This window comes from Clostridia bacterium (genome assembly GCA_026414765.1).
Lineage (GTDB): Bacteria > Bacillota > Clostridia > Acetivibrionales > DSM-27016 > SKW86.
Genome location: JAOAIJ010000024.1, coordinates 1 through 57,671, shown reverse-complemented (window position 1 = coordinate 57,671; position 57,671 = coordinate 1). Strand labels below are relative to the sequence as shown.

Genomic DNA, 57,671 nt, shown 5'->3' with positions numbered 1-57,671 from the left:
ATGTGAGCCCCTTTTGCCGCTTCTATAAAGGAAGTTTCGATTTCAATACTATATTCATACTCTAGTTTTTCTCCTATAGCAAAGCCCCAACATGAGTAATAGTCAATATACGTAGGCTTTTCGGAAAAGTTCTTGTTATAATTTCTCAGAAACTCATTGTCTCTGCCAGAAAATTTCATTACATTACAGTAGAATTTGTCGCCAAGCTTATTATCCTTAAGTACATGTTCACATAATCTTGAGATAGTTTTATATCCGTAAATATCAGCGGTAGATATGTTTATATGCAATGAATTTGTCCTTTCAAGGACTTTTATAGCCTTTATAGAGTCCCCACCAAGATCAAAAAAACTATCATTTATGCCTATGTCTTTCGTTCCAAGGACATCGCACCATATCGAATGTATTTTCTCTTCAAGGATATTCCTCGGATAAGTAAAAATCTTGTCTTTACTCATGGTTTGCAGTATTTTGTGAATTTCATTTATCAATTCGTCACATTTATGTTCATTCAAGTCCTGTATCAATCTAAACCTTTGGAGCTTACCATTTCCGGTCGTAGGCATTGCTTCAACCGGTATAATTTCTCTAGTTTCAACACCCACCCTGCTTCCGACATGGTTCTTCACTCTTTGAGCAATATCAACAAATTCTTCAATACCTTTCCTGTACTCTATAAAAATAACCAACTCTTCTTGTTGTGTTGCTTTATTGAATACACCACATGCAGCAACTTTAACACTTTCTAATCCCTCAATCCCCTGTATAACCCTTTCTATATCATGGCTATAGTAATTTTGTCCGTTAATTATTATTACATCCTTACTCCTTCCAGCAATTACCACACTTCCCCCGTTCCTAAATCCTATATCTCCTGTTATAAGCCATCCATCATTAGTAAATGCCATGCCGGAATCGGTCTTTTTCCCATAATACCCTGGAGTAACTCCCGGACCTTTTACCTGTATATGTCCGACTACATTTTCTTCTAAAATACTACCTGCATCATCACATATTCTTACATTATGATGTTTCATGGGTTGGCCTACACTCACCAATTCCAAATACTCATTTTCAGAATCACCTACAATTATCTTGAGTCCCGGAGCAAGTGAGTCACGTCTTATCCTAAATATCTTTATTTCCTCATCCGGCTCTGAACAACATATGGAACAGGTCTCCGTCATACCGTATGAAGTTGTCATTGCAGTTTTTTTCAGGTAACAACAGGACAACTTATCCATAAACAAAAGAGCAGTTTTGGCAGAGATAGTTTCTGCCGAATTAATTATTCCCCTGATAGAAGACAAGTCAAGACCTAATATTTCTTCATCCTTAACGTTATCAAGAAAATGTTTTAGTGCAAAATTGGATCCAAACAGAAATGTTACTTTATACTCATGTGCCTTTTGAAGCCAGAGCAGCGGCATTATAACAAACTGATTCTTTGACATGATATACTGATCCATCTCTGCTTGTATAGACGGAAAATGAAAGAGAGTAAGTCCTGCTGAATGAGTAAGGGGCATCCAGTTTAGGAACGAATCATTTGAAGTCAGTTTAAGCCTGTCAATTGTTGAGTTGATATTTTCAATGATATTCTTATGGCTCAATATTATACCTTTCGGTTCCCCTGTAGACCCGGAAGTAAACAGAATAATTGCAGTATCGTTTATGTCGGGATAATAAATGCTTCCCATTTTATTTCCCTTTACCAAGTCTTCTGATATAATAACTTTCCCCATTAACCGGCTTTTAAAATTATATGCTGATTCCCCTGATAGGCTTATCAAATTGTTATATGAATTATTATCCGTAATGAAATATCCATCATCCAAAGCATCCCATACTTTACTTATCCTCAGTATATGCTCATGAGTATTTCCTACTGTAAAAGGTACAGAAACTATTCCTCCCAGGATGCAAGCCCATAACGTGCAAATATATCTTTCCTCGTCTTCAATGTGGAGAACAGCCTTGGAGCCTGGTTTCAACCCGGCTGATTGCAGATAATGCAGGCAGTTAACAGCCCTATTGTACATCAAGCTGTATGATATACGATTTTCACTTCTGTCATTTTTTATAAAAGTTATAGATTTTTCTGCAAGCTTTTTACTTATTATCAAGCTCGTTAAACTAGTTTGCATATTCATACCATGTTTTCTCCTTACACACCTGTGCTCTCACATAAGTACAAATTAATATAGTGTTAACTCAGTCACTTTATTGACAATTCGAGTCCATTTGAATCAAACTCAAAGCATATGCTTTCACTAAAATTCTTCTTATCCCTGACAAATGACAGATAATCATCTATATTTGCACGGTATTTAGGATAGATTGCATCATGCGCCAACAACCAACCACCTTTTTTTAATTTAGGATAAAGGTCTTTTACTATATCTATATAACTGCTTTTCAGATATGCATCTATTAATACATAGTCATAGCTGTCATCCTCAAGGTGTTGTAGAGCACTATCATCTAAAAGCTCAACTTTATTAGTCATAAAAACCTTCTTGAGGTTCGCTTTAGCTTTTTCGATATTAAGTGAAGTGTTTTCAATTCCCAAGATTCTATCAACACTTTCATTCCGACTATTTCTATCCAAGAAGCCAAGATTCCAAAAAAGTACTATACCCCCATCGCCTATTCCAATACATAGCATTTTTTTAGGCCTCTTAATATACGAAAGCATATAAACAAATCTTTGAGCAGATGCACTAAAAGGACTCCATGGTACATTGTTTACCTTTTCTTTCATTTCATCTCTAAATTTATCTGCATTGTGGTTAAGCAGCTCGATTTCAGGTATTTCTATCCCTGTGTCCGCAAGTAGTCGAACCGCTTCGGTTACAACTTCCTTCTCTGCAGTCATTGCCATATGTCCTAACAGGTCATGGTAGTATATATACTTTTTGGGTTGTTCATTCGAATCAGGTATTATATATACATCTCCAGAAATATATCTATTCTTTTTTAGTAGTTCGATAGTTTTGTCTAACAACACCTGAGAAGGTTTATAAATAATAGCCATAATCTTCCCCTTTCGTAATTGTTAATAACCAGTAATATATCTTAATTAATTGATTAGCCAATTTTCTATGTCTCCCTAGATTACACATCCCTATCTCGCTTAAGATCCACAACCACCTTGCAGTTTTCTTTCATTATCGTTTCATTGCTTTCCAGCATATTTTTCAAATTCTCCAGCCCGTCTACAACACAGGTAACAACACCGCCCAGATTAATCCGTCCCGACCTGTGGAGGTTCAATATGCTGCTAAAAGCGCCGCAAAGATGCCCACGGGAGCCCTTTATATTTATTTCATTGGTAATCATATAGTCAATATTGATTATTTCGAGTGGTACACCGCTCCTTGCAAGAAGTACCACATGACCGTTAGCATTTATGTGCCCGAAGGACTTTCTAATGTTGTCCAGATTTCCCGAGCATTCAATAACTGCATCAATTTTTTCCGGACAATTGCTGAAAAACTCCTCGCTGCTGTAAACTCTGTCAGCCCATCTGGCAGCAAAATCCCTTCTATACTTGACGGTCTCAACCACATGTACCTCTGAAGCACCAAACACTGCTTTGCTCAACATAGCAGCGAACACTCCTATAGGTCCTGCTCCGAAAACAACGACAATATCCCCCCCGGTTATTCCGGCATTTTCACATGCAACATAAGCAACTCCGGCCGGCTCTATACATGTTGCGGCAATAAGGTCATCTTCAGTTTTTATATATTCCGATACATTATGTGCAAGCTTTGCAGGCACATCCACAACAGTTCCGAGCAGCCCGTCCTTCTCAAGTCCGAGAAGCTTTGCGTTCCTGCACTGGTTGAATTTGCCCTTTCTGCATACATCACAGACATTACATACAATTATTGATTCAAATGTTACATACATTCCCTTTTGCAGAAATTTTATATTTGAACCTACATCAATAACTCTTCCCACACCCTCATGTCCTATGTTCCTTCCTTCCTCCGGTATGGATAAGGGAGCAGAGCAGCATATATACCCTGTCTCAGGATCATTTGTTGTCAGGTGCACATCAGTTCCGCAAATGCCTATATAAAGCATCTCTACTCTGATTTCGTCCGGGTCCAGTTCCTGTAATCTCCTGTGTTCTATTGAAATCCTGGTGTTTTTATATATCTGGTTCGGATTTGGGCTTACTACCCCTTTTACAGGCTCTCTGTCTGCCTTTACCAGAAGAACTTTTGATTCCATAAAGCATTCGCACCCCCAAAGTATTTCATCAACGTACAAAAGAACCCTAAAAACATTTTTCTACTCTGAAACACATTATTTCATCAAATTCTTCCTTAATCAACCATTTTATTCCATAAATGGATTTTGATTTATTGAAAATTCCATCTGGATTATTGAAAATATTCTTGGTATAATTTATTGTAAATTACATATTATCTAGAATCTTACATTATTCCGCAACATCACTGGGGTGGTAACTTGAATAAAAAGAAATATGCTTTAATCATGTATCTGGAGCTGATACAGGCAATAATTATATTAACAGCAGTATTGTACAAGTTTTTTGCCAACTCTTTGAATAATGAAATCTTATTCTGGGGAATAGAGTCACAGGTTTTACACAACTGTATATTTTTCACTTTAATCCTCTCCCTTTTTATACCGATATGCATGTCGATTTTTATTACATATACGCTGTATACCGATAATTACGAACAGCAGATGAAAAAAACATATGATGATTCCATAATTGAACTTGTAAATACGATCAAAGCTCAGAGGCATGATCACATGAACCACCTGCATACTATTTACTCACTCAGTAAAATGGGTGAATTCAACAGCATTCACGAATATATATCCGGTATAGTAGAGGAAGTAAACGAGTTGTACGAACTGGCTACCATAAAGCCTCATGCTGTTGGCGCACTAATAAAAGCAAAGTATTCTGTTTGTGAAAACAAGGGAATAAAAATGCAAATAGATATAAAATCCAGAACATCTGAAATATCTAACATAAAACCCTGGGATTTGTGCAAGATAGTGGGCAACTTAATTGATAACGCCATAGATGCTGTAGATACCCTTCCAGAAAAAGAAATCTCCATTGTTATTGATCAGTCGTATGGAGTTTTTTATATGGAGATCAAAAACAAAGGTATCCTGCCAAACGGCATTGATCTGTTTGCACCTGGAAGCTCAACAAAAAATAATAGAAAACGGGGGTTCGGCCTTTATATCACTAAAAGCCTTGTTAAGAAATACAAAGGAACCATAGATATGAATACAAATGAAGAATCCTTTGTCAAAACAGTTGTAACCTTGCCAATAACCACTATAGAAGAAAGTAATGAAAGAGTACTATCCTGAGAGGAAGAAGATGTTGAAAAAAGATTTTGTAGTAATCAACCTGGTGATTTTAGTAACAATTGCAGTAAGTCTTATAGGTTCCATAAGTTTGATTTCGTTTACTGCAAAGAGAATAACCGTTATCACCCCCCCAAAGATTTCGGAAATCAAAGCCAACTCTGCAACCATTGTATGGTCAACTGATGTAAAAAGCATCGGTCATGTTTACTATACTCCCGTTACTGATTATTCTCTCAACTATAAAAAGGCCAGTGAAATTCGGCCTGAGACAGACCATGAAGTTACAATTACAGGTCTGGACGGAGGTGCAACCTATGTATTCTATGTCGAAAGCATCAACGAATCCGGACAGACGCGATGCAGCAGAATGCGGTTTGTTACACCGGATAAATTCAGCATCACCAGAAATCCTGTAATATATCATAGCTCTCCCACAGAAGTTGATATCTACTGGGGAACCGATCTCGAAAGCCAATCCCGCTTTAAGTATTGGACCGAAGACATGCTGAATCACCAGATAATTACTACCTCAATTCCTAAAAATCATCATAAAGTCACTCTAAAGGATTTGATGCCCGGTACATCATACAGCTTTGATATCTCTTGCGAGTTGCTGGGAAGCAGTGCCAAAACAGGCGTATACACCTTTAAAACCATGAATAAGGCTTCAGAATCATCTGATAAAAAAATTGAGTATGCAAGGGAGGCGGTTACTTCTCCCTATAAGATAATAAAAAAAATACCCGGACAGGATATCTCCTACTACTACAAGATAAAAAAGGAAAAAAATCTCCCTGATATAAATATAAGCGATATAAAAACAAAACTCATCTCATCAACCAAGGTAAAAATAGAATTTAGTACTGATATTGAATGCTCTGCCTCTTTACTCTATAAAAACAAGTATGATATTGAAAAACATATTCAAGGCAGCACAAAGACCCGCTGCCACTCGTTTATATTAACCGGTTTAACCCCTGATATGAAGTACACTTATAAAATACTGTGCAGTGAAAAGGATTTTAGCGGATATGTAAAAGGGAATTCCTTTAATACACCAAAATCAGAATATAGAATACTTGACGAACCTGTTGTAGTAAACGACCCTTCAGGTAAACTAAAAATCCAATGGTCTACCAATATAAAAACCAAATCATATATCGTATTCAGAAAAGCCGGAGGAGGATATACCGGCATATGGAATAAAAATTTTGAAAAACATCATTCTTTTACGCTCGATAATCTGGAAAAGGGTGTTAAATATGAATTCTATGTCGGAAATCTGACCAAAGAGTCGTACCATCTAAAATCAAGTATAAAAACCTTTGTTTCTTAAGCAACTGGAAACCAGTAAGATTATACAGCATTAAAGGTAGGATTGATATGAAACCGGTATTGATTAAAGTATGCTTGTTTCTCTTTTGTATAATAGTTATTTGTATGACATTATCACTAAATATTATTAACTACTCCAACAGAAAAATAGTAATTTCCTCTATACCTGAAGTATCTGCCATTACATCAGGCAGTGCGACAATTACCTGGACAACCAATATTCCGGGTGACAGCCAGGTTTTTTTCAGGCTTGCGGGTGATAAAAATACCGGAAATACCACAATGACTGACAAAAGTTATTCTACATCACATTCTATAATTTTAGATGGGCTTTTACCTGATAAAACATATATCGTAAGAGTAAAAAGCAGCAATGAATTTGGTAGTTCAGAAAAAGGAGAATTTTCGTTTAGTACAAAGAAAGCCTTGACAATTGTTACAGGGCCAAATGTAAGGAATATCTCATCAAGCGACATAGAGCTCTCATGGGAAACCAACTTCGAGTGCAGCTATAAAATCTGGTACAGAACTGAAACATCAAATGTTGAAGTATATCAGGGTCTGTTGCCTCAAAAGTCATTTAGTGTAAGGTTAAGTAATTTACTGCCTGACACAAAATATATATATTCAATAAGCTGCTATTCTAATTATTCAACCTATAGAACCAAAGCCAAAAGCAACTTTTTTACAACAGCAACACCAACCAACAGTATGATTAGTAAGGTTTATGCCGTATCACTGCTTGGAAACAGAGCAATTATATATTATGAAACCGGGACGGATTGCGTAACGGATATGGAAGTAAAATCAGGTAGTAGTATTGTAGCCCTGAAAAAAGACAAAGAGCCGGTGAAGAAGCATTCATTCTGCATAAATGGTCTGACAGCTGGCAAGGAGTACAACTACACTATCCTATGTAATCAAATCAACTACAGAAGTGATTATTACTCCTTTATTTACAAAGCCGGCAGCGGAAAAGCAAGCTTGCCTGCAGTTAAGAACATATCACCTACTGAAGTGCTGCTGGAATGGGAAACCGATGTTGATACATCTTCCAAAGTATTTTTCAGCTACCCTGGCCAGGCGCTTCAGGTATTGTCATGTCAGGATTTCTATAAAAAGCATAGGTATCTGCTTACTGATCTTTTACCAGGAACTGTTTATAATTACAACATTAAGATGGCAACCAAGGATTCATATCACATGGCAATCGATGATTTATGCTTCACAACTGACACGGGTAATTTAAAAATTGTAAATGGGCCGAAATTAACAGTATTAAGTCCGTCAGAGCTGAAAATCATGTGGCTCACAGATAACAAATGCAGCAGTGAATTATATTATTGGACAAATGATACCGATATGAAAAAAGTGGGCAGCAGCCAAAGCAAGAGAGAGCATTCTTTTATTCTGACCGATATTATTCCAGGGCTTGATTACTCCTATAAAATAGAAAACAAAAGAAACGATGCTGTTTCAAATACAGGCATATTGAGCTTTAATACCATGCCTGATATGAAAGTAATAAATGGGGGCAAAAAAAATGAGGACTAAACTAATAATATGTGATGATGATGTATATACAATAAAAATGCTGAAATCCATTCTGGCAAATTTCAATTCCATTGAAGTTGTCGGCGAAGCTTGCAATGGAGAAGAATGTATCGCTCTAATACATGAGAAAAAACCATCAATATTATTCTGCGATATCAATTTACCTACAATAAATGGTATTGATGCTGCAAAAATAATAAAGGATTCCTTTCCCGATTTGTATGTAGTATTTATTTCAGGATACAGTGAATATGCAATCGAATCCTTTGCCGCACAACCGTTTGACTTTATAGTCAAGCCCTTTGATACAAAAAAGGTATATTCAACTATCAACAATCTGCTAAAAAGTATTCAGGAGAGAAGTTTAAAAGACAAAAACAAGCTGGAAAGCCTTATCTTGCCTTATGCTGACGAGATTAATATAGTCACTCAAAGCGACATAATATTTGTTACCAGGGAAAAATCTATTACTGTAGTATACACACAAAAAAACAAATATTTTACGTATGAAAGCCTTGAAACAATAGAATCAAGGCTGAACAAGCAATTATTCCTGAGAAGCCACAAATCATATATCATAAATAAGAGTAAGGTTGAAAAGATAGTAATCAACAATAAAACTTCTTATAAGGTTTTGTTTACCGGCTATAAAGATTTTGCCTACATAACCTCCGGAAATGTACAGGAAATCAGATCCAATCTGGCTTTTTAGCCAATTATCCGGAAATCTGGCAGATCATTTTTCCGTTTTTCCCCACTTTGCCAGCGCCTCTGCCAACGCAGAATTAATCTGGGTATCTTCCTCCTGCTGCTTTAAAAACTTAGATACTTCCTTCTTATTTACCTGCTCACCTTTCCTTTTAGTAAAGGCAGATAACTTTTCCCTATACCCGCAAGCACAATAAAAGGTCTTGTTTTCTCCTTCACCTCTGATTTCCATCTTTTTGTGGCATTCAGGACATCTTGCATTGGACACTTGTGAAATACCTTTCCTATATCCACACTCACGGTCAGGACAAACAAGCATTTTGCCTTTTTTCCCATTTACGTCCAGAAGATATTTGCCACACTCCGGGCATTTCTCCCTTGTCATATTGTCATGCTTATAAGTTGCTGTAGCAGCAATGACATTGGAAACAAGCTTTGCTGCATACTTCTTCATTTCATCTATAAAAGCCTTTGAGTTTGCTTTGCCTCTACTGATCATTTGCAGCTGCTGTTCCCACTTGGCTGTCAGTTCAGGTGATTTTAGTTCATCTGGTACCAGACCTACTAGCTGTATACCTTTTGAAGTTGGATGGATCTCTTTACCCTTTCTTTCTACATAGAAGGTATCAAATAGCTTTTCTATAATATCCGCCCTAGTAGCCGGTGTACCAAGTCCACTGGTATTTTCAAGCGCTTCCCTTAAAGCCTTGTCATCTACGAATTTACCCGGATGCTCCATAGCGGATAGCAAAGTAGCTTCCGTATAGCGTGCTGGTGGTTTGGTTTTACCATTATAGGACTTTACAGAAAGAATTTTGATAGACTGCCCCTTTTTTACTTCGGGTAAAGACTGATCTTTTTCATCGTCCTCCTCATCCTCATCTATCTGTCCCACTCCACCATAAACAGCTTTCCATCCCAGGGATTTAACTATCTTACCCTTTGCATAGAAAAGTTCGTCTTTAATATCTGCTTTAACTGTTGTCTGTTCATATTCATAAGGCAAGCTCAATACAGCAATAAACCTCTTTACAACAAGATCATAAATATTTCTTTCCTCAGCATTTAATGAAGAAAGGTTTACAAACTGCTCGGTAGGAATAATTGCATGGTGATCTGTAACCTTGCTGTTATCTACAAACCTTTTGGTAACACTGATTTTGTTTCTGTTCAGGTTACGGACCAATTCAGCATATGGGCCTACTGCTATGCTTTTCAGACGTTCAGGGAGCGTAGGCACTATATCGTCTGTAATGTACCTTGAGTCGGTTCTGGGATACGTCAACACCTTATGTGCTTCATATAGCTTCTGCATGATAGACAAAGTCTTCTTTGCAGAATATCCAAACCTTTTGTTTGCATCCCTCTGCAGTTCTGTCAGATCATATGCGAGAGGCGGTAATTCTTTTTTTGCATCTTTGCTTACTTCTACTATCTCTCCGGATTGGTTTGCTGTCTTAGCTAATATTCCATCGGCTTTTGCCTTGTCAAATATCCTGGTCTGCCCTGAAACCTTATCCTGCCATTGAACATTAAATCCATTTACTGCTGCACCTATCGTCCAGTAATCCCTCGGAACAAACCTTCTTATTTCGTTTTCTCTGTCCACAATCATTGCAAGGGTTGGTGTCTGTACTCTGCCCGCTGAAAGCTGCGCATTATATTTGCATGTTAAGGCTCTTGTTATATTCAGCCCTACAAGCCAATCTGCTTCAGCCCTGCTTTGAGCAGACATATATAGGTTATCATACTCTCTACTTGGCTTAAGGTTGCTAAATCCATCTTTAATAGCCTTATCCGTCTGTGAAGAAATCCATAAACGCTTAATCGGCTTCCTGAAGCCTACTTTTTCAATTATCCACCTGGCAACTAATTCTCCCTCTCTCCCGGAATCAGTTGCTATTACAAGTTCATCTATGTCATCCCGTTTCATAAGCCCCTGTACTACATGAAACTGTTTGCCTGTTTCCTTTATAACTACCAATTTCATCTTATCAGGCACCATGGGTAAACTTTCTAAATTCCACGACTTGTACTTATCACTGTAAACTTCAGGGTCAGCAAGTGTGACTAAGTGTCCCAAAGCCCATGTAACTATATATTTTGCTCCTCCAATGTACCCGTTGCCACTTTGATTACAATTCAATACTTTTGCTATATCACGCCCCACTGAGGGTTTTTCCGTCAGTACTAATGTCTTGCCCATTTTTCAGCCAATCTCCTTTATGTCTGATTTATCAGTAGTATGACTCTCCCGGCCTTTTTCCACAGACGAGAGATTCATTCCATATTTATCAAAGCAATAATCCTATTATATTATAAAATAGTATTGTTTGAAAGCTTACATAATACAACTCTGAAAAATAAAGCCATATATTTTTTAGAATATAAGGTAGATTTAGTAAGTATATTTGTATATAATTATATATTATTGTAAAATTATATCTAATTTTGTCTAAAGGAGGAAACCCGGATGGAATTTAACAATTCAGGTATCACTTTTAAAACTACCGGACATCTGCTAAATGATGCCTTCAATATGCCCGCACCTGTACCTGATAAAATCGAAAATCTAGTGTTTTCAGGCGGAGGAACTAAAGGTGTTGCCTATGTAGGTGTTCTCCGAATTCTGGATCAAATGGGTGTCAGCCAAAAAATCAAGAGATACGCTGGAGCGAGTGCAGGAGCAATAACGGCAGCTTTGCTGGCAATAGGAATGTCTACGGATGATATTGAGAAAAACCTGCCTACCTCATTCATGAAATTCCTTGATCCGGAAAAAGGCAATACAGATGATATTATCAAAGAATTGGAAAGGATAGGTAAAATAATCGGCGGGAGTATAGATATATGGGATATTTTTAAAGTAATATGGAGCAAAGGCTTGATACTTGACCCCGAAAAGGCACATATGGGGCTTTTCCAAGGTATAGCCTTTCTTAACTGGCTTAAGGGATGTTTTGAAAGTAAAAAACTGCCAGGAGACATTACATTTAAGCAGCTCTATGACAAGACAGGCAAGGAACTACACCTGATGCTATGTAATTCTAACTATGGAAAAACCCTTGTCGCAAACCATATCAACACTCCTGACATGCCTGTAACCCTTGCTGTAAGATGTTCAATGGCAATTCCCTTCTTTTTCTATCCTATGACCTATAACGGAGACCTCTTTGTCGATGGAGGAACAATGTACAATTACCCTATAGAAATATTTGACTCAATAACCAATCCCGAATGTACTCTTGGCTTTATACTTTCTACAGCATCCTCCGTACTATGGCCTGAGAGAAGCGCAGATAACAATCTTGCTCAACATATAGGGCGTGTTCTGGGAGCGTTCATGAATGTCTCATATGAATACTGCTTCAGAGAAGGCAATGCTTCAAGAACGGTATTTATTGATCCTGCGGATGTCAGTGCTATTAACTTCAATCTTACACCGGAGCAAATAAAAGCTCTAAAAGAAAACGGCAGAAAGGCGGCCATTACTTTTTTCCAGAGCAAATACGGACCTGACGGCAATCTACCCATACAGAGAAAAGATACTTTCCCTGTCGTTGTTCCACCCGGAAAAACCCTTTCGGTAAAATTCAACTTTGACGTGCCCAGCTCTACTGAAACAAAAGCCGTAGTTTTAACAGGAGATTTATTCGACGGCAATTCGGACATATTGAAAAAAGCTTCAGATACTTCTTCTTCATCTTCCTGGCAGTGGACAAACACGGGTAAAACCAACAAAATCCTGTTTGCTTCAGGTTGGGCAAAAGCCAATGGATGGGTACAGGCAGAAGGCAGTGTGATTACACATAACTCTATCAGCTTCGATGCCGGCTTCAGTGCTAGCTATAATATAAGCTGATTCAAAACAAATAAAAAGCACAGCCTAATATACAAACTAAAACAATAGGTAAAAGCTTGTCTTCAAATTTGCTTTTTAGCTAAGAAAATGCATTGAAGATTAAGCTTTTTTCTTTCTATTCTTCCATAATATCAAAACAAACAACTTACCTGCAGTTTATATCGTACTATATATTCCTCTTGTCATTTTAACACTTTATTAATTACATTTTCTACCTGGACTTTGATATAATGTAAGAAAGTGTGTAACAGCAATTAAAGAAGGGAAGTCAAAGATATGAAGGTCAAAGATATATATAAAAATAAACCTCTTTTCATAACACTGATAGTATCTTTTGTAATTTTACTTGGAGCCGTAATCACTGCGGGATTTTTACTTACAGGACATACAACTCAGGTATCAGCGGGAAAAAACATTGAAACACTGAACCTTAAAAACATAAACATAGTGCCCCTGGTCTCCGATAGTGCAGGAGTGGACTTGAAATCGGGCTTTAAGGTCCTGTGTAAGGAAAACTATTCCGAATCGACCATAAGGTCCGCCCTCAATATCACCCCAAAGCAGAATTATAAACTCGAAAGAAAATCAGAAAAAGAATTTTTAGTAGATTTTAATACCAGTATGGAACCAAATAAAATATACAGATTCGAAGTATCCGGCTCTGATTCTTTGAAAAAACGTTCGTGGGCGTTTCAAACCAAAAAGACTTTTAAAGTAATGAGGACGCTTCCCAGAGATAAGGGCACCTCTGTTCCTGCAAACACCGGTATCGAGATTTCTTTCAATTATGAAAATGTAGAGAGTCTGGACAAATTCTTTAAAATCTCACCTGATACAAAGGGAAAATTTGAATATCATAAAAAAACAGCAGTATTTGTTCCTGAGAGGCTAGAACAAAATACTGTTTATACTGTAACAATTAAAAAGGGGTTGGGACTGAAAAACAGTGACGAAACCATACAGGAAGACTACGTATTTCAGTTTCAGACAGAAAGCCCGCAAAAACCACCTAGTGAAGACTTCTTCTCTTTTTCCGACACTCTATACAATATTACCTCCAGTGTGACACCTACTTTCGAAATATACGCAAGTGAAAACTTAAAGAATAGTGAAGCAAGTATAGAAATCTTTAAATACCCGGATGAAAATAGCTTCGTAGAAAATCTTCAAAAATATGATTCACTTCCAACCTGGGCATATATGGATAATGATAAGATTAAGTTCGACACATCAAAACTGGAAAAAGTCATTTCCTTTAGTACGAAAATATTAACAGGCGGTAACGGTGTTGATTGGAATTATCCACATTACCTAGCACTCCCTTCTACTCTTCAAGAGGGATATTACCTTATAAGCTCAACACTGAACAATATAAGACAGCAGACTCACCTGCAGGTAAATAATGCTTCAGTATACGTTTCTGTATTGAAGGACAAAACCCTTGCATGGGTAAACAATTCAGCAACAGGTAGCCCTATAGAAGGAGCTACTGTACAAGTCGCAGGAGTACAGCAGGTAAAGACCGGCAATGACGGAATAGCCATAATTCCCGGCCAGTTACCCCTTCCCGTGACCGGCAGCCATTTCTTTATGAAAATTGTGAGTGGTAAAAGTCCTGCTTTCATAGCACGCATAAATTCATATTACGACTATGACTACAGATATTATAACAGTGACGGCTATATCGAAAATTACAACGACAGTCCGAATAATTCCTATTGGACATATTTATATACCGATAGAGGCTTGTATCTTCCGACAGATTCAGTAAACATATGGGGAATTGTAAAACCACGTGACAGGAAAAATCCGGTAACAGAAGCTAAATTGCAGCTTATACCGCAAAATTACTACTATGCAAACAGTGATGAGACCAGTGTAATACAGTCACAAGATGTAGCACTGAATGAATTCGGTACTTTTGAAGGAAAACTGGATTTTTCCAATCTAAGTACAGGATATTATGACGTAAACCTGGTCTATAACAATACTGTCTTATCTTCTGCTCAATTTGAAATCAGGCAATATACAAAGCCTGCCTACCGAATAGAATTGCAGGCATCCAGGAAAGTTGTTTTTGCAGGGGAAAATCTGAATTTTGATATTCAGGCAAGCTTTTTTGAGGGTACTCCCGTATCGGGTCTGAACCTTGAATATAGCAGTAATACCACCTCTACAGCTGAAGGAAAGCTGAGATGTGACAAAAATGGAAAGGCTGTATTTACTGCAACCCCCAGCCTGGGCACTACCTCCTGGAGACCGGAAAGCCTCTATATGCGTGTAAACAATGCAGATTCAGAAGAGCAGGAGGTAGCAGCATCAAGCAATATATGGTTTTTCCCGAAAGATACTATGATTCAAATAGATGCAAAAAAGAAAGAAGGTTTGGCCTCGGTAGATGTTAAATCCAGTCTTATAGATTTGGCTGGAATTTATGAGGATTTTGACTGCTACAATCCTGATAAATTCCGTGGTGCTCCTGTAAATGCAGCTTTAAAGGCCGCCATAACCGAAGAACACTGGGAGAAAACCGAGACTGGAACCTACTATGACTTCATAAACAAAAAAACAGGCAAGACGTATGATTATTACAAAGTGTCCACCCTTGTAAAATCTATTGATTTCACTACATCCTCCGGAAAATATACTTTCGATTTCCCAATTGAAAAGGGCAGAAGCTACAAGATAACAGTTACTGGCTTTGACTCAAAAAAAAGGGAAATACTTGAGGAACAGACCTATTATTTCGATAACGAATATAATCTCTACTCCCTCCAGAGAGAGTATCAACTTGAGAATGCTGAACAAAAAGAATTCTATAAAAAAGGAGACAAAGTATCTCTCAACGTAAAAAGAAATACTGAAAACCCTCCCGGCCCAAAATCAAGATGCTTGTATCTGACTCTGCAAAACGGCCTGTTAGATTATGAAATACTGGAAGGAAACAGTTATTCCTTTGACTTCAATGAAAGCATGATACCAAATGTTTATGTCCAGGCAGTATATTTCGACGGAACCAATATCTTTAATGCAGGAGTCAAGAGATTTAAGTATGACTATAAGCAGGAAACTCTGAAAATCACTATCAAACACGACAAGCAAAGTTATAGGCCCGGCGATACTGTACAGCTTGAGGTTAACGTAAAAGATAACAGTGATAAGCCCTGTATCTCTGTTGTAAACTTAAGTCTGGTAGATGAAGCATTTTTTGCGCTTCAGGACCAATATGTAGATACTCTGGGTGATCTTTACAGCTATAACCTTCCTGTAGGACTTATTTCCGACTATGTGTCCTATACACCGCTATACCCGAACCTCAGGAATAATACTGCCGAGGAAGGCGGTGAAGGCGGAGATCAACCTGTGATAAGGTCCAAATTCAAGGATACTGCATTTTTCAGCTCCGTTAAAACTGATAGAAACGGTAAAGCGAGAGTAAGCTTTAAGCTTCCTGACAATCTTACTTCCTGGAGAATCACATATCAGGGTATTACCGATGACATAAAGGCCGGAAGCGGAAAAATCAATATATCTGCCAGCCTGCCATTCTTTACGGACATCATATTCAACAATATATTCTTAACCGGAGATAATCCGTACATTACCGCCAGATCCTTCGGTACAGAGCTGAAAACCGGAAGTAATATAGATTACAAATTGATACTTGAAGATGAAAAAGGAAACAAGAAAGACTTTACCCTGAAAGCACCCTCAGGCGAATTTGCCGGGATTTCCCTCGGTAAATTGGATACAGGAAATTATTCTGTTACCGTAACTGCAACATATGGCAGCTATAAAGACGGGATACAGAAAACCTTCAGTGTGGTTGATAATATACTTGAGGCATCCAGGAGCAAAAGCTATAAGCTCAAAGACGACACGAAAATTGAAGGGGGAAAATCCCTTACAAGACTGACTTTCTATAATAACAAAGCCTCATTCCTTTATGATACCCTCAATTCATTGATTTACGCCTGGGGTGAGCGGGTAGATCAGAAACTCTCCAGAAAAATTTCTCAAGCGTTCATAAAGAAATTCTATGGAGAAGAGAATCCTTGGCTTGTGAATGAGGATGAAGACTTAGATTTTGGAAAACACCAGACTGCTGACGGCGGTATAGCTCTGCTCAGCTATGACAGCAGCAATCCTGAGCTTTCAGCAAAAGTGTGCTCTGTGGCAAAAGACTGCTTTGACACCAATGCCTTAAAATATTATTTCTATAATATACTGGATAATAAAGATTCAACACCTGAAGATGTAGCTGCATCCTACTGGGGTTTGGCCTCCTTGGGTGAGCCGGTATTACTCGATATTCAAAGCCTCCTTGAATCTACCGGTATAGGCATTAAAGAAAAACTCTATCTGGGAATAGCCTTGAGCGAAATCGGGGACTATTCGGCAGCAGAAATGATTTATACCAAGGTAATCAATGAAAACGGTAAGAGCGCTGAACCCTATACATTTATCGATAGCGGAAGCACAAGGGATAGCAGCACTGAACTTACAGCACTATGCTCTGTGATAGCAATGAAAATAAATGCTCCTGAAAAATTCAGTTTATACAAGTATGTAAAGGATAATTCCACTGGGGATATATTAACAAATCTAGAAGGACTGATGCTGGTATCGAATTTTGTACCTGATCCTCTCCCAACATGTAAGTTCAGTTATGTAATTGACGGTACTGCAAAAGAGGTAATCCTTGAAAAACAACAGACATATCAACTCACTTTAACAAAGGATAAACTTGAAGAAATAAAGTTCTCCAACATATCAGGCGATATTGCTGTAACTTCAAGCTACACAGGACCTGTGAAAGACCTGATGGCAGCCCCCGGCAACATGATTGAACTGAAGAGAAGCTATAGTGCAGACACTTCAGACAAAACAGAATTTAGCCGGTCGGATTTAGTAAAAATAACAATTCACCCTGAATTTACTGAAAATGCTCCTGACGGGTTTTATGAAATAACTGATGTTCTCCCTGCCGGATTCAGATTCGTAGAAGGAGACCCCTTTGATGATAAAAAGTGGTATCCAAGCGGGGTAACCGGTCAAAAGGTAGTGTTCAGCTACTACTACGGTAAAAACAACACAAACTTTTCAGCCAAAGAAAAATACATCACATACTACGCCAGAGCAGTCTGTCCGGGTACATTCACAGCAGATAATGCATTAATAAAACATTATGACAGCGACACTACAGGTTTCACAGACAAGCAGCAGATAAAAATCATCAATTGAATTTAACTTGAGTGTTGGTTGATTTTAATTGCAGGCTTCCTTCGAACCAGTGCATCACTTAAAACTAATAGTACTTTGTTATTTTGTTTTTCCTTTTTAGTATAGTACTACTAAAATAATACCGGATGGGGTAACATGAGAAAAATATTATTGATTATAATTACATTTATAGCATTCCTGTCTTCATGCAGTCATCAAACAGTTCAGAAAACTCATAATAGGGAGCTAGGATATGATGAAAATATCAAATGCAGATACTATATTGAAAAAAGTTTCAAGAGATCAATAAGCCTTGCAGACAAAAGGAAGTTTGAAGATTTTGATATAAAAGGAGGTATAGTACCTCATCACCTCTTGGCAGATGACCTGATAGCCTCCTTCTTCAAGACTGTATCCCGGGAAACCCCTGAGCTTTTAATAATCCTTGCACCTAACCATAAGAATGTCGGTGATTATAAAGTAAGTACCTGTTATAGCAGTTGGGAAACTCCCTACGGTTTGCTGACCGCCGACATTACTATGGCTAAAAGCCTTGTTTCTGAAAAAGGGGCAGGATTGAACAGGAAAATATTAGAGGAGGAACATTCCATTTCCTCTCTCATCCCTTATATAAAGTACTATATGCCTGACTGCAAGGTAATCCCCATACTGTTACATGGTGATTACAGCCTGGAAAACTCTATAGAACTCGGAGGCTATATTTCACATCTTGTTACCGGGAAGAGATACTTGATTTTGGCATCAGTGGATTTCTCCCATTATCTGACCGGTGAAGCTGCTGATAAAATGGACGATATTTCACTGGAGGCAATAAAGAAAAGGGATTTGAAGCAGATCCGGCAAATGAACAATGATAATATGGACTCCCCTCCTTCAATAATAACTTTATTATCAGCAATGAATACCCTAAATGCAGACAGGTTTTCACTGCTGGAACACAGCAATTCAGACAGAATTTCCGGTACAAAGGCCAAAGAAACGACGAGTTATTTCACAATGGTTTTTTATTAGTGGAATTAAGTATTATAGAAAAACACTTGCATAATTTACTTTTATTTTATATAATCATTTCGATACTTATCGAAGTATAGTGTTGCAAAATCATTTATTGAGTATGTTATGGTATAAGGCTCTAATTATTAGAGCTTTGTATACTCAGAACATACTATATAATTACAAATAACTATAAGAAAGTTGTGTTTAACAGTTATGGATACAAAGAAATACTCAAAAATATTTAAAGCACTTTCCAACTCCAACAGATTGGAACTTTACATGAACATAGTAAAAAAACATGAAGCCAGTTTTGATACCGGTTGTGAGTGTTTCATTTCTGATATTATGGACTGTTTTAAGATTGGAGCACCTACGATATCCCATCATCTCAAAGAGTTGGAAAACGCCGGATTAATTTTTACGGAAAAAAGAGGAAAATATGTTGTATGCAGAGTTAATGAAGAAGTTGTTGAAGAAGTAAAAAAACTGATGACGCTGCGAAATAAATAATTTTTTAAGCTATATTTCGATACTTATCGAATTAACAAACAAAACACTAATATAAGGGAGACATTTTAATGAAAATAAAAGGGATTAAGCTTTTAGGTGTTTTTATGCTGCTAACTGATATAAGTTTCATATTCTACTGGTCTGCCACACTATTTCATCTGATACCGGAATCACTTTTATTCAACGATTACAGCAACCCCAACTTAATAGCATGGAACTGGTCTTTTCTTCCACTGGATCTGTTGATATCTGCAACAGGTATTACAAGCATAATGCTATATAAAAGGGAATGTTCCAAGTGGAAGACAATTGCCCTTTGTTCATTGGTTCTGACCTTCTGCTCGGGGCTTCAGGCTATTGCATTCTGGGCAATAAAGCAAGAATTTGACCCTGCCTGGTGGATACCGAATCTGTTTTTGATGGTTTATCCTTTATTTTTTATTAAAAAGCTGATCCGGTAAGGCATATTTATTTTTGTTAATAACCAATAAAAGTTATGGAAAGGTAAGTGATTTTTATGAGAACCACAATTTACTATTTTACTGGCACAGGAAACTGCCTTATGGTCTCTCGCGATATAGCATCCAAAATGAAGGATGCGGCCATAGTTTCTATTGCTAAGGCGGTAAAGGAGGAGGATTATCAAGTAAACAGCGAATGCATAGGCTTTGTGCTACCTGTGTATTATTGGGGCATACCCCTGATAGCAGCCAAATTTATAGAAAAGCTCGACCTGACTAATGTAAGGTACATATTCGCAGTAGCTACCTTCGGAGGCTCCGCCGGAGATGCTCTCGGCCAGGTATCACGTCTGTTGAAAAAAAAGGGGGCCTCTCTGGCATCAGGCTTCAAGATTTTATTACCGGAAAACTATATACCGGTATACAACCCAACTGAGCCAAAAGAGCAAGAACGTCAATTCAAAGAAGAAAAACGTAAAATAGACAAAATAGTAAGAATAGTAAACGAACAAAAGGATACAGGGATTGAGAAGGGACCTAAGGAATACTTAAAATTCCTTTCTCCTGTAGTCTACAAACGCTCAAATAAATTTTACAAGGATGGCAAAAAGTTTTGGACAAAAGATAACTGCAACAGCTGTGGTTCTTGTGAGTTAGTATGTCCTGTAGACAATATAGAAATGCAGCATGGCAGACCCAAATGGAAAGATTCCTGCGAGCAGTGTCTTGCATGTATCCAGTGGTGTCCAAAGCAGGCTATAGAATTCGGCAGAAGTACTTCTAAAAGAAAAAGATACAGAAATCCGGAGGTCACTATAAAGGATATAATTGATTCCTCAAAGACTTCCGGCACCCAAAAATAACAAACAAGGCTCCTGAATTTCAGGAGCCTTGTTCTATACTATCTTTGTCGTCCAGTCTTCCACATTCCACACATCTGTGACCCAATCTTCATAGAATTCAGGTTCATGGCTTACAAGAACAACTGTACCCTTGAATTCCTTCAGAGCCTTTTTCAACTCTTCCTTCGCATCTACATCAAGATGGTTAGTAGGCTCGTCAAGCACCAGCCAATTAACATCCTTCAGCATTAGTTTGCACAATCTGACCTTTGCATTCTCTCCACCGCTCAGAACCACCATCTGACTTGTAATATGCTCATTGGTCAGCCCACACTTAGCAAGAGCGGCACGCACTTCTGCATTACCCATCCCTGGATATTCGTTCCATACTTCCTCCATTGCAGTATTGCTGTTGTATCTGCCGGATTCCTGCTCAAAATATCCGGGATACAGGTATTCATCAAGCTTCACTTCCCCAGATACAGGTTTTTGTATCCCCAGCAGCGTTTTCAGCAATGTAGACTTGCCCAAACCATTGACACCTTTTATTGCCACCTTCTTTCCTCTCTCAAGGATCAGATTTAAAGGACTTGTGAGCGGTTCATCATAACCGATGACCAGATTGCTTGCCTGAAATATAAACCTTCCCGGAGTTCTCGCTTCTCTAAATTTGAAGACAGGTTTGACCTTTTCCCTGGTCTTTTCTATCAAATCCATTTTATCAAGCTTTTTCTGTCTGCTTTTTGCCATATTTGTTGTTGCAACCCTTGCCTTATTTCTTGCTATGAAATCTTCCAAGCGCTCGATTTCCTTCTGCTGTTTTTCATATGCCTGCTGATTCTGAAGTTTTTTAAGCTGATACATCAGCTGGAACTGATCATAGTTTCCCGAATACCTTGTAAGAATGGCATTCTCTACATGGTATACCACATTCACTACCTCATTTAAGAACGGAATATCATGCGACACCAGTATGAAGCTGTTTTCGTAATTTTTCAGGTAGTTTTTCAGCCAGTATATGTGATTTTCATCAAGGAAGTTTGTAGGCTCGTCCAGGATCAGAATCATAGGACTCTGCAGTAGCAGTTTTGTCAGCAAGACCTTTGCTCTCTGACCTCCGCTCAAATCCGCCACATCCCTGTCCAGTCCGATATCACCCAACCCCAGTCCGTTTGCCACTTCTTCTATTTTGGAATCAATAATATAAAAGCCGTTATGCTCCAGTGTACTCTGTATTTCACCTACATCCTCCATCATAACCGCAAGTTCACTCTCTGATGCCTCAGCCATCTTTTCATACAAATCCAGCATCTCTTTTTCCAGATCAAACATGTACTGAAACGCTTCTCTCAGAACTTCTCTTATGGTTTTCCCTTTTGTAAGAAGTGTATGCTGATCCAGATAACCTGTTGTGATTCTGCTGCACCACTCTACTTTTCCCTCATCAGGCATCAGCTTTCCGGTTATTATATTTAAAAAGGTGGATTTTCCTTCACCATTAGCCCCTACCAGTCCTACATGCTCTCCTTTCAGAAGGCGGAATGATGCATTTTCAAGTATTTTTCTGGCTCCAAAGCCATGGCTTACATTTTCTACATTCAGAATACTCATCTTGACCTCACTTATTCTTTCTATCTGATATTTATTTATAATAACTCATCTCAAAGATAAAATAAAGAGCATATAACTTGCAGTAAAACCTTGTTTAAGTGCAAACCGATTTATAAAACATATTATAACATATGTTGAATTTTGTAAGTTTTACACTTATAATAAAACCTGGAATCCACATACCTGGGAGGAATATAGTCAACTTATGCCTAAGATATTTGAAACAAACTATAAAAGCCATTTTAACTATAAACCTGTGATAGTAAAAACAACATCTTTAGTACTTATAGCTATTACTTTAATTTTCAGCAATATACTCCCCTTAAACTCGGATACGGAAAAAAAAGTAATTATTAATCAGCTCCAATTTGATGTGGTTGTGTACGGCGGGACTGCCTCAGGAGTCATAGCCGCCGTTTCTGCAGCCAGAGAAGGATTGTCCGTGGCACTTTTAGAGCCTGAAAGTCATCTGGGGGGAATGGTATCCGGGGGTCTTGGTGCAACTGACAAAGGTAAAGATTACTTAATCGGGGGTCTTTCCAGAGAATTTTTCACCAGAGTCGGCAAATACTATCAGAAGGATATAAGCTGGTATTTTGAACCCCATATAGCAGAAAAAGTATTCAATGATATGGTAAAAGAAGCAGGCGTCCAGGTTTATCTGCATCACAGACTCAAGGAAAAGGACGGAGTCAAAAAAGCAGAAACAAAAATAACTGAGATACATACTGAAAACCATACCGCTTTTAAAGCCGATATATTTGTCGACTGTACCTACGAAGGGGATTTGATGGCAAAATCAGGCGTTTCCTATACCTGGGGCCGTGAAGGCACTTCTACCTACAGTGAGTCTCTTGCCGGTGTAAGACCTTATACACGTACTCACAACTTTAAGTATAAGGTATCTGCTTATGACAAGCAAAAAATGCTTTTCCCTGAAATATTGGATGTACAACCAGGAAAAATCGGATCAGAAGACAAAAAGGTTCAGGCTTACAACTACCGTCTTTGCCTTACGAATGCTGCGTCAAACAGGGCTCCATTTCCCAAACCCGACAAGTATGATCCGGGGAGGTATAAGCTGCTGATTGAGTGGATTAATGTAGTTAAGAAGTCAGAAAAAAACAGGAATATTTCCTTCAAGGATGTTGCCTGGATCAGTCCGCTTCCAAATAGTAAAGGCGACTTAAATAATAACGGGCCGTTTTCCACTGACTATATAGGAGGAAGCTGGGATTATCCTGAGGCTGACTACAAAACAAGGAAGGATATCAGTAATGCGCATAAAAACTATATCCAAGGTTTTCTGTATTTCCTGGCAAACGACAGCCAGGTTCCGAAAGAGCTGAGACAGGATGCCAGCAAGTGGGGATTGGCAAAGGATGAATTCAAGGATAACAACAACTGGCCGTATCAGCTTTATATCCGTGAAGCAAAACGTATGACAGGCGAATATGTAATGACCCAGAATGATATACAGAAAAATCTTACTAAGTCTGATTCAGTTGGAATGGGTTCATATAACAGTGATTCGCATAATGTGCAAAGATATGCAACTTCAACAGGACATGTACTCAATGAGGGAGATATGCAGGTTAAGGTAAACCCATATCAGATTCCTTACCGTGTAATGCTGCCAAAGCGTAGTGAAGTGACTAACATTCTGGTTCCGGTATGCTTCTCGGCAAGCCATGTTGCTTACTCAACACTCCGTATGGAGCCTCAATACATGATAATGGGACATGCAGCCGGCATTGCCGCCAGATTGGCTATCGACGGCAACTGCTCCGTACAGGACATAAAAATATCAGCACTCCAGCAAAAGCTTATTGACCAAAAAGCGATTTTAAAATGGCCGCAGACAAAATAACACATTACTTATTTCTTCTTGAAATTGGTATTTCCTGATGATTTGGACTGCGGCCTGGCAGGCGGCTTTCTTTGCACCTTCCTGCTTCCATCCGTGATTTTTCCCATATACATGGATTTTCCCTCTATTTGTATTTTCAAGGCTCCTTCATATTTTTTGATTATCTGAAGCTCTCTTTCAGTAATGATTGAAATTGCAACCCCCTTGTTTCCTTTCCTCCCAGTCCTTCCAGTACGGTGGATATAGTCTTTTGGATCCTCCGGTATATCCAGATTGAAAACATGTGTCACCCCTTCTATGTCGAGACCTCTGGCTGCTATATCCGAAGCAATAAGCAACTGGATCTTACCAGCTCTGAATTCCTCCATAGTCCTTTTCCTCTCCGACTTAAAGTTGGAACCGTGGATTCCATCAGCTTTTAAGCCGTGATATCTCAGCTTTGCAGTTGTAATCTCTATCTCTTCACTTCTATTGATAAAAACAAGGGCTCTTTGAGGATTTATAATCCTTGTCAGTTTCCTTAGCACTTCAATTTTGTCTCTTTGCTCTGCTATAAAGTACAAGTGCTCAATCGTGTCAGGAACTGTTGTTTTTGACTCTCCCTTTATGAATTCTGGCTCTTTCATAATCTCTTTTGCTTTTGCTATCGTATTCTGTGATATAGTAGCCGAAAACATCAAAAGCTGCCTTTCCTTCAATGTGCTTTTGATCACTGCCTTTACACTATCCACGTTATTATCATCCATAAGTCTGTCGGCTTCGTCGAGAATTATCGTTTTTATTGTGTGCGCTGAAATCTTCTTCTTTTTTATCAGCTCAAGTATCCTGCCGGCAGAACCAACGATTATATGCGGTTTATCTCTCAGCTTCTCTATTTGTCTTTCTATATTAACATTACCTATTATTGGCACTGAGGACACTTTTACATCAGAATTCTGTGCCAAACGCTCTATCTGGCGCTGTATCTGAATAGCCAGTTCATGCGTCGGAACAAGTATTATTGCCTGCATCTCCCTGACCGATGTATTCAACTTGTGGAATAGAGGAAGAAGGTATGCCAAAGTTTTTCCCGTACCTGTTTCTGATTGTACGATCAGATCAATGTTTTTTATTGCCTGGGGAATTACCTTACTCTGTATTTCAGTAGGGATTACTATATTTTCCTTTTTTAAAGCCTCTGCAAGTGACTGGTTCATATTAAGGGTATTTATGAGATTTATCATTATTTTCTCCTTTACTGTTTTATTCTTTCAATTATTATTTGTTTCTCTGCTGCTATTTTTACATCTGATCCGTTTGATTCTGTAGGCTTATCCTCTTTACTGTTACAGTAAACTGTGACTCTTTCTCAATCTGTAAATCCTGATAAAATTTCTCACAATTACCTTGCAAACTGCGTAAGCCGGAACCACTATCAGCATTCCGACAAATCCATACAGTGAGGCAGCAATCAGAAATAAAATAATAAGTGTGAGCGGATGTATTTCCAGCCTCTTTCCGACAAGGTTAGGAGAAATAAAGTTCCCTTCCAGCTGCTGGATAAGCACCGCAAGTATAATTACCTTGACTACCATAAAGGGGCCATCCGCCAAGCCTATCAGTAAGGCCGGTATTACGCCTATTACTGCTCCAAACAGGGGTATAAAGGATGTAATCATTACAAAAAACGCCAGTATCAGAGAATAATCCATCCCTATTATGAGATATCCTATATACATCAACACTCCCAGCACCAAGGCTATAATCGCCTGACCTATGATATACACTGACAAGGTTTTGTCTGTCTCTTCCAGGATTGCATAGCCTTCCTCCTTAAATCCTTTGGGTACAAGAGCCTTGATTCTAGAAGCGAAAGTACGGTCATCCCTCAAAAGGTAGAAAAGTATAAAAGGCACCATTACAAGTACTGTAGCGATACCTGTTACTGTTGAAATAGCCCCGAATATGCTCCCTGTTATAAGCGGCACAATTTTCTGCAAGGCTTGTGTAGCCTGCTCCTGAACTTTTCCTGAAAACATGGAAACAAGATTCTGGTTTTCCAGTAATTCAGTTGCTTTTTCTTTAGCTCCATTGATAATCTCAGGCATGTTTGACATCAGCTGGCTAAGCTGCTTACTTACCAATGAACCCGCATATACTCCGACCAGAGCAAATATCCCGATAACCAGCAAAAAGACTGCTAATATTGCAAGTACTCTCGGCATGCGCAGCCGTTTCTCCGCCAGATTTACAAGAGGTCTCAGTAGGTAGTAAAGAAAACCTGATACCAGCATCGGGAAAAATATTATTACGGCAATCTTTTTTATAGGTACAAATATAAAATCCAACTGTCCTGCAAGGAACAAAATAAGTAAAGCTACCAGAGTTCCTATCGCATACTTGAAAAACTTTTCTTTAATCCACATATGATGCCTCCATATTTCTCATTGTTTGCACTTTTTAGTAAAACAACCTTAAATTACTTGTTGTTCATAGTACATAACGAATATATTTATACTCTATTCTCTATAATTCTATAATTGTATAATTTATCCTTCATTATATTAAATATAACACTATTATCCGCTGATTTCAAAATACATCAATAAAAGGTTGATACAGATCAGTAGCAACCTTTTATAAATATAATTCAATACATTTTACCGGTAAATATGCATATATACCACTAAACAGCTCAAACCTCAACATTGATACTGCGCCACCTGAATCATTCAACTGACTTTAATCCTGCCGTCCCACATCTCAATTACTCTGTTTGCATTCTCCAGTATGGAACGGTCATGCGTAACAACCATTATAGCAGTCTCACCTCTAAATTCCTCCAGAATGTTCATTACTTCCATGGCATTTTTATGGTCCAGGGAAGCCGTAGGTTCATCTGCAAAAATAACAGATGGTCTGTTTGCGAGCGCCCTGGCTATTGCAATACGCTGTCTCTGTCCGCCGGATAACTGTACAGGTTTTCTTTTTGCCAGATGTCTAATACCAAGGCCATCCATCAGCTCAAAAGCTCTATTTCTGGATATTTCATCACGGTTTGTTCCCACCAGTATATTATCAAATACCGTCAAATAATCAATTAGGAAATGCTTCTGAAATATGAAACCAAACTCATTTTTTCTGAGCTTGGCCTGTTCCAGCAGGGAAAGGTCCTGAATATCTGTATCCTTATAATATACAGTACCGGACATCGGCTTTTTTAGTCCTGACAATACGTACAGAAGAGAGCTCTTTCCACTCCCCGAAGGTCCCATCACACCTAGTAATTCACCCTTGTCCAGAGTAATATCTACATCTCTCAGGGCATATACTTCCTGCTCCTTATCCATATCATAAATAAGACATAGCTCTTTTCCCTCCAGCAGCATTTTACATCACCCCCTCAATTATTGACACAGGGTCCAGTTTCCTAAGCATGCGCCATATAGGAATTATGCTGAAAAGAGTTGCGAACAGAGGAACACACAATGCTTTGATTATACTGTCCAGGGAAAACAAATACAGGTTTTGTCCCCCGGGTAGGTAAATATATATCCTTAAAATCCAGCCGAATACTACTGAGATGATAATACCTGCAATAAGTCCTGCCAGATTCATACCGCTGATTTCAATGAATACCCTGTTTACCACCTGTATTCTTGAGAACCCTATTGCCCAAAGAAGCCCAAATTCATTTCTTCTTTGGTAAAAGTAGATATAGCACAAAAACCCTACGCATACCGAAGCAATAATCATTACAATGATACTGAGTATTGTAATGAGAAGATCAATGTTTCCGGTTAAGCTCTCGATATTTTCTTTACTGGAATTATAAGTTTTTACATGATATGTATTTGGCAGACTGTCCAAATATTTGTTTAGCGTTTCCAGCATTCCCTTTTTAGGAATAATGGCAGCCCCAAACTGATATTCATAGTTGATTTTGTAGTCTGAAAATGCAGTTTCATATGGGGCAAAAGACATAACAGGCTTTCCTCTGACAAGACCAACGACTCTGTAGCTCCCCGACATCCACTCATTCTTACTGTTCAACGCTCCAAACTGATCCCCTATTTTCAGCTTCTTGTTTGCAGCAACACGCTCATGCAGTAAAATCTCATGTCTGCCCGGTGCAGGCTTTCTGCCTTCAAAAATCTTCATGCCCATTACAGACAGTAAATAATCCATGTCCTTTTCTTTCAACATTGCGATATCCGATTGTGTATCTCCGCCTATTATCATATTCAGGCCTGTTGACCAAAGAACAAGCGGTAATACTTCTTCTGTTTCATCCCTTGCTTTTATGTCATTTATCAGCTTCTCATCGGGTAACAGCTCTTTTTGACGTACAATGGAAAAATGTTTTCTCGGCTCAATCTGTGTTAAGTAAACACTGCTTGTAAGAGAATTTATGAGCATCTGAAATACATATACCAGCAGAACACTGAGGGATATGGTAGCAAATATGGCGATAAACCGTCTCATATTGCTTTTATAATATTTTAAAACATCTGTAAAAATCATAAAATCCACCATCACATATTTCCGTAATCAAGTAAATTTCATAGCCTCAGCATCTATCTGAAGCCTTTTTCCTTCAGATAAAGTACAGCCTGAGTCCTATGGGCAATACCTATCTTACTGTAAATATTGCTTATATAGTTGCGAACCGTTCCTTCAGATATATACAAAGCAGCAGATATCTGTTTATTTGTAAACCCCTGAACCATCATTCCCGCAATCTCATGTTCCCTGTCGGAAAACTCAATATCTGCTGTTATCATATTATCCTTCTTTTTAAGCGCCATCCTGGCAAGACCCTCTGCCAGCTTGGATGCTACTTGGGGAGGCATGATCATTTTCCCGGCTGCTGCATCATGGATTGCTTCCACAAGCTTGTTCATTTCAATATCCTTAAGCAAATAGCCGCAGGCTCCATAAGCAAGTGCTTCCATTATATACTCTTCATCATTAAACGTTGTCAGCATCAATACCTTGATTCCAGGGCACACTTCCTTTATGGCTTTTGTACATTGCACTCCATCCATTTCCGGCATCCTTATGTCTAAAAGTACTACATCAGGGTTTTGCACCTTTACCATCTTAACAGCTTCTATGCCGTTTCCTGCCATGCCTGTCACCTGTATATCCTTCTCCAGTTCCAAAACTGTTTTTAAGCCATCTCTCATCAGTGTCTGGTCATCAACTATCAGTACTTTTATAGCCATCATTCAGACCCTCCCCTTCGACAGGAATATTTATAGCAATACAGCAGCCCTCCCCTGGTTCCGAGTCAATGCTGAAAACTCCACCCAGTTCCTTCACTCTTTCCTCCATTGCCGTCAGTCCAAAGCCCTGTACGATCTTATCAGTACCTGTACCATTATCCTGTAGGAAAAATTTAATATGCCCGTTTTCATATTTCAAAATAAACACAAATGCCGTACTTTTTCCATGCCTGATACCGTTTGTCAGTCCCTCCTGCAATGCCCTGTAAATTGCCTTTTCCTGTTTCCCAGTGAGTGTCGGGATTTCTGATATATCATACTTTATAAATACTTCACCATGTTTTGTAGTCTCATCTATAAGAAGTTTCAGCGAGGGCACAAACTCCAGAATTTCCCTCCCTGTCTGGAGCATCCTTACAGATTCCCTTATATCGTTCAAGCCTTTTCGGATCTGTCCCTTTGCCAACTGTATCTTTTCAGCCGCCAGACCAGGATTAACAGGTATAAGTCGTTCTCCCGCTTCCATTTCAAGCAACACCGTAGTTAGAGTATGTCCCACTGTATCATGTATCTCCCGGGCTATACGGTTTCTTTCCTTCATAATAGTCATTTCTTCCAGGTCTTCGGAGGTTTTTTTCAGCTTGACAAAGGTATTTTCCAACTGCTTTTTCTTATTTTTGAGTTCCGTCATTGTTATCCTTAATAAATTCCTCTGCTTCATTTCATATTTTACAACAATCATTACAGCAGTTACTGCTATAAACGCAAGAGAATTAAAAGCCATTTCCATCAAAAAAGCTTTCGCGGGTGGATAGCCCGTATATATGTAATTGCCGATACCATAAGAAATGTAACTCAGGACTGCAATACTGCAGCTGAACAGGTATGAAAAAGCCAAAACAGTATCGCCTATAATAATAAAATAATAAATACTATATTTTCCACTGATATCTGCAAGACCTATGAAGAAAATCAAAACTACATCTACAAGTATCATAATTCTGCCTATTATACTGTAATTAGATGTATTATAGACAACTGCGTTACGGATTGTAACTGAAGTAATAAGCAACCCGGAAAACAGGATTACAAGCCACGGGTCCTTGAGATTCCTTATAGTAACAAAAATAAGAACAACAAATAATGAAGCATAGAGTACTTTGATCAGAGTACTTTCAGTTTTTTCATCCAATTTTATCAATCCCTTTTCCCGGTTTACAACACTTATTGATTTTATTCTACATTATCCTGCAATATTGAGCAACCAGTGATTTTTTATTACCTTTTCCGCTTTCATATGATAACTGTCATAGAAAATATGACAGGTTTTGTGATTGTATACACTTACCCCAAAATCCGAAGTGCTGTAATATAAAAATATAAAATAGCAGGATATCTGAATAGTAACTATAAGGAGCTGATAATCCGTGTCACACATGAAGCTTAATAAGAAGAAAATAATTCTGGCATCCATACTGATATTTTTGCTGATACTCGGTTGGTGGCTGGTAAAACTGGTATGGTTCAAGCCTACAAGTATCAACTTATTTTACGAAAGAACCCTCATAGGATACGCCCTTAAAGACCCGCAGCAAATGAGTAAACTTGGTGTTCTTAATTCCTTTGGCATAAAATTCTTTGATGATAAGCTTACAGACCGTTCCCTTGAACATGAACTTGATTTATTTAGGTATTCTGAGCGGGAACTAAATATCTTACGCAGCTATGACAGATCAAAGCAAACCAAAGAGCAGTTGATATCCACTGATATCTTGGACTGGTTTATGGAAAACTATGGCAAAGGCAAAGAATTTATGCACTATGGCTTTCCTGTAAACAATTATCTGGGAGTGCAAAAACAACTACCTGAGTTTATGGTCAACTCACATACAATTCATGGAAAGAAAGATGCCAAGAACTATATTAAGCGGTTGTCAGTGTTTGATACATATTTCACACAGACTATAGATTCTTTAAAAGCCCAGGAGCAGAAGGGAATAATACCGCCCTCATATGTTATTTCAAACACTTTGACTGCTATGAACAACTTCATCTCACAATCCGCCGAAGATAATTCATTGTACACGGTATTCGTAGACAAACTGAAAGGTTTGAAACTGGATGATGATACTAAAACAAGATTAACTCAAGATGTAAAAGCAGAAATTGAAAATACTGTATATCCGTCTTATAAAAGATTGATTAATTACTATGACGGTCTTCTTGAAAAATCCAAAGATTACGTTGGAGTATATAACCTGCCCGAGGGCGAAAAATACTTCAGATACATGCTCCGCAACTATGCCACTTTGGATATTACGCCTGAAGAAGCCTATAATAAACTAACTAGTGAAGTAGATAAAATCAATAGTGAAATACGCCGATTAGGGAAAAAAACAATTACTTCCGAAAATGAAACAGGAGCAATAAGCACGCTGGACGATTGTCAAAAAGTTATAAGTGACATGTACAGTAAGCTTCCCATGCTTTTCGGAACACTTCCGAAAGCAAAGGTACAGGTTCAGTATTACCCTGATACAGGCAGCACCAATTCAGGGTTCTTTCAGTATAACTCATCCGATATGAATGGTACAAAACCCGCTACCATTTTTGTACCGAAAGATTTTGCCAGTAATAACAGCTATACAATGAAATGGATACTATATCACGAGGGAGTACCGGGTCATCACCTCCAGCAAGCACTGGCAAGAGAGATGAAGAATATTCCCAATTTCCGTAAAATCATTGGATTTTCTGCATTTAGTGAAGGCTGGGCCACTTATGCCCAAAGTATTCCCTGGGAATATAGAATAACCTCAGACCCCAATGGAGAGGTTGAAATGCTGAAAACCAAGCTAATGCATATAGGAAGAGCAGTTATTGATATAGGAGTGAACTATATGCGTTGGACCAGGGAAGATGCCATAAAATATGCTCTTGAAAACAAAATATGTGATGAAGGTTCCGCCAGGTTTTATTCCGAATACTGTACTGTCTATCCTGGGATTGAATGTACCTATGCTATAGGCTATCTTAAAATTATAGAGCTGAGAGATGAGGCAAGAGCAAAACTCCGAAACAAATTCAGCATAAAGGATTTTCACGATGCTATACTCGAAGATGGCGAAATGCCGCTTTCTTTGCTAGAAAAGAAGATAAAAGAATATATAGATATTAAAAAGTAAAGTAGTCCGGACAGTCTATTAAAATTCACCAATTCAATGTGTTTATCATAACCTAATACAGGTAAGTAATTATGAAACCTGGAGGATTGGTAAATTGGTAGAATTCCTGTCGCAATTCAATATAATAGCTGTAGGTATGCTTGCCAGTCTACTTTGCGGCCTGGCAACAGGTGCAGGTGGGTTACTCATATTCGTAAAAAGGCACGTTTCAAAGAAGATGCTTGATGCTGCACTGGGGGTAGCTGCAGGTGTAATGCTGGCCGCTACTTCATTCAGCCTCATCATTCCTGCAATAGAAAAAGGCGGAGGAGGGGTCAAAGGAGCTTTTATTACACTTCTAGGTATTTTGTTTGGTGGAGTTTTTCTGGATTTAGCCGATAAAATGTTTCCTGACTCAAACCTGATGCTTAATTCCATGGATTCCGATGAAAGCTTGAAAAACGGTGCACGCTTAAGAAGAGTATGGTTGTTTATCATGGCAATCACAATACATAATTTCCCCGAAGGGTTGGCAGTAGGTGTCGGATTTGGTGACGGAGATATACTTAATGGACTCAGCCTGGCTATAGGTATTGGATTACAGAATTTTCCTGAAGGTCTTGCCGTTGCACTCCCACTGATACGCGAGAAATATCCCAGATGGAAAGCGCTTCTGATAACCTTTGCTACTGGGATGGTAGAACCTATAGGAGGTTTGATCGGTGTAGGCGTCGTTCATATAGCAAGACCCGTTCTTCCCTTTGCTCTAGCCTTTGCTGCTGGTGCAATGCTGTTTGTAATCAGCCATGAGATAATACCCGAAACCCAAAGTGACCACAAGCACTCCAAACTGGCAACACACGCCCTGTTAGTCGGATTTGTCGTGATGATGTTTCTGGATAATACACTGGTTTAGATAGTGAATTTCATACAAACAAAAGGTTATTGCAGCAGCAATAACCTTTTGCCATATTTATTAATTAATATACAGGGATCAGTCCGGGATTCGTACCTGTTATACATTTCCCCCCACCCGGGTTGACTGTAAATGTATTCTCTACCCCTACCATTCCAATGTTATCAATACCTTTTTTAGGTTCAAGTGCAAAAACCATCCCCTCCTGAAGCGGTTCATCAAATCCTGCTGCTATAACAGGGAGTTCATCTACCTGCAAACCTATTCCATGTCCAAGAAATCTTACCTTACGGCTTCCAAAACCCATAAAATTCCGTAAAAAATCCGTACTTAGCTTATTCATTACTGTGTTATATATCTGTGACGGAATTACTCCGGGTTTCAGCATTGAAGCTATCTCATTCTGTATGTCCACACATTTGTAATGCTGAGCAATCACTTCATCAGCAAGGGGTTTACCAAATATATAAGTCATTGTCTTGTCAGTGTGATACCCCTCTACGCCACAACCAATATCAATAAAGACCAGATCCCCATTTCCAAGCTTTCTCTCACGGCTTCCTATCAAAGGCACCGCGGGACTCATCCCATAATTTCCTCCCGGCCCGTCAAAACTGGTAGGATAAATCGAACTTTCACCAAAGCATATATGACCCAGCCCTATTTCCGTATCAAACATTCCAAAGCGTGCTACACCGTGGTGTCCTTCCTCTATCATGATTGAAAAAAGTTTAGCTGCAAGTTCTGCTTCACTCATTCCTTCTTTAAGTATTGAAGGTACTCTCTCTTCCAATATCCTTCTGTGGATCTCACCTGATTGTTCCATAAGAGATAATTCATACCGGCTCTTAACTGACCTTACTCTGGCAAGCTGCATATCAAGAGACTTTACATCATTAAAAGGAAAGTATTTTCTAAATCTCTGATATAAGGCTAGTGGTACAATTTCAGTTTCCATATATACAGTACCCGGAAGTTTATCTATTGACCCAGCGGCATCCCGAAAGCTCTCCATTGGTTTGATACTGGGAAACAATGACTCATCCAAAGCCCTTTCAAAGCTCCTGCGTACCCAGTATACAGATTCTCCGTCTCTTTGAATCAGGAGCATACCGCCCTGCATCGTTCCGGTGAAATAAAACTGGTTTAGTTTGCTTAGGATTACCGCTATCTCCCACTCCGGGTGTGCCGTGTCCATAATTGCCTTAAAACGGCTCATCCGTGTCTGAAGTTCTAATAAAGGTACTTTTTTTGTCATACTTATCTCCTGATCAGTAAGAAATTATAATAATATATATTAACACAAACTAATTTATTGATAAAGGGAACATAATACAGGAAGCACATATTTTTCTTACGGATTAGGGTTTCGTAAATTACATTGTATAAAGACTGTTGGGTCATTAGTAGAAATGAAAAAATCAACAATCAAAAAACGAAGAATAAAATGTCTATAAATATATTTATTTGTTATAATATAGAATATTTTGTAATTTAGTGGTAGAATACCAGTATGGAAGAATGCTAATGCTTTAGAATATTTTTCTGTTTGCAGGTGAAATAATGAAAAAAAAGCAAATTGGGAGTCAAAATACTTCATATCTGACAGTTGATAATGAAGTTATAGTTGAAGTCGGGGACGATTTTGTATCAATGACAGGTTTCTCAAAGAATAGTATTATAATGAAATCCTTAGAAAAAGTATGTACTGAATATTTAAAACTTACCCATAGTGTTGATGAGCTTTACGGTGATAGCCGGGTGATAAACTGCAGTCTTTTTACCAAGAACCTGAAGGTACGCGAAGTAACGATTAAAACCCAAAATCTCGATATTAACAGGAAAATACTTTACTTCACGGAAAAACTGCAAATACGGCTGGAAGATAAGCTTGTATACCTGGAGCAGCTGTGCGAAAACAATCTTGCCTATGTAGCGATATACAGCATTCCGGATTTAGTGCTTATAAACGCAAGTCAAAAGTATATTGATTTTTTCGACAAACCTTATAATAGCAAGTTTACAGCGATAGGCCTCAAGTTGTGCGAGTTTAGTCCCAAATGGTTCGACCCTTCCGCAGATGCACACTGGAACGACCTTATTACTACCGGACAACCGTTTACAAGCAACGAACTGAGATTTACAAACAGGATGCGAGACGAAACTTACTGGGACTTTACTGTTACTTCTATATTTGCTGAAGGTATAGTAAAATACTGTGTTGTTACCGCAACAGATGTCACAAACGTAGTCAAATACAGAAAGCAAGTACAAACACAGTCACAATTGTTATTACATCAGCAGGAGCAGCTGGAAGCCATTATAGAAAATATGTCCGATGCTTTGTTTATAGTAAACAGTGAAGGAAAGTATATCATACTAAATAAGGAAGCCAGAAAGCATATATACCCATACAGCTTTGAAAATACACATGAGTTCTACGAAACATGTAAATGTATGGATACGGAGGATAATGAAATAGCTTTTAATGATTTGCCCACCTCACGTGTTTTACGGGGAGAAAAAGTTGAACAGGAAATTGTGAAAGCGTCAAATGAGTATAAGGAATTGATACTAAGTGTAAGCGGCGTGCCGGTGTACAATAATGAAGGCAGCTTCCTCTTCGGAGTTATGTGTGCCAGAGATATTACAGAGCTTTACAAGAACAATAAAATGAAAGATGAATTCCTGACAGTGATTTCTCATGAATTCAGAACTCCTTTAACCATAATAAATTCAGCAATTCAAACGATGGAATTGATTTGTAAGGAAGATCTTTCAGAAAAAGCTAAGGGTTATCTTAATCTGATAAGGCAAAACGCATTCAGGCAGATACGGCTTATAAATAATCTCCTTGATGTGACAAAAATAAATGCAGAGAAGTTAAGCGTACACAAAAAGAATTATGATATAGTCTTTTTAACAAAGGCATTGATTGATTCCGTTCAGCTATGTGCCCGTCAGAAGGGTGTACACCTTACTTTCAGTTCAAATCTTGATCAAAAGATAATAGAAATAGATGAAGAAAAATTTGAACGCATAATGCTCAATCTTTTGTCCAATGCAATTAAATTCACACCGAAAAACAAGGCTATTCAGGTTAATCTGACATCAGCAAAAGGATTTGTAAAAATTGATGTTAAAGATGAAGGAATAGGAATACCAAAGGATAAACAGGAAATCATTTTCAAGCGTTTCGGGCAGGTAGACAGTTCCCTGACCAGAAAAACAGAAGGTACAGGTATCGGCTTGTCACTGGTAAAAATGCTTGCCTATGCATTGGAAGGTGAAATATCAGTAAAAAGTGAAGTAGACAAAGGAAGCACTTTCTCACTGTTGCTGCCTGTAAAAAAAGCGACAGAAAATTGTTCAGGCCAATATCTTCAGGAATTAACAAATTATCGTCTTATACAAGCGATAAATATAGAGTTTTCCGATATATATTACCAGTAGATCTGTATAAGGCAAAGGACCCCTGTCAGCAAACAGTCCTTTGCCTTTTGCTTGTACAGTATAAAAATTTATTTCAAAAAAACACACTTAATGTTCATCTTATTGGAAATTATGGTAAAATATATATGTTTGGGTTTTAAAAACAGATGCAACGCATGGCATTAATAAATACTTTAACACCCATTGCAGCAATATCGGTATGGCAGGTATTAACCGGGGCTGGGATAAGTAATGTATATGTGGGAATAATTAATATATATTTTGTTTCATATTGCAAAGGAGTGAAAAGATTGGGTATTTGTTCTGAAGATGTAAAAGGAATTTCTGCCAAGTATGGCGCAGATTTATGTGGTATAGCATCAATTGACCGTTTTACAACCGCGCCCAGAGGATATCATCCTTGTGATATACTGCCTTCGTGCAAGTCAGTAGTGGTTGTAGCTTGTGAATTCCCAAGAAGCTCTCTTTCTGATCCAAAAAATTATACGCAGGTTAGAAATCAATTGGTTAAAAAATTGGATAATATGGCTTCATTAATATCAAAAGAGCTTAAGTCCAGAGGTACGGCTGCAGTAGCAAAAAGGTCGATTGGTCCTTGCGAATGGGATGAAGACGACAGATACAGAGATGATATGTCCCTGATATATGCAGGAGTGTATGCAGGATTAGGTAAAATAGGTAAAAACAATCTCCTAATCAACAATAAATACGGCAATATGATATGGTGCAGCGCCGTGCTTACATCGGAAAAGCTGGAAGCAGACCCTTTAGCCGAATATGAGGTTTGTGCGAAAAATTGCAAAATATGTATAAATTCCTGCCCTGTAGGTGCAATAGACGGTAAGCTTATTAAACAATTAACCTGCTATGATAATGCATATACATACAGAGGAGGAAGACAGCAAATAATATGCTGGAAGTGCAGAACAGTATGTCCGAATTGCTTTGGTATTAAGTAATATAAAACAGAATAACAATAATCATACAGGTGAAATCAAAAATCCTGAAGTAAGCATTATTAACTCTATACGATTAATACATCAATCTATTTCGTTATTTTCCAACCATTTCCCAACATATATCTGTATATAGTACTTTTTTGTACACATTTCAATTTATTTCCAGCATTTATTGACTATTTTTGTAAGTTTATATAATATTAGTATAGTAACATATACATATATTTACATGGGAGGTAATATATATGAGCGACAAATGTTTAGCTTGTGATTGGGATTTTAATGCCCATGCAGGAGACAGGGCAAAAGACAGTACAGGTGAATTTTTCTGCAAATGGTGTACGGAAGCTCCAAAAGAGGAAATGATCCAAAAACTGTCTGATCAGATTTCGGTACAAAATAACATATCCAAGGAAAGTGCAATTATTGAAGCAACACAAAAACTTGATTCACTTAACTATAAGTGGAAATAGAATATTTCAGTACATATACCTGACTATGACAAAACTATATAGACCTCTGTTAGAATATTTCTAGCAGAGGTCTATATGTGATTTATTTATTTGCTTCTTTTTCATGCTCCAACAGCCATTGCTTTCTCCACAAGCCTCCCCCATAACCGGTTAAATGTCCGTTTGAGCCTACTATCCTATGACAAGGAATTATTATTGCCAGATTGTTATTTCTATTTGCATTTCCAACTGCCCTTACTGCATTTTCATTTCCTATGTATTCCGCTATTTCTTTGTATGAGGCTGTTTTACCATAAGGTATCTTCATTACTTCTCTTAAAACTTTTTTTTGAAAGTCGGTACCATTTATGCCGGTTTTTATAGTAAATTCCTTACGTTGGCCCTTAAAATACTCATCCAGTTGTTTGATACACTTCTCTAAGCAAGGATGTATTTCAAGTGCAGACGGTGAACCTTCAAAATAGCAGACTGATAATATCTCATCTTTATTACCGGTTATTTCAATAATACCTATCTCTGATTCATAATATGCTTTATAGATTTCCGGCATGCTATACCCCTCTCATATTGTTAATTGATAGCCTTCTTAAAACACTTATAAATTACCCGTCAATTCTTTATATCTGAAGCAGTCTGCAAGGTGATCATTTACCAGGCCGGCAGCCTGAAGATGTGCATAAACTGTTGTGGAACCCAAAAATTTAAAGCCCCGTTTTTTTAAATCTTTACTTAACCTGTCAGAAAGCTCTGTTGTGACAGGAATATAGCCCATGCTGTGTCTTCTGTCTAAAATCGGTTTATTGTCAACAAAACTCCAGATATAGTTGCTGAAAGAGCCAAATTCCTTCTGCAGTTTTATATACATACGGGCATTATTGATTACTGCTTCTATCTTTTTCCTTGATCTGATAATGCCAGGGTCTGACAGTAATTTTTCTATTTTTTCTTCATTGTATCCAGCAATTATATTATAATCAAAATTATCAAATGCTTCCTGCAAATTTTTGCGTTTTTTCAATATCATAAGCCAGTTCAGCCCTGCCTGCATTACTTCCAGTGTAATAAACTCAAAATGCTTCTGTTCATCATATACAGGTGTACCCCACTCTTTATCATGATATTCTACTGCAAGTGGATGACATAAGCACCATGCGCATCTGTTAACACTTTCATTATACATACTTTACCATGTTCCTTTCTTTATTGCTCTGATCTAAAATATAAAGGTAAATCCTGCTAGCTGATCCCGGTACAGTTCGGACATACCTTCCTGCAAGTAAAACACTTAATGCGCCAATCGCCTCCATTATGCTCTCCAAACGCATAATCACGGCACTCGGGCTGATTTATAGAAATTCCATCCAAAGCTTCTACCGGGCAGGACTTTATACATAAATTACAATTGGGATTACACACTTCGTAGTCAGCCAAAGGGTCTGGTTCTAACTTCTCAGATACCAGTACCGCATTAAGCCAGATCATATTACCGTAATCCTTATTTACAAGCAGCGTATTCTTGCCGATTTTCCCCAAACCGGCATTTGCAGCTGCATGCTTCAGTGATATAATGCCTCTGATTCTCTGTGTATCCGAATCCCACTCATCCGGTCCGATAGTATTGGCTGGAACCGCAATAACTCCCCTGCTTTCTAATGCCTGAGACAATTCTATCGCCATTGAATTCAGTTTATCTGATATACTGTTCCTTACTGTAGTATACGGTATGGTAGAATTGGCATATAAAGAACTTTTAAGAAAATATTTGGCGATCACTATTACCGATTGGCATTCTGGTAAAACATCACACGGATGATATCCCCTCGGAGCACTGTCAAAACGTTCAATAGGAGCAACACCACACAGGTTTGCCCCAAGCTCAGCAGCAATCTTCTTAACATCTGATGCACTTATTTTCATTTTCACACTCCCTATTTCTCGATAATGAAATATAAAATTCAAAACCACAGGGTTAAACTAAACAATATATTTATATCATAATTTTTGAATTAATTCCAGTAATTGATCATCGGGAGTTACCATATAAAGCGCACGATACCTTTCATTGCGTATTTCACTCCTTCTGTATTTTAAAAATTTATTGTTGCACAGATAACTGACAGCTTTTTCTAAATCCTCTACTTCATAGCAGGCATGATATACTCCCCCTCCAGGCTGTTCCAGTATTTTTTTTACCGGAGAGTCTTCAGAAATACCTTCGACCAGCTCTATAAGAGTACCGTTTCCTACATCGATAAAACATACCTTTACCTTCTGTGACGGTACTTCAAAAGCATCTTCAACTACTTTAAACCCCAGAATACCCACATAATATTTTAAAGCCTCGGAAATATTTTTTACCGCACAGCCTACATGATGGATCTTAAATTTTATTTCTGTGTTTTCGAAAACATTAGATTGGATTTGGTCGTCCATACACTTCATCCCCCCTATATTATTTGCAACAAAACCTTATTAAGCACTTGTTTTTATATGTTCGTATAAACCGGCTAATGCACTTTCCTGTCTGCCTATCAAATTATTGCAGTTTTCTATTATAACTCCGATTTTATCTTTCTTGGGGCTGTAGCCCAGCTTTATAATATTTAAGGAAAATTTGATCCATTCGGATTCTATTTTTTGAAATTCATCTATAATCATCTCATAATCCTTAACCCTTAATTCTTCATTTTCATCAAACAAATTCATAATATTTTTCATCATCGGTCCAAGACTTATCCACTTCAAGGCAGCCGCAATATTTTCATGGTACTGGTTGAAAATTGGCTCATTGAACCTTACCAGTTCATCTATGTCCCTAACAAACTTTTTCAAACCTGAATTCCCAATCAATAAACCGTCTTTATACTCATAATTCAAAAACACGTTAATACTGTTCAAAACGCTATCAAAAACTGTTTTCCTGGAAATATCCACTTTGCCTGTATTCTTAAATACCGCAAATTCTTTGGTACTGGACATTATTTTATCCAGATCTGCTTTTCCCATATATAAAGAAGCCTGTCCCTTGTCGTTTACTATATATGAATCGCCAATATAAGCTGTTCTTCGGACAGTATCCACACCATATACCGCCAGAAGATGGAATGGGTATCTTATAGCTTTTATATCGTGATGCTCAAGACAGTCTGCATAAACATACAGCGCAATCATGTTTCCTGCCGACACCTCTTCAAGCATTTTATTTTCCAAATACTTTTTATCATCTCCGGAATAGAAATCTATCTTATCGGTAATGCTGTTCTTCATATTAAGAATTACATCCTTCATGGAAGAATAGCCAAAATTATATTTCCCGTCAGGAATAATATCAAAAGCCATACCGTTGCCTAAGAAATAAATATCTGTTTCAGATATCTCATAGCCATAGTTAGAGAAAATATTATAAAAAAGGGAATATCCACATGAATACCTTCCAACCGAAAAATCAATATTTTGTATAATACTTTCCATACACACTTTTCCTCTCAGTTTTTCTTTATTTTTTTCTAGCCGATTTTCTGCAGATTATAATCAAGATCCAACACGGTTTGGGTCTGCAAAGTTTTTATGAAGAGCTTGATAACTTTCCTTTTTACATCATCCAGGCTGTCAGTAATAAAATTAATGCTGCTCTTGTCGATTCCTGCTGCCCAGTTGATAGAAAGTCCTACTGCAGCATACTGAATATCCAATTCCTTTGCCAGAAAAACTTCCGGAACGCAAGTCATACCTACCACATCACCACCAAGCATCCTAAACATTCTGATTTCTGCCGGTGTTTCCAAACGCGGGCCTTCTGTACATACATAAGTATTATCTGGGTACAGCTTGAAACCGAATTCAGGTGCCGAATCCAGTAACGATTTGCTTAAGACCGGGCAAAATGGCGAACTCATATCAACATGTACCACACCGGAATCATCTCCATTAAAAAAGCTGTTGTCTCTTCCCTTTGTAAAGTCCAAAAAGTCAGACAGTAAAGCTAAACTTCCCGGTTTTAGATCCAGGTTTATGGATCCGACGGCGAAAGCCGCCAATATCTTTTTGACACCAAGCATGCTTAATGCCATCATGTTCGCTTTATAATTAACTTTATGTGGAGGAATATTGTGTTCCATGTTATGACGGTTTATAAAAACAATATTCCTGTCAGAAAACATATGAATCCGTACACTACCATAAGGCGTATTTATAATCTGCTCTTCAAGTTTTATGTCGTCGATTTTATTAAAACCAGTACCTGCAATAATGGCAGTAAGAGCCATATTTACACCCCTCTATCAAGAAAATTTATCTCTCTGAATATACTAAAAATACATCTTTAAGCTAAATGGATTTATTATTCCTTTATTAGTTATTACACCTGCTACCAAGTGCGGCGGTGTAATATCAAAAGCAGGATAATACGCGCCTATGTCCGGAACAGTAGTAGGAATACCGCAAATTTTTTTTAGTTCTTCAGGATTTCGTTCTTCAATCACTATCGAAGTATGATCAGCTTTGTTGGAATCAGGCTCCCGGCAAAATGCAAAGTAAGGAATCTTATGATAACTGGCGCAGACCGCATTTTGGAAAGTTCCTATTTTGTTGACCACATATCCATCCAAAGTTACCAAATCAGCAGCAGTAAAATATTTTTGTATTTTACCTTGGGACAATAAAAATCCAGGCATATTATCACTGATAATTTGTACCGGTATGCCAAGCTCATGGATACTAGGGGCCGTTAGCCGCGCTCCCTGCAAGTAAGGACGGGTTTCGGGAGTAAATACCCGTATATCTTTCCCATCACTTTTTGCATAAGCTAGTGCAAATAAAAAAGACATTTCTGCAAAGCATACTGTTAAGATTCCGTCCCCGTCTTCAATCAGGTTTGCTCCTATCCTTCCCATTCTTGCAAATTCTTCATAGTCTGAATCCCTTGTTTTATCTACCCATTTTACTATTGCATCCTCAACTGATTCTTTTCGTCCGGATGAATCTTTTATGATACCCATGATTTCATTCAATCTCTTGGATAATGTAGTATTGGTCGGACGGGTATTGCAAAGCCGTACGCGCATACCATCCAAAAAACCGTATATTTCCTCAGAAGCTTTGTCTTCTACTTTCCGAGCTTCCATAGCCATGGCATATGCAGCTGCTATCCATTGTCCGCCGCCCTGTGTGACCATACTGGTTATGGCTTTTGCAACACTGTCAGCATCTTCGCAGCATTCTTCAGTCTTCTCAAAGGGATATTTCCTTCTGTTCCCAATATACACCTTTCCATTTTCATAACGTGCTACATTATCACGGCGCAGAAGAAAGGGTAGCATTTCATCAACAAAAGTATCTGCCATTGATTCCTCCAAATTTATTAAGATTTCTTCAGCTAATATATGGGGCTTATCTCAAACCCTCTGTCTTCAGTATATCTGATATTATTTCTTTGGCACCGTTCTGCAATTTCAACTCTATGATATTTTCCTTAAATTCGTTGTATTTTCTGTCATCCAGCATTTCACTGATGACATTGATCAAATTTTCCTGATCATCCAAAACGATACCCATTTTATCTCTCTTGATAAAATCCAGCACACCTCTTTCCTGGAACAGATAGCCGTTTATCCCGTCAATTATCATAGGTTTTTGCATGTACAAGCATTCAAAAAACGCATTGGCTCCCGCTTTAGTTATGATTATATCCGATACCTTCATCAATTCCTCGATATTATCTACGAATCCAAAAGCACGCACATTGGTGCATTTCTCCTTTTTAATGGTTGCATTGACCAGATCCTGCAAGTTTTTGTTTCTGCCGCATACAAAAATGATCTGTAAATCTTTATAGGTGGCCAGTACAGGCTTTAAAAGCTTTAAGTAGTGATAGGCACCTTGTGATCCGCTGTTTATCAAAAGAGTCTTTTTATCTTTCCGGAAATCAAGCTTTTGATAGATTCCGTCAATATCCTTCTCAGTGAACTCTTTGAAAAACTTAGAATGTATAGGATATCCTACAGCTTCAATTTTTTGCTCACTTATACCGCTTTTAAGCAGAATGTTTTTTACCGTGCTGCTGCCACAGTAATACTTTTTTGCATCCTGTGCAGCAAAACCCACAGAAATTGGATTATACGGGTCGGTTATCACTATGTAAAACCCTATTGAATAATACAAGTCCATTTCCTTAAGGATTCTGATAAAAGCATGGTTAAGAGTATGTGATGTCGAGATAATAGTTGAAAAACTATTTGATTTTATAAATTCTACTATTTTGTCATGTACTCCATTATAAAAATCTTCTGACAAGTCCGGACGCACAAGCGAAGATAATTCGCTGAATTTGCCGCACAATTCTGTAGATGTTATCATTAAAAAATTATAAAAATCACTCATTATCTTATTACTAACCATCAGATCTTCATAAAAAGTCGGGAAAACAGCTACATCATCATAGCCCTGATTCTTAAATTCATCAGCCAGAGTATTCATTACGCTGTTGTGCCCATTTCCGGTTTTTGTAGAAATTATTGCTACTGACAAAAACATCCCCCCTATTGAAACAAAACCTTTTATCAACAAAAAATACATTTTTACCTGGTAACGGTCAAATAATCCCTTTCATTTTCGTTGCTATATTTTCTTCAAAATCCGCTACCTCTTTGATCCTTGATGCAATTTTGCTCATCAAACTACGGTTACCCGGAACAAACATTAATTTTGTCAGTATATCATTTATTGTATTCCAGGTGTCGCCAGCCTGAATTAAGAGTGTTGAAAAATCCAACAACTCATCAGCTTGAAAATGCTCTGTTATATACTTTAAAAATTCTGCAAATTTATAGCGTCCGTTTGCAACCCACGTAGTATTCAGCATAATAGGGGCTACCCATGTATGAGTGTTATAGCCTTCGATTTCTTTTACTATATCCAGTTCATTTTCCAAAACATCTGCGAAATGTCTCATAGAATCAAATGCACTTTCTGTATCCATATTACCCTCTAATCTTGAAAGGGATTTTCTAACTTCCTTTTTCCAATCCAAATCCTTCTTTTTCCCACTAAAATCAAATGTGCCGTACATTCCACAACCATTCCCGAAGTTTTCAAAGCTTAGCTGCAGTTCTTCCTTTGAATTAATAATTGCGTAGTAGTTTAAAACTTCATTTTTTTCATCTATTCCAACCACTAAACGTGCATTAGGGTAGTGGTGAAATTCCTGGTAAAACTCACCCCATGGCTCCCAAAAAACATCCATTCCTATTACTACCGGATTTCCGGTTTCCAAAACAGCACGGATACTTGACAACATATTTTCATTTTTTTCACTGTGAAAATTTATTTCCATACCATAGTGTTCTTTAAAAAGTTCCAGCATACTGCGTTCATTTCTGTCGATCCGTTTACCCAGCAGTATCTTTTCATCGGTACATTTACTGTCAAATGCAAACCCCCACGACTCAGAAAATAACAATTCGTGATGATAACCTTTCCAGGAAACGACTGAGGTTTGGATATTTTCAATACAATTCAGAATAGGCGTATGAAACAACTTAATATCAATTTTGTCCACCTAAAACACCTCCGCGCACTTAAATATCTTTAATTTTGCTCATTTAGCATATACCCCTAGTTTTCGTTGATCTTGCTTTTCAGCAAACCAACCAGATCGCCCACAGTTTCTACACTGAAGAATTCATAGTTTGCACAGCTGTTTATTATCGACAGATTAAAATCCTGTTCTATGGAAAAGAATAACCCCATTAACCTTATAGAATCATAACCTAAATCTGTTATAAGATGTGAATCAACTGAAAGCGATGCAGTTGATGCCAGATCCTCCCTCATATTGCTCTTAACCAAATCCAGAACATCATTTTCAAAGTTTTCCATCACTTTTTTCCCCCTAATCCTAAAGTTTTAATTTAGCTTGTAACTACCGGAACTCCCGGCTTATTTGATTGTATCGGCAAGTTTTCTTTTATCAACTTTGCCGTTTAGAGTCAGCGGCAAGTTTTCAACAAATTCTATACGCCTCGGTAACATATAGTATGGCAGAAAGTTTTGTAAATACTTATTGATTTCAATTGCGCTCATGCTTTCCTTTGATACCACGAAAGCACATAAATACCTAGTATCACTACCTTCCTGCACAGCTGGTATCACCGCAGCTTTATCTATTTGGGGATTAGATAACAAACAAGTTTCAATCTCGCTGATTTCTATTCTGAAACCATTTATCTTAACCTGTTCATCTTTCCTCTCAATAAATTCTATATTGCCGTCAGGAAGCCAGCGGGTTATGTCTCCGGTACGATACATCAGTTTTCCTGGTATAAAAGGATTATCCAGAAATTTGCTTTTGGTCATCTCTTCATTATTCAGATACCCCAAGCCTATCCCATCTCCACCGATACATAATTCTCCGGGTGCACCTACAGGGACGGGATTGTTATTATCATCCAATATGTACACATAGTTATTTGCTGAGGGTTTTCCTATAGGTATACTTGCCAGCTTCGTAACCCTATCTGGAGTTTTGTCTTCTTCCGTCACTTCATAAATAGTATTGTTAATCGTACATTCACTGGGACCATAGCCGTTGTATATCCTGCAATCTTTTGAAAGTACTTTCATAAAACCGGCTACTTGCTTGTACGTCAGTTTTTCCCCACCCAGGTGAAGGATTTTCAGTGAAGGCATATCAATGCCGAAGCTTGATAAAATCGAAAAGAAAGCAGGGGTTGTACAAATATTGTTTATTTTGTTTTCGTTAATAAAGGCGGCGTGGTCCCTGAGGCTCCTCAGTTTTTTCTTATTAATGAAAAACAGAGTGCCGGTACAGAGGACTGATGACAATATGTCAAACATCCCGAAATCGAAGCTGTATGAAAGATTTTGGTATGATTTTAAACTTTCATCCAATTTAAGGTATTCTGTAAACCACAGAAATAAAATCATAAAGTTCCGGTGGGAAATGACAACTCCTTTTGGATTGCCTGTTGTTCCGGAGGTATAAATTACATAGCACGGATCATCAGGCTGTATCCCACACACGTTTTCCTTGCCAGTGCCGGACAATACCGGTCCGTCAAGCTCTGTGTCCTCCGGATCTACACAAATAACATCCTTCAAGGTATTAACATTCTCTGTAATACCTAGTACATTTTCATAACAATCCTTGCAGGTAATTACAGTATTCAGTTTGCAATCATTTGCTATATACTCTATTCTGCCTTTTGGGTATTTGGAATTAATAGCAACAACACATTTTGAACTCTTTAGTATAGCAAAGAGACCTATAATAGTGCTGAAGCCATTTTCCGCAATCAAGCCGACATACTTGTTATCATCTTTCCTTAACTTTTCTGCCAGTAGTCGCGATTTATTGTCTAATTCATTCAAGGTTAATGTTTTGCCTTCTTCAATAGCAATTACATTATCCCTTTTTGAACATAACTGTTTTTTAAAATAACTTACTATTGTAAAATCCGTATAATAATCTTTTTCTTTATGGTTGAAATCATTCAGGACCATATCTCTTTCAGAGTCAGAAATATATCCCGTATCCAGAACATTTCCTTTTGGATTTTCCACAATACTTACCAGAAGTGTTTTTAGGTTTTCCAGTAGTCTTTTTACTGTATCCCTCTTAAAAATTGAAGTGTTATAATTTATACCATAACTCCATTTCTGGTTTTCTTCAATGACATTCAGCATTATATCAAATATAGGAAATCCATTGTTTTTCTCTTCCTGGAAATATTCATAGTCGGGTACCTCCGACTTACCGCCTGAGTGCTTTTGATAATTGATTATTACCGGAAAAGCAGGAGAACAGCTATCATCCGGGTTTATTTCTGAAAGACTAACATACTCATCCATAAACAGAAAGCACTTATCATACAGGTTTTTTATAGTTTCTTCCTGATCTTTCATAAGACTGATGAAATTCTGATTGGAGGAAATATCTAAAAAAACAGCAACCGCTTTTGATTTCCTGTTTCCAAATATCATGCTCTCCTCACATGGGAGCAGGTTTAAAACCGGCACTTTTTGCCTGTTACAGTATCTGGCTATTAAAACTGAAAATGCAGCATTTATTATCATAAACCCGGATAATTTATACTTTTGTGCCAGCTCTTGTATTCTGCTTTCAGTATCTCCCGTCAGGCAAAGCTCCTCATAACCGTATTCAACTGAACAATTATTAAGCCGCAAATCGTCGAAAGGCAGTTGTAATACTTTGCAAGAGTCCTTAAACATATTATTCCAGTTTTCAAATATTGATTGAGGCTCTCTACTTTTTTGCATACCATCAGCATACGCTAAATTTTCCATAGCATATCTCCATACATAAATTTTATACAGACCACTTTTCCTTCTCCATACTTTCTATTCCAAAGTTGTTAGGCTCAAAGTAAACCGAAGGAAGCATGCCTTCCGTCTCATGTGTACATGACTCGCAAACAGGGTGGCGGTTTACAAACTGTTTGACCTTTCTTGCCTGCTCACTGTTCCACAACTCTATAAAGTCCATGTTATAATCCCTTAGGTTGCCCATAGTCATAGGCATATCAGAACAACACGGGTCTCCAAACACCTCACAGACATTAACCTCGCCATTATAGTCTATATAAGCCCCATGCTTTCCTGCATAGCATAAAAATGACCTTTTACCCGTTTTTATAGTTCTGGTTATGTAGTAATAGTATGATGAAGGTATATATGCTAACGGAGAATTAACAGCTCCATTTTTACCTTCTTTTATCAATTGATTCAGAGTCGCTCTCGCTTTTTCATAGTTTTCGGCTTTGACATCTTTTAGCTGCATTCCGCCTCTCGGTGACTGGCGGACCAGTAGGACAGACATAGCTGCCGGCTGCATTTCCTTTGCACACCACCTGAAAAAGTCAGGCAGTATTTCTTGATTTATGGATGTCATTGTTGAAACTGTTGCCAGCCTCAAGTTTGAGTATTTAGCCTCCAGTTTTTTAACTTCCTTCCATGTTTCCATGCATCTTTTGAATGTACCTGTTCCCCTTGTAAAATCGTGTTGTTCCTCAAATCCTTCCATGGAAAAAGTCAGGACATAACGCCTGCTGGTATTCTGCTTACATATGAGTTCAACCTGCTTTACAATATTATCGGTTAACTGTCCGTTTGTTCCGTTTCCGCACCATTGGACATTGTTATTTACACGGAACAGTTTTATGATTTCATGAAGATCCTCACGTAAAAACGGCTCTCCACCGCAAATTAATGCTGAAGCAAAAAAACCAAGCGAATTGGACAGCTTTTCATATTCATCCAATGTTAATTCCTCTTTTGCCTTCTCATAATCTGAAATACGTGTTTTATGATTGAAACAATGCTTGCACCTCAGATTACACCGATCTGTAACTAAAAAAGATATTGTCATGGGAGTATTGTCTTTGTGCAGATGTCTCAGCTGATAGCTCTTAAGAAAGTTTTTTAAATTCTGACTGTTGCTGTTGTATTCCTGGATATTAAACATTTTTCTACCTCCTCGCCTTTTTAAGCAGTGTTTATTTTATAGCTTTGCCTACCTTACAGTTTCCGATAGTACAAAACCAATACACTTTAAATGTTAGAAACCCTTTTCAGTTTTGATTCAAGCCTGTCCACTTTTATTTTTTTAGGAAGCAGAACTTGTATGGCAGGACCGCTGATCAGTGTAGTTACAATTGCCATAATAATCATTGCTACAAAAACCCTTTGATCTATTATTTTGTATTCATAGGCTATAGTTACTAATATCATCTCCATAGCCCCTCGCGCATTCATGGCAAATCCGATTATCAATGATTCTTTCAAAGGGATTTTTCCTATTCTTGCCCCGATGAAAGCACCACATATTTTACCGATACATGCAACTATAGTAACAATCAAAACCAGTTTCAAATCAAAGTTTGTAATAAAATCTGCTTTAAGTCCAATAGATACAAAATATACAGGAGCAAAAAACCCGTTAGTGAACTTTTTGATAGTTTCAATCACCTGACTTGAAGAATTCGCTTTTGATGAAAAAGCAACGCCTACAATAAATGCGCCTAAAGCCATATGTAGCCCAATGGTTTCCATAAATACAGACACAAGTAGGATTAATATTATCAGAATCTCATAGGAATTCCGTTGTTTTACAAAAGCCGTTCTTATTTTTGAAGCTGAATTTTGTTTAGCGTAGAAAATCCCGATTCCGACAACAAAAACTCCTACAATGGCTACAATAATCAGTGTACTGCTAAAATCTGATCGTTCGGTATGATAGCTGTTTAAGATAATTGAAAACATAATCCATCCGATTAGATCGTTGATTGTCGCTGCTGAAAGTATTACTGTTCCCAACCTTGTTTTCAGCAGTTCAAGATCTATAAGTATCCTTGCTATAACGGGAAGTGCAGATATAGATAATGCAATGCCTATAAAGAAAGCAAATACTGTTTTGTTTTGGGCCTGCAAATTCCAGATACCCGGTAAAAAAAATACTATTCCTGTCCCTAAAGCAAAAGGCACCAATATACCCGAAATACTGATACAAGCTATATTACGTTTCTGCTGCTTCAGAAAATGCAGATTCAATTCCAAACCTATAATAAACAGAAAAAACAATTGTCCCAATTTTACAACTATTTCTCTTCCTGTAGAGCTGACACTCTGAGACAAAAAGATCTGGTTATATAAATGTGGTGAAAGAGCACCTAAGATAGTAGGCCCGATTATTATACCTGCAACAAGTTCGCCTAAAACCAACGGCAAATTAAGCTTGTCTGCAATCCTTTTACATATAATTGCCACCAAAAGCATCAGACTTATCTGAATACAAAAGAATACTATTCCACTATCGCTCATTAGTATATCCCTTTCTTTTTAAACAACATTTCGAATTTACTAATGTATTTATATCCAATTATGTATTTATTTGTAAGTTTAGGGGGTAAAAAAAATATTATTTTTGTCAAACAATAGTTTTCATGAGCGAAAACAACATATCATAGTATTGCTTCTCTTGATTATAGATGTTTTCTAGTTTGCTGAAGCAATTGTCCATATGCGTTTTGTTATAAATAGTCGAATATACGTACTTTGCCAGAAATGCTCTAATGGAAGTCCAATCATTTATTACATTGTCAAAGCATTCCACTATCCCTGCCTGTGAGCCAAACACCTTACAAAATACGTATTTTTCCGCCTTTTTATTGTTTATCACATTATTCAGATTATCTAAGAATTGATTTGTATCACCTGAAAGAAACAGGTTACCGGAAATTACACTCTGAAATTCTTCAGTAAAAGTCTTAATGCTCTCTACTGAATCAGAAAACATGTCTTTATTATTCAACATATAATTTGCATATTTGGAAATATACTTTGTGTCATTAAGAGATGTGCCTGCTGACTGGAGATTATCACCCCTGGCAAATTCATAAAAGCTTGGGAAGATGCCGTTAATTCTACATATGGAAGGAAGCCTGTCCTTAGTAAATTTATAGTCATTCAGATTCTCCAGGAAGCCGTTATAAGAATTGATTAAGTCAGAGAAAGTAATTGTTTTAGGTTTAAAATCTATACTAAACCTGAAACTGTGTTCAATAATATTAAAACACATTTCCCCTCTGTTAAAGCCATACACCAGCAAAGAGTGTGCAACATGCTCTTTATTATAAGCATCCGCTCTTATGGATTCGTAAAAACAGTCTACCCCGATAATTGCAGGTTTGTTATTATTAATAACCTCTACCAGGTCGTTGATCAAATCACTGCTAACTATCCTGGCTTTACAGCTTATCCCCATTTCATCCAATATTTCATAAATAAGTTTTCTTTCTTCTATTTGTTTGGATTTGAAATTAATTAAAGGCAAGTCTTCACCATTTTCAGTGTTATACAGGAATACGTCTTTAATCAGGAAAGGGTTTATGTTTCCAACGAAGTGATTGATTATAGGAAACAGCGAACTATGAAAGCAATCTTTATACCATACGTCTACAAAAGGATCAATTTCAGGTATTAGATAATCATTTTTAATTATAGTATCTAGCACATTATTCCCCACCTTTATAAAAATATTATTGAAAGTAAACTGAAACCTGCCAGAATTTGCTTACGCCATTAATGAGTTCTTTCGTCAATATACTTAACTACATCGCTAAGAGAGTTAAATTTGTCATAATTAAGTTCATCGTCATTGAATTCAAACCCAAATTCTGCTTCAATAGCAACTACTATTTTTATAAAGGTTATAGAATTTATACCCAGATCCTGAAGTTTATTAGCAGGATCTATGTCATTAATAAAGCTTACATTTTGCTTGATGATTGAAACCAGCTTTGACTCGATCACCTCTAACATTTATATCCCTCCCATTTTTGTTTATTATCCCTTTTATATGAAACAATAACTTTCAGAAGATAGGTTATATATGTTTACATTTATTACATTTTTTTCCTTTAGTATGTATACAATAATATACAATATACTAATTTTTGTCAATATATGTTATATAAATTAGCCTCCACCCGCCTATTTATGCTACTTTGATTTCCCATCGGGCAAAACTATATTTCCCTAAATATTGTCAGCATATGGGGAAATACTCTTAAATACTCTATTTTTCTTATATGTGTATACTAGATATTACAAAATAATTAGCAACCTTTTGTTATTTCTTGCTTTTTCTTGAATAAACGGCATCAGTAAGAATACTCCTCCCTGGCTGAATTTATACTATTACCAGGAAGGAGTATCTCACGTTGCTAAACACATTATTTACATTAATACATTTACACAATACAACAGTATTTCCGGGTTCCCTTCTTACGCTGTATTTTCCGGAGCTATACTAAATGCCTATATTTATGCCCCAATTCTGGCTGTTATTATTATCCCACTTGCTGCCGTCAGTAAATACAAAGTCCAGTTTGGTCTTTGCCGCTGCCGGTACAGTCAGCGTAACTTCCCATATATTATTCCCTTTCGATGTCATTGTGGTGTCGGTTACTCCTATAAATCCGTCATAGCCCCAGTGTATTTTCACACTTGCAGAGCCTTGCAGTGTCCTTCCTGTAGCGTTATAGGTGATCGTCACATTCCCCCCGGAGACCGGAGCTTGTGGATTCCAGCTAACTGTAGCAAGTTGTCCTATCGGGATGTTCCAGTTTTGACTGTTATTATTATCCCACTTGCTGCCATCAGTAAATACAAAGTCCAGTTTGGTCTTTGCCGCTGCCGGTACAGTCAGCGTAACTTCCCATATATTATTCCCTTTCGATGTCATTGTAGTGTCGGTTACTCCTATAAATCCGTCATAGCCCCAGTGTATTTTCACACTTGTAGAGCCTTGGAGCTGCCTTCCTGTAGCGTTATAGGTGATTGTCACATTCCCCCCGGAAACCGGAGCTTGTGGATTCCAGCTTACTACATCATATGGTTGCCCCTGATTTATGGGAATGTTCCAGTTTTGGCTGTTATTATTATCCCACTTGCTGCCGTCAGTAAATACAAAGTCCAGTTTGGTCTTTGCCGCTGCCGGTACAGTCAGCGTTACTTCCCATATATTATTCCCTTTCGATGTCATTGTGGTGTCGGTTACCCCTATAAATCCATCATAGCCCCAGTGTATTTTCACACTTGTAGAGCCTTGAAGCTGCCTTCCTGTAGCGTTATAAGTGATTGTCACATTCCCTCCGGAAACCGGAACTTGTGGATTCCAGCTTACTACATTAGGTGGCACGACTTCATCGTAAAGAACAACAATTTTCCCCCCTGGGACATTACCTCTTATCCTTCCACCTGAAACTTGGAGAGTACACGATGCACTTGCTTTGTTTGAATAAGTACCTTCTTTCAGGTTGGTAGGAGAATCAATGTACGTATCTCCTCCAAGATTTACAATGGAAACACCTGAATCTCCACGTTCTATTAGTATTGTCTCGTTCCTTGTCCATCTAAGATATTCATTTTTACCGACCATGGCATTATGGAATTTATTAACTGCTTTTACATCACTGTCTTTCCATAAATCCTCATAAGGTCTTAAGAAGAAATTAGGTGTCAGCTGTGCCCTTGAAGCAATTATGGCATAAGCCATTTTTCTTTCCCATTGCCCTAAGCTTCTGGAAACATTATGTTCATAATCATCATGATTTTCTAAGTAGCACAAGGCTTCATTTGCCGGAATACTGTGATCCCCGTGGTTAATATTGAGTACTCCTGTCAGATTCTTTGATGTAACGGCACCTCTCACTGTACCGCCGTATCCGTGAGCTGTAATATCGAACATTTGTCTATATACTTCATCATTGTCAGCATCATCAGGCAGAACTTCACCATAAAGGTACAGGTTGCTTCTGTTATGCAATCCTCCCAACACTCTGTCCCAGAAGTTCCCAGCCCATGGTTTCCAGGCGTCTTCTCCTCTATTGGTCTCAATGTGCTTTGTAGCATCAAAGCGGAATCCATCGGCACCTGCATCAATACACTCGTTCAAAAAATTTAGTATTATGTCTTGCACATCATACCTTTGAGTTGCTAAATCAGGAAGACCGCCCAAATTAAATTGAGTCACCTTTTCTCTATTCTTATAGTTGTCGCACTCTCCCCGGTTATGATAAAAATCACTGCGCTTTAGCTCATTATCAACTTCATCAGACCATGTGCCTTTATAATTGCCTTCTGCCACATGATTAACAACAGCATCTACAATAATTTTGATTCCATAGTTTTCTGCTTCAGCACAGAGCAACCTGAAATCCTCGTAGCTTCCAAGCTGCCTGTTCCCGATATGGAAATTGCAAGGCTGGTATAAAAGCCACCATTGATCTCCTGATGACTTGATTCTTTGTACAGGCGAAACCTGGATGGACTTATATCCTGCTTCTGCAAATTCCCTCAAACGGCTTTTTATATCGGAAAAACGCCATAAATATGCATTGATCATAACTCCATCTTCAGTTCTATCAGGTAATCCGTATAAGTTTGCGCTTGCAGCAGCAGTCTGTCCGCCGGTATTGTCTGCCGCTGAAACCGGTACAAAGCCAATGATTGATAATGATAATAAAATCAACAGAAATGACATTGCTATACATGTTATCTTTTTGGACTTACTAAACATAATTTATCCTCCTAAAATCTTTAGTTTTTTCAGAATTTGAATAGACCTAAGAATTTCATTCATAAGCTCATGACTTAGAGATTGCAAGCATATTCCGCGTTATTTTTTTCTTACACCTCCTTACGTATTGCAACCTGAAATAATTGACTTTGTTTAGTGGTGCTAGCCTGTGGTACAGCTGTCACAGAAAAAGAGCATAACAATAAAGCCTGTGCTAAAGCTGAAAATACGTAAGCAGCTTAGCCCTAACCTGAATCAACAACCTGTTCCAGATAAATACATATTCTTAATCTGCTGCAACTAAATTCAAAAATAAACTAATTAATGGGTTGCAAGTACCTTATTTATTTTTGTGTTAACACAAATAGAAATCATACTAAACAAACAGAAGCATTTAAGCACAACAAAAAAGTGCATACTTATCCAGTTTATTTATCCCTTGGACAAGCATCGCCTAAAAACCTAACCTCACATGACCGTTTTTCTGATACATAAACTTTCTAAATGCTCACTTATATGAACCAATATAATTATTCAATCGATTACCGGAATAATAAAGATATTTTATGATATGGTTTAGAAATGAATTAGAAAATATAAAATTCAACTTTCAGTTTTCTGTCAATATACATTTGTTATGTATCAATCTAACTCACACACTTAATCGCTTAAGTAAGTTTATTATACAACATTTATTTCCATTTGTCTATAGTTTTATACAATTTTTTACAATACCATTCCTAATTCATCATTTAGCAGGTGTTATGAAATCCATATAGTTCTCGTTTTTCCTTCTACAGTTTTTTAGACCAGCCCGTTCAATTAAGATTATGGTTTGTTTTTTTTATTATCAAAGGCAATGTATGTTCCATCATTTGAAACATAACTCATATACATTCATCCTTCCAAATGCTGCACAGGGAAAACCACTGTAACAGTAGTCCCCTTTCCACTTGATGAATCTACAGCGATTTGCCCACCAAGGCTCTTGATTCTTTCCCTCATGTTATTTATGCCATAACACCCAAGTGGCGGTAAACTGACTGTATCACAGCCCCTTCCGTCGTCTTTTATCATCATTTTGCCGGTACCATTGTTGATCTCCAAAGTCACAGTAACTGTATCCGCCTGGGCGTGCTTTACAACATTATTGAGAGATTCCTGTAATATTCTGTACAGAGTTACTTTTGCTGCGCTTCCTATACTTTCCTCATTACCCTTCATATTGTATTTCAAGTCAAGGTTATACCTCATTCTAAAAAGCCCTGCGAGATTTTCCAACGCCTCGAAGAAGCTTTTATTCTCAAGTGCCAAAGGCCTTAATTCATAAATCATCAACCGCATTTCAGTCTGGACTTCCTGTACCATTCCCTGCAACTGCCCTATTATGGCGCGGGTTTTTTGCATATCTGTATCCAGCAGAAATTCTGCTGTTTTAAGGCTCAAGCTGATACCAAACAGGTTTTGGGAAACTGAATCATGCAGTTCCCGGGCAATACGGCTGCGTTCTTCGATTACAGCGAGTTCGCGATTCTCTTTTTCCAAGTGGAGCTTCTCTTCCTTTTCCTCTATCACCTTAAAGATAAGAGCTACAATCAAAGAAGCCATCCCCGTCCAGAAACATGCATTGAATACTGACATTACCTCAGGGTAATAACCCAGAAGCACTTTACTAATGATAAAAGACAGGCAAAAGAAGGTAAGAGCGCTTACTATATATGTGGAAATCAGCTGAGGAATTAATAAATACTTGCCGAACCCGGCAAATATCTGCTTGCATAGCCTGTCTGCCAATGCGGCTAAAAATGATATAAAAAACCCCGCTGAAATTCCGAACAGAAGAAAATATGAGATTGTCGGCAAATGAATTTTACTTCCAAAGGATGCAAGCATGTAAAGCATGGCAATAACTATTCCCGCAAAAGCCCCCTTGGCACCGGTGTTTATCAACTGACAAAGTTTTTTTTCAATCATACTAGTCACCTGTCTACAAGCCTATATTCTATAGCTTTTA

At 37.8% G+C, this 57,671-nt stretch carries 45 protein-coding genes (1 of these 45 running past the window's edge); 16 read left to right on the top strand and 29 right to left on the bottom strand.

The window, feature by feature from the left end:
• From N3I35_10455 to N3I35_10445, 3 genes are all read right to left on the bottom strand, one after another.
• Positions 1-2,153, bottom strand: the 5' portion of a protein-coding gene (locus tag N3I35_10455) for an AMP-binding protein (GenBank protein ID MCX8130509.1). The gene continues 1,018 nt to the left of window position 1, outside the view; the window shows 2,153 of its 3,171 coding nt (coding positions 1-2,153); it begins with the start codon at positions 2,151-2,153; the stop codon falls past the left edge of the window.
• A 65-nt stretch (positions 2,154-2,218) separates the two neighbouring features.
• Positions 2,219-3,037, bottom strand: a complete 819-nt coding sequence (locus N3I35_10450) for a class I SAM-dependent methyltransferase (protein ID MCX8130508.1) — start codon at positions 3,035-3,037, stop codon at positions 2,219-2,221.
• Between the two features lie 80 nt (positions 3,038-3,117).
• Complete coding sequence (locus tag N3I35_10445) at positions 3,118-4,245, bottom strand: zinc-binding dehydrogenase (GenBank protein ID MCX8130507.1); 1,128 nt, start codon at positions 4,243-4,245, stop codon at positions 3,118-3,120.
• Positions 4,246-4,485: 240 nt separating this feature from the next.
• On the opposite strand from N3I35_10445, the gene N3I35_10440 reads away from it, so the two are divergent.
• From N3I35_10440 to N3I35_10425, 4 genes are read left to right on the top strand one after another with little or no spacing between them, the layout of a single operon-like run.
• Complete coding sequence (locus N3I35_10440) at positions 4,486-5,376, top strand: GHKL domain-containing protein (protein MCX8130506.1); 891 nt, start codon at positions 4,486-4,488, stop codon at positions 5,374-5,376.
• Positions 5,377-5,386: 10 nt separating this feature from the next.
• Positions 5,387-6,712: a hypothetical protein gene (locus tag N3I35_10435; protein ID MCX8130505.1), complete on the top strand. Its 1,326-nt coding sequence runs from the start codon at positions 5,387-5,389 to the stop codon at positions 6,710-6,712.
• Positions 6,713-6,759: 47 nt separating this feature from the next.
• On the top strand, positions 6,760-8,265 hold the full coding sequence (locus N3I35_10430; GenBank protein MCX8130504.1) for a fibronectin type III domain-containing protein: 1,506 nt from the start codon (positions 6,760-6,762) through the stop codon (positions 8,263-8,265).
• On the top strand, positions 8,255-8,977 hold the full coding sequence (locus N3I35_10425; GenBank protein MCX8130503.1) for a LytTR family DNA-binding domain-containing protein: 723 nt from the start codon (positions 8,255-8,257) through the stop codon (positions 8,975-8,977). The genes N3I35_10430 and N3I35_10425 overlap by 11 nt, the downstream gene beginning before the upstream one ends.
• A gap of 24 nt (positions 8,978-9,001) precedes the next feature.
• Here the strand turns inward: N3I35_10425 and N3I35_10420 are convergent, their stop codons facing one another.
• On the bottom strand, positions 9,002-11,179 hold the full coding sequence (locus tag N3I35_10420; protein ID MCX8130502.1) for a DNA topoisomerase III: 2,178 nt from the start codon (positions 11,177-11,179) through the stop codon (positions 9,002-9,004).
• A 267-nt stretch (positions 11,180-11,446) separates the two neighbouring features.
• On the opposite strand from N3I35_10420, the gene N3I35_10415 reads away from it, so the two are divergent.
• The 6 genes from N3I35_10415 to N3I35_10390 all read left to right on the top strand — a co-directional run bounded on the left by N3I35_10415 (position 11,447) and on the right by N3I35_10390 (position 20,909).
• On the top strand, positions 11,447-12,835 hold the full coding sequence (locus N3I35_10415) for a patatin-like phospholipase family protein (protein MCX8130501.1): 1,389 nt from the start codon (positions 11,447-11,449) through the stop codon (positions 12,833-12,835).
• A 276-nt stretch (positions 12,836-13,111) separates the two neighbouring features.
• Positions 13,112-18,079, top strand: a complete 4,968-nt coding sequence (locus N3I35_10410; GenBank protein MCX8130500.1) for an Ig-like domain-containing protein — start codon at positions 13,112-13,114, stop codon at positions 18,077-18,079.
• A 135-nt stretch (positions 18,080-18,214) separates the two neighbouring features.
• Positions 18,215-19,090 (top strand): AmmeMemoRadiSam system protein B, encoded by an 876-nt coding sequence (gene amrB, locus N3I35_10405; protein MCX8130499.1) that lies wholly within the window; start codon positions 18,215-18,217, stop codon positions 19,088-19,090.
• Between the two features lie 198 nt (positions 19,091-19,288).
• Positions 19,289-19,585 carry a metalloregulator ArsR/SmtB family transcription factor gene (locus tag N3I35_10400; GenBank protein ID MCX8130498.1) on the top strand — a complete coding sequence of 99 codons (297 nt, stop codon included), beginning with the start codon at positions 19,289-19,291 and terminating at the stop codon, positions 19,583-19,585.
• Positions 19,586-19,653: 68 nt separating this feature from the next.
• A complete protein-coding gene (locus tag N3I35_10395) occupies positions 19,654-20,046 on the top strand; it encodes a YvaD family protein (protein MCX8130497.1) in 393 nt (130 codons plus the stop codon).
• A gap of 56 nt (positions 20,047-20,102) precedes the next feature.
• On the top strand, positions 20,103-20,909 hold the full coding sequence (locus N3I35_10390; GenBank protein MCX8130496.1) for an EFR1 family ferrodoxin: 807 nt from the start codon (positions 20,103-20,105) through the stop codon (positions 20,907-20,909).
• Positions 20,910-20,942: 33 nt separating this feature from the next.
• On the opposite strand, the gene N3I35_10385 is transcribed toward N3I35_10390, so the two are convergent.
• Complete coding sequence (locus N3I35_10385) at positions 20,943-22,499, bottom strand: ATP-binding cassette domain-containing protein (protein ID MCX8130495.1); 1,557 nt, start codon at positions 22,497-22,499, stop codon at positions 20,943-20,945.
• 205 nt (positions 22,500-22,704) lie between these two features.
• Here N3I35_10385 and N3I35_10380 point away from each other — a divergent pair, with 205 nt between their 5' ends.
• On the top strand, positions 22,705-24,369 hold the full coding sequence (locus tag N3I35_10380; GenBank protein MCX8130494.1) for an FAD-dependent oxidoreductase: 1,665 nt from the start codon (positions 22,705-22,707) through the stop codon (positions 24,367-24,369).
• Between the two features lie 8 nt (positions 24,370-24,377).
• On the opposite strand, the gene N3I35_10375 is transcribed toward N3I35_10380, so the two are convergent.
• From N3I35_10375 to N3I35_10350, 6 genes are all read right to left on the bottom strand, one after another.
• Complete coding sequence (locus N3I35_10375) at positions 24,378-25,592, bottom strand: DEAD/DEAH box helicase (GenBank protein MCX8130493.1); 1,215 nt, start codon at positions 25,590-25,592, stop codon at positions 24,378-24,380.
• Positions 25,593-25,694: 102 nt separating this feature from the next.
• Positions 25,695-26,774 carry an AI-2E family transporter gene (locus tag N3I35_10370; protein ID MCX8130492.1) on the bottom strand — a complete coding sequence of 360 codons (1,080 nt, stop codon included), beginning with the start codon at positions 26,772-26,774 and terminating at the stop codon, positions 25,695-25,697.
• Positions 26,775-27,080: 306 nt separating this feature from the next.
• Positions 27,081-27,737 (bottom strand): ABC transporter ATP-binding protein, encoded by a 657-nt coding sequence (locus N3I35_10365; protein ID MCX8130491.1) that lies wholly within the window; start codon positions 27,735-27,737, stop codon positions 27,081-27,083.
• A 1-nt stretch (position 27,738) separates the two neighbouring features.
• Complete coding sequence (locus N3I35_10360; GenBank protein MCX8130490.1) at positions 27,739-28,872, bottom strand: ABC transporter permease; 1,134 nt, start codon at positions 28,870-28,872, stop codon at positions 27,739-27,741.
• 53 nt (positions 28,873-28,925) lie between these two features.
• Positions 28,926-29,579 (bottom strand): response regulator transcription factor, encoded by a 654-nt coding sequence (locus N3I35_10355; GenBank protein ID MCX8130489.1) that lies wholly within the window; start codon positions 29,577-29,579, stop codon positions 28,926-28,928.
• A complete protein-coding gene (locus N3I35_10350; GenBank protein MCX8130488.1) occupies positions 29,551-30,768 on the bottom strand; it encodes a sensor histidine kinase in 1,218 nt (405 codons plus the stop codon). The genes N3I35_10355 and N3I35_10350 overlap by 29 nt, the downstream gene beginning before the upstream one ends.
• A 244-nt stretch (positions 30,769-31,012) precedes the next feature.
• Here N3I35_10350 and N3I35_10345 point away from each other — a divergent pair, with 244 nt between their 5' ends.
• A complete protein-coding gene (locus N3I35_10345; protein MCX8130487.1) occupies positions 31,013-32,761 on the top strand; it encodes a DUF885 domain-containing protein in 1,749 nt (582 codons plus the stop codon).
• A 94-nt stretch (positions 32,762-32,855) separates the two neighbouring features.
• Positions 32,856-33,656 (top strand): ZIP family metal transporter, encoded by an 801-nt coding sequence (locus tag N3I35_10340; protein MCX8130486.1) that lies wholly within the window; start codon positions 32,856-32,858, stop codon positions 33,654-33,656.
• A 64-nt stretch (positions 33,657-33,720) separates the two neighbouring features.
• On the opposite strand, the gene N3I35_10335 is transcribed toward N3I35_10340, so the two are convergent.
• Positions 33,721-34,914, bottom strand: coding sequence for a Xaa-Pro peptidase family protein (locus N3I35_10335; protein MCX8130485.1), 1,194 nt, complete (start codon positions 34,912-34,914; stop codon positions 33,721-33,723).
• Positions 34,915-35,219: 305 nt separating this feature from the next.
• On the opposite strand from N3I35_10335, the gene N3I35_10330 reads away from it, so the two are divergent.
• The 3 genes from N3I35_10330 (at position 35,220) to N3I35_10320 (ending at position 38,541) form a co-directional block, all read left to right on the top strand.
• Positions 35,220-37,109, top strand: a complete 1,890-nt coding sequence (locus N3I35_10330) for a PAS domain-containing sensor histidine kinase (protein MCX8130484.1) — start codon at positions 35,220-35,222, stop codon at positions 37,107-37,109.
• A gap of 290 nt (positions 37,110-37,399) precedes the next feature.
• Positions 37,400-38,068 (top strand): epoxyqueuosine reductase, encoded by a 669-nt coding sequence (locus N3I35_10325; GenBank protein ID MCX8130483.1) that lies wholly within the window; start codon positions 37,400-37,402, stop codon positions 38,066-38,068.
• 245 nt (positions 38,069-38,313) lie between these two features.
• Positions 38,314-38,541 (top strand): hypothetical protein, encoded by a 228-nt coding sequence (locus N3I35_10320; GenBank protein ID MCX8130482.1) that lies wholly within the window; start codon positions 38,314-38,316, stop codon positions 38,539-38,541.
• 82 nt (positions 38,542-38,623) lie between these two features.
• Here the strand turns inward: N3I35_10320 and N3I35_10315 are convergent, their stop codons facing one another.
• The 17 genes from N3I35_10315 to N3I35_10235 all read right to left on the bottom strand — a co-directional run bounded on the left by N3I35_10315 (position 38,624) and on the right by N3I35_10235 (position 57,631).
• Positions 38,624-39,091 (bottom strand): methylated-DNA--[protein]-cysteine S-methyltransferase, encoded by a 468-nt coding sequence (locus N3I35_10315; protein MCX8130481.1) that lies wholly within the window; start codon positions 39,089-39,091, stop codon positions 38,624-38,626.
• Between the two features lie 45 nt (positions 39,092-39,136).
• Positions 39,137-39,721, bottom strand: a complete 585-nt coding sequence (locus N3I35_10310; GenBank protein ID MCX8130480.1) for a DNA-3-methyladenine glycosylase I — start codon at positions 39,719-39,721, stop codon at positions 39,137-39,139.
• Between the two features lie 56 nt (positions 39,722-39,777).
• A complete protein-coding gene (locus tag N3I35_10305; protein ID MCX8130479.1) occupies positions 39,778-40,458 on the bottom strand; it encodes an epoxyqueuosine reductase in 681 nt (226 codons plus the stop codon).
• A 75-nt stretch (positions 40,459-40,533) separates the two neighbouring features.
• Positions 40,534-40,974 carry a VOC family protein gene (locus N3I35_10300; protein ID MCX8130478.1) on the bottom strand — a complete coding sequence of 147 codons (441 nt, stop codon included), beginning with the start codon at positions 40,972-40,974 and terminating at the stop codon, positions 40,534-40,536.
• A 39-nt stretch (positions 40,975-41,013) separates the two neighbouring features.
• Positions 41,014-42,012 (bottom strand): BtrH N-terminal domain-containing protein, encoded by a 999-nt coding sequence (locus tag N3I35_10295; protein ID MCX8130477.1) that lies wholly within the window; start codon positions 42,010-42,012, stop codon positions 41,014-41,016.
• Between the two features lie 35 nt (positions 42,013-42,047).
• Positions 42,048-42,806 (bottom strand): MTAP family purine nucleoside phosphorylase, encoded by a 759-nt coding sequence (locus N3I35_10290; protein ID MCX8130476.1) that lies wholly within the window; start codon positions 42,804-42,806, stop codon positions 42,048-42,050.
• A gap of 42 nt (positions 42,807-42,848) precedes the next feature.
• Positions 42,849-43,883, bottom strand: coding sequence for a s-methyl-5-thioribose-1-phosphate isomerase (locus tag N3I35_10285; protein MCX8130475.1), 1,035 nt, complete (start codon positions 43,881-43,883; stop codon positions 42,849-42,851).
• A 46-nt stretch (positions 43,884-43,929) separates the two neighbouring features.
• Positions 43,930-45,066, bottom strand: coding sequence for a CDP-glycerol glycerophosphotransferase family protein (locus N3I35_10280; protein ID MCX8130474.1), 1,137 nt, complete (start codon positions 45,064-45,066; stop codon positions 43,930-43,932).
• A 64-nt stretch (positions 45,067-45,130) separates the two neighbouring features.
• Positions 45,131-46,096 (bottom strand): BtrH N-terminal domain-containing protein, encoded by a 966-nt coding sequence (locus N3I35_10275; GenBank protein ID MCX8130473.1) that lies wholly within the window; start codon positions 46,094-46,096, stop codon positions 45,131-45,133.
• A 56-nt stretch (positions 46,097-46,152) separates the two neighbouring features.
• Positions 46,153-46,416 carry an acyl carrier protein gene (locus tag N3I35_10270; protein MCX8130472.1) on the bottom strand — a complete coding sequence of 88 codons (264 nt, stop codon included), beginning with the start codon at positions 46,414-46,416 and terminating at the stop codon, positions 46,153-46,155.
• A gap of 60 nt (positions 46,417-46,476) precedes the next feature.
• Positions 46,477-48,864, bottom strand: a complete 2,388-nt coding sequence (locus N3I35_10265) for an amino acid adenylation domain-containing protein (GenBank protein MCX8130471.1) — start codon at positions 48,862-48,864, stop codon at positions 46,477-46,479.
• Between the two features lie 22 nt (positions 48,865-48,886).
• On the bottom strand, positions 48,887-50,041 hold the full coding sequence (locus tag N3I35_10260; protein MCX8130470.1) for a radical SAM protein: 1,155 nt from the start codon (positions 50,039-50,041) through the stop codon (positions 48,887-48,889).
• Between the two features lie 86 nt (positions 50,042-50,127).
• Complete coding sequence (locus tag N3I35_10255; protein MCX8130469.1) at positions 50,128-51,396, bottom strand: cation:proton antiporter; 1,269 nt, start codon at positions 51,394-51,396, stop codon at positions 50,128-50,130.
• 106 nt (positions 51,397-51,502) lie between these two features.
• The gene (locus N3I35_10250; GenBank protein MCX8130468.1) at positions 51,503-52,588 is read right to left on the bottom strand and encodes a hypothetical protein; all 1,086 of its coding nucleotides are present in this window, start codon (positions 52,586-52,588) and stop codon (positions 51,503-51,505) included.
• A 68-nt stretch (positions 52,589-52,656) separates the two neighbouring features.
• The gene (locus tag N3I35_10245; GenBank protein ID MCX8130467.1) at positions 52,657-52,896 is read right to left on the bottom strand and encodes an acyl carrier protein; all 240 of its coding nucleotides are present in this window, start codon (positions 52,894-52,896) and stop codon (positions 52,657-52,659) included.
• 490 nt (positions 52,897-53,386) lie between these two features.
• Positions 53,387-55,657, bottom strand: coding sequence for a carbohydrate-binding protein (locus N3I35_10240; GenBank protein MCX8130466.1), 2,271 nt, complete (start codon positions 55,655-55,657; stop codon positions 53,387-53,389).
• Between the two features lie 897 nt (positions 55,658-56,554).
• Positions 56,555-57,631, bottom strand: coding sequence for a sensor histidine kinase (locus N3I35_10235; GenBank protein MCX8130465.1), 1,077 nt, complete (start codon positions 57,629-57,631; stop codon positions 56,555-56,557).
• Between the last annotated feature and the right edge of the window lie 40 nt (positions 57,632-57,671).

Bases quoted from the DNA above. Each gene is read 5' to 3' on its own strand.
- N3I35_10235 (MCX8130465.1), bottom strand. From the start codon at position 57,631: ATGATTGAAAAAAAACTTTGTCAGTTGATAAACACCGGTGCCAAGGGG.
- N3I35_10270 (MCX8130472.1), bottom strand. From the start codon at position 46,416: ATGGAAAACTTTGAAAATGATGTTCTGGATTTGGTTAAGAGCAATATG.
- N3I35_10300 (MCX8130478.1), bottom strand. From the start codon at position 40,974: ATGGACGACCAAATCCAATCTAATGTTTTCGAAAACACAGAAATAAAA.
- N3I35_10430 (MCX8130504.1), top strand. From the start codon at position 6,760: ATGAAACCGGTATTGATTAAAGTATGCTTGTTTCTCTTTTGTATAATA.
- N3I35_10355 (MCX8130489.1), bottom strand. From the start codon at position 29,579: ATGATGGCTATAAAAGTACTGATAGTTGATGACCAGACACTGATGAGA.
- N3I35_10345 (MCX8130487.1), top strand. From the start codon at position 31,013: ATGAAGCTTAATAAGAAGAAAATAATTCTGGCATCCATACTGATATTT.
- N3I35_10360 (MCX8130490.1), bottom strand. From the start codon at position 28,872: ATGATTTTTACAGATGTTTTAAAATATTATAAAAGCAATATGAGACGG.
- N3I35_10265 (MCX8130471.1), bottom strand. From the start codon at position 48,864: ATGGAAAATTTAGCGTATGCTGATGGTATGCAAAAAAGTAGAGAGCCT.
- N3I35_10395 (MCX8130497.1), top strand. From the start codon at position 19,654: ATGAAAATAAAAGGGATTAAGCTTTTAGGTGTTTTTATGCTGCTAACT.
- N3I35_10295 (MCX8130477.1), bottom strand. From the start codon at position 42,012: ATGGAAAGTATTATACAAAATATTGATTTTTCGGTTGGAAGGTATTCA.
- N3I35_10415 (MCX8130501.1), top strand. From the start codon at position 11,447: ATGGAATTTAACAATTCAGGTATCACTTTTAAAACTACCGGACATCTG.
- N3I35_10315 (MCX8130481.1), bottom strand. From the start codon at position 39,091: ATGCCGGAAATCTATAAAGCATATTATGAATCAGAGATAGGTATTATT.
- N3I35_10445 (MCX8130507.1), bottom strand. From the start codon at position 4,245: ATGGAATCAAAAGTTCTTCTGGTAAAGGCAGACAGAGAGCCTGTAAAA.
- N3I35_10390 (MCX8130496.1), top strand. From the start codon at position 20,103: ATGAGAACCACAATTTACTATTTTACTGGCACAGGAAACTGCCTTATG.
- N3I35_10380 (MCX8130494.1), top strand. From the start codon at position 22,705: ATGCCTAAGATATTTGAAACAAACTATAAAAGCCATTTTAACTATAAA.
- N3I35_10400 (MCX8130498.1), top strand. From the start codon at position 19,289: ATGGATACAAAGAAATACTCAAAAATATTTAAAGCACTTTCCAACTCC.
- N3I35_10285 (MCX8130475.1), bottom strand. From the start codon at position 43,883: ATGGCAGATACTTTTGTTGATGAAATGCTACCCTTTCTTCTGCGCCGT.
- N3I35_10365 (MCX8130491.1), bottom strand. From the start codon at position 27,737: ATGCTGCTGGAGGGAAAAGAGCTATGTCTTATTTATGATATGGATAAG.
- N3I35_10290 (MCX8130476.1), bottom strand. From the start codon at position 42,806: ATGGCTCTTACTGCCATTATTGCAGGTACTGGTTTTAATAAAATCGAC.
- N3I35_10450 (MCX8130508.1), bottom strand. From the start codon at position 3,037: ATGGCTATTATTTATAAACCTTCTCAGGTGTTGTTAGACAAAACTATC.
- N3I35_10255 (MCX8130469.1), bottom strand. From the start codon at position 51,396: ATGAGCGATAGTGGAATAGTATTCTTTTGTATTCAGATAAGTCTGATG.
- N3I35_10435 (MCX8130505.1), top strand. From the start codon at position 5,387: ATGTTGAAAAAAGATTTTGTAGTAATCAACCTGGTGATTTTAGTAACA.
- N3I35_10305 (MCX8130479.1), bottom strand. From the start codon at position 40,458: ATGAAAATAAGTGCATCAGATGTTAAGAAGATTGCTGCTGAGCTTGGG.
- N3I35_10410 (MCX8130500.1), top strand. From the start codon at position 13,112: ATGAAGGTCAAAGATATATATAAAAATAAACCTCTTTTCATAACACTG.
- N3I35_10385 (MCX8130495.1), bottom strand. From the start codon at position 22,499: ATGAGTATTCTGAATGTAGAAAATGTAAGCCATGGCTTTGGAGCCAGA.
- amrB (MCX8130499.1), top strand. From the start codon at position 18,215: ATGAGAAAAATATTATTGATTATAATTACATTTATAGCATTCCTGTCT.
- N3I35_10310 (MCX8130480.1), bottom strand. From the start codon at position 39,721: ATGTATAATGAAAGTGTTAACAGATGCGCATGGTGCTTATGTCATCCA.
- N3I35_10240 (MCX8130466.1), bottom strand. From the start codon at position 55,657: ATGTTTAGTAAGTCCAAAAAGATAACATGTATAGCAATGTCATTTCTG.
- N3I35_10320 (MCX8130482.1), top strand. From the start codon at position 38,314: ATGAGCGACAAATGTTTAGCTTGTGATTGGGATTTTAATGCCCATGCA.
- N3I35_10420 (MCX8130502.1), bottom strand. From the start codon at position 11,179: ATGGGCAAGACATTAGTACTGACGGAAAAACCCTCAGTGGGGCGTGAT.
- N3I35_10335 (MCX8130485.1), bottom strand. From the start codon at position 34,914: ATGACAAAAAAAGTACCTTTATTAGAACTTCAGACACGGATGAGCCGT.
- N3I35_10330 (MCX8130484.1), top strand. From the start codon at position 35,220: ATGAAAAAAAAGCAAATTGGGAGTCAAAATACTTCATATCTGACAGTT.
- N3I35_10245 (MCX8130467.1), bottom strand. From the start codon at position 52,896: ATGTTAGAGGTGATCGAGTCAAAGCTGGTTTCAATCATCAAGCAAAAT.
- N3I35_10260 (MCX8130470.1), bottom strand. From the start codon at position 50,041: ATGTTTAATATCCAGGAATACAACAGCAACAGTCAGAATTTAAAAAAC.
- N3I35_10375 (MCX8130493.1), bottom strand. From the start codon at position 25,592: ATGATAAATCTCATAAATACCCTTAATATGAACCAGTCACTTGCAGAG.
- N3I35_10370 (MCX8130492.1), bottom strand. From the start codon at position 26,774: ATGTGGATTAAAGAAAAGTTTTTCAAGTATGCGATAGGAACTCTGGTA.
- N3I35_10425 (MCX8130503.1), top strand. From the start codon at position 8,255: ATGAGGACTAAACTAATAATATGTGATGATGATGTATATACAATAAAA.